Here is a 57,671-nt window from a genome sequence, read left to right on the forward strand (position 1 = left end):
AAAGCTGTTGAAAGTTTCGTTAAATAAGTTCATATAATTTCCGTTCCAGAACTTTTGGCCACAGTTGATGGAAACAAGATACAGGTCTTTGTCTTTTTGAAAAGCCCTGGTGATCCAGAACAGTTGTTCTTTTTCATCAAAATATTCGTAAAAATATTCTGTGTAGCCTTTTTTACCTTTGCTTTCCTTTATTTTATTCTCAGGTTCCTGAGACTGGTAAAGGGCAAGGATGAATTTTTTCATATCGGTCTTCGGAAGTTCCAGATCATGGTATTCTGAAATCGTAATGGCTCCGATCTCGTTGTCCGGGAAAATATTGACAATTTCGTTGTCATTGGTAGATCTCCAGCCTTCCGGAACACGGATAGAGTAGCCGGGACTGTCATAAACTTTTGCTTTCTGGGCAAAAAATAAACTTGCCGATAAAAAAGCGGATACAAGCAGTATTTTTTTCATCAATTAAAAATGGTGTTTATATTCTTCAAGGATAATTTTAAACCACTCGGTAAAGTTTCCTGGATTTTCAGTGATTTCCTGGTCAAGATCCTTCATGGAAATGTATCTTACATCTTCCACTTCTTCTTTATTCAAATTGAAACCAGTCTCATGGTTGCCTACAAATACATGGTCGAGTTCGTGTTCCCAAAGACCGCCGCCTACATCTGCTTTATAAATAAAACTGAATTTTTCTGAAAGATCAGCTTTAATTCCCAGTTCTTCATTAAGTCTGCGTTGGGCGCCTTCAAGATAGGTTTCACCTTCTTTTGGGTGAGAGCATACGGCATTAGTCCATTGATTGGGAGAATGGTATTTTCCTGATGCTCTTTTCTGAAGAAGCATTTCACCTTTGCTATTGAACAAAAATACAGAAAATGCACGGTGCAGAAGCCCGTTGATATGAGCCTGCTGCTTTTCCATAAGGCCTAAAACGTCATCTTCAGGATTTACTAAAACTACAAATTCTTCCATTTCTACAAATGTAAGCCTAATAAATGTATTTTGAAAATTTTTGGAGAAACATCATATGTATGCAACAACAGCCAAAGATGAAGTATAAACAGGAGATCAGTTTTAAGGAGACAATTTTTATTTTAGGTGTATTATAAACATTTAAAAATTTAAAATCATATTAGAAACGGAATAAAATTAACTACAGCTGGATTAATGATAAGATATTGTTAATTTTATTCACTAAATAGCATTTTTTACAGTGTATTTTCAATATATATCAAATTTGATATTGAGCTTCAAGGTAAAAACCGTAACTTTGCATTTCAAATTTTAATGATGGAGTTAGAATATAAAGAGCATATAAGTCCTATTCTTAAGGACGGGGTAAAAAATTACTTAATAGACATCGACGGTACCATTACAGAGGACGTTCCGAACGAAGAACCAGAAAGAATGGTTACCTGTGAGCCTTACCCGGATGCACTTGAAACAGTCAACAAATGGTATGACGAAGGGCATCAGATCTGTTTCTTCACATCAAGAACAGAAAACCTGAAGCAGATTACCATCGACTGGCTGGATAAGCACGGCTTCAAGTACCACAGCGTACTCTGCGGAAAACCGAGAGGAGGTAACTATCACTGGATAGACAATCACTTGGTAAGAGCTACAAGATACAAAGGCAGATTTACAGACCTTGTAGAAAAGCAGGTGACCATTGAAGTTTTCAGAGAAGATTAAGAAAACATATATAAAGATTTAAAAATTGAACAATGAAAGTGTACGCACTGAAAATTCTTTAATTTTTAAATCTTTTCACTTTTTAATATCAATTGTATTTATGAAAGTTTTAGCAAATGACGGTCTGGATCAATCTGGAATTGATGCACTGACTGAGAAAGGGTTTGAAGTGATCACTGCAAAAGTTCCGCAAGAGTTTTTGGTAGATTACATTAATGAACATAAAATCCGCACCTTGTTGGTAAGAAGTGCCACGCAGGTAAGAAAAGATATTATCGACGGATGCCCTTCGCTTGGGATTATTGGACGTGGTGGTGTAGGAATGGATAATATTGATGTGGACTATGCAAGAGAAAAAGGAATTCATGTGATCAATACACCTTCTGCTTCTTCAGAATCAGTTGCTGAACTTGTTTTTGCTCACTTATTTTCAGGAGCAAGATTCCTTCAGGATTCAAACAGAAAAATGCCGGTAGTAGGAGATACAGAATTTGCAGGCCTTAAAAAAGCATATACTGCGGGTATCGAGCTAAGAGGAAAAACGATTGGTATTGTTGGAATGGGAAGAATAGGACAGGAGGTTGCCAGAATTGCTCTTGGACTGGGAATGAGAGTGGTTGCAGCAGATAATAATGTAGGAAAAGCAAGCATCAAAGTGAAATTCTACAATAACCAGTTCATCAATGTAGATATTGAAACGGAACCGCTTCAGGAGGTATTGAAACATTCAGATTTTATTACCCTGCACGTTCCGGCTCAGAAAGAAGGATATATGATCGGGAAAAATGAGTTTGACATCATGAAAGACGGCGTTGCTGTCGTGAATTGCTCAAGAGGTGGTGTTATCGACGAATCAGCTTTAATAGAAGCGCTGGATTCTGGTAAGGTGAAGTTTGCAGGATTAGATGTTTTCATCAATGAACCTACCCCTTCTAAAGCCATATTGAACCACTCAAAGATTTCATTGACACCACACACAGGGGCATCTACTTTAGAAGCTCAGGATAGAATCGGGCTTTCTCTGGCAGAACAGATCTCAAGTATTCTACAGATTCAGTAACAGCTGAACGGATAAAAATAAAAAAGCACCTCAATTTGAGGTGCTTTCGTTTTTATATATTGTTTTTGCTTTTTAGAAGGTCTCTGATTTCGGTCAGTAATTGTTGATCTGCAGTAGGGGCAACCGCAGGAGCTTCTGCTTCCGTTTTTTTCATTTTGTTAATCATCCTTATCATAACGAAAACGACCATAGCAAGCAGTAAGAAATTAATACCCACTGTCAGAAAATTTCCGTAGGCAAAAATACTTGCTCCGTCTATTTTTTTTGCATTTTCCAGTGTCATACCTGGCTTTACACCGTTGTTAACATCTGCAAGCACAAGATATAAACTGCTGAAATCTGGCTTACCGATAACAGCTCCAACCAAAGGCATAATAAGGTCATCTACAACACTTGATACTATCTTTCCAAATGCACCTCCAATGATTACCCCAACAGCCAGATCGAAAGCATTACCCTTAACGGCAAAGTCTTTAAATTCTTTAACAAATCCCATAATTTATATTTTTTTTAATTAGTAAACACACAAAAATATAATTAAAAAATGTAAAAAACATTAATTTCTAGCGTTTTTTTTATTCCATAATTCTTGAATTATGGATTGTGTTTGAGCCATTTTTTAACGAAAATTAATATTTTTAATGAAATGTTTATCATAATAATATTCTGCGGATATTTCTTTAACAAGGATAGACTGTAAAAGAAATCTTTCGTAATTTGGTTAAAAGTTTCACTTCATCTTATGAAAATATTAACCACAGAACAAATACGCCGCTGGGATAGCTTTACCATTTCGAACGAACCCATTTCCTCTATACAGCTTATGGAAAGAGCTTCCGAGGCATTAGCCAGCTGGATTTCCGAAAACTGTAAAAACCATAAAAAAATTGCAGTATTCTGTGGTACAGGAAACAATGGAGGTGATGGATTGGCGATAGCGAGAATTCTCTATATGAAAGGGTTCGATGTAGACATTTTTGTAAAGAACTTTAGAGGTAAATATTCAGATGAAGCTTCGGTCAATTTAAAAAGACTTCGGGATCTCTCTGGAATTTCTGTTAGGGAGTTCAAAGAAGCAGATCAGTATAATTTTGATAATAAAACCATCATTGTTGATGCGTTGTTTGGTACCGGTCTGTCACGTCCTTTGGAAGGTATTTATAAAGAATTGGTTGAGGTATTGAATGAGGAAAACTGTATTAAGATTTCCGTTGATATTCCTTCAGGCTTACCAGCTGACACTATATTTGAAGAGAATTCGGTTATTTTTAAAGCCGATTATACATTAAGCTTTCAAAGCTGGAAAAAAAGCTTTCTCCATCCTGAAACCGGGCAGTATGCCGGAAAAGTAATCATTCTGGATATAGGGTTGCATACAGACTATATAGACTCGGAAGCTGCTGAAAACTTTACTGTTGATGAAAAATTGATCGACTGTATTTTTAAACCCAGACAGGAGTTTTCACATAAAGGGACCTATGGAAAAGTGACCATTGCTGGTGGAAGCTATGGTAAAATAGGAGCGGTAGTACTAGCTACAAAATCCTCCTTAAAGACAGGAGCGGGCCTTACTTTTACACTGGCTCCGGAATGCGGTTACGAAATTCTGCAGATCTCATGTCCTGAAGCTATGTTTATAGAAAGCGGTACCAGGTTTATAGACCATTTCAAATCGGAAGACAACACCGTTTATGGTATAGGACCTGGACTGGGAACTGAAGGAGAGACAGAAAAAGGGTTACTGGACTTTTTAAAAGACTATCACGATCCTCTGGTTTTAGATGCCGATGCCCTGAATATTATTTCAAAAGATCATAAAAATCTAAAGCTGATTCCTGAAAGATCTGTGATCACACCGCATCCTAAAGAATTTGAACGGTTATTCGGAAGTACAGAAAACTCTTTTGAAAGACTGAAGCTTGCTCGTGAAAAAGCTGCAGAATTTAATATTTTTATTGTACTAAAAGACCATCATACCCAGATTATTAGTCCGGAAGGAAATGTATTTTATAATATTACAGGAAATGCAGGGCTTGCCAAAGGAGGAAGCGGAGATATTCTTACGGGTATCCTGACTTCTCTTCTTGCGCAGGGATATTCTGAAGAAAATGCATGCATTTTAGGAGTCTGGCTCCATGGGAGGGCTGCAGATTTAGCTGCTGAAAAATACTCTAAAGAAGCGATGCTTCCTACAGATGTAATCCATACGTTTGGAAAGGTCTTTGAGGAATTGAACAGAAGAGCCGGCTTTAAATTATGATTATTGGAAAACCTTAAAAACAAAAAGGGCAAATTCGCTTCTGCCAATTTGCCCTTTCTTATTTTTGATTTCCGTTATTCCGGTTTTTCGTTTTCCGCCGGAGTAATCTTGAACTTTTTAGAAATAATCATGATCACCACTCCTGCGATCATAAACGGAATGGAAAGTACCTGTCCGGTATTCAGTCCTCCGATCTGGATGAACTCGTCGCCCTGAGGTTCCTTCAGGAATTCTACAAAGAATCTCACAGCCCAAAGGATGATAAAGAACAGTCCGAATAGCCATCCTTGCTGATATTTCTTGTTTGTTTTTCTGTATAATGTCCATAACAATATAAACAGCAGGAAATATCCGGCAGCTTCAAGAAGTTGACCAGGATAACGGGGAACTGTAGGGCCATATTCGCTGCTTTGCTGTGGGAAAAGAATGGCAAGGGGGGAATTAGGATCAACAGCTTTTCCTACGATCTCTGAATTGAAAAAATTACCAATTCTTACAAATGCACCTCCCAAAGCAACCACAATTCCAATTCTGTCATATACCCAGAAAGGATTTTTCTTAATAATCTTAAATGAATAATATAAAGTAGTGAAAATAAGGGCTATCGTTGCTCCATGACTTGCCAGTCCGGAAAATCCGGTGAATTTAAAGCCATTTTTAGTGCTTATCGGTAAAAATACGCTCCAGAAATCCTCCTTAAACAGCTCTGGCTGATAGAAAATAACATGACCTAATCTTGCTCCTAAAATAGTTCCGATCAGCGTCCATGTGAAAAGTGGCTCCAGATATTTCTGATTGACATTATCGATTTTGAAAATCCTTAACATTAAAACATAACCGAAACCGAAAGCAAAAACAAACATTAAACTGTAGAAGTGCAGTGTTACAGGTCCTAGCTGAATCCCTTTTGAAGGATCCCAGATTTTGAAAGGTGTTTCCAAAGCAACACTGTCAGACTCCGTGATAGGTTTTGCCGACTTTACTGCATATTTGAAAGCCGTGATATTGTCCTCCGTCACCGGACTGTCAATCAGTTTAAAGTTCTTATCGAAAAACTGGTATTTGAAAGTCTTGTATTTCGTTATAATTGAAGTGCTTGAATCAAAGTGAGAAGGTTCAAAATTAGAGTCGTTTAGGATGACCAAAACATTGTTGTCTGTAGCCTTGTCCGGAAAACTACTAAGACTAATTAGCTCTGTGGTAGAATAAATCTTTACCGGAAGATCGGCTCCGTTTACTTTCAGAGTTCCGTCAGATAAACCTCCTAGATATTCCTGGGAAAATGCGAACTGGGTGATCAATGCAAATACCACGAGGTAGATTCTGAAAAATAAGTTACTCATTTCTATTGATTTAATAGTTTGTTACTGATTTAATTTTTTCGGAGGAACAGGATCATAGCCGCTGCCTCCCCATGGATGACATTTTGAAATTCTTTTTATCCCCATCCATAGTCCTTTGAAAATACCATGTACCTGAAGCGCTTCCACCATATAGTGAGAGCAGGTAGGTTCGTAACGGCAGTTTTTGGGAAGTAGGGGCGAAATAAACCATTGGTAAAATTTTATCAAAATTACCAAAGGAAAACTAACGATTTTATTGAATGTAAGTTTCAAAACAATGCAAAAATAGGGTAAAAAAATTAAAATTAGTTTAATTTTGTTAGAAGTTTCGGGGATCCAAAACCTGAATCTGTTTATCAAAAAAAATTAAATTATCTTGAGCCAAAATATACCATTAGCCGAAAAATTGAGACCCAAAACCCTGGAAGAAGTTCTTGGGCAGGAACATCTTACCGGCGAAAAAGGCACGATCAGGAAGATGATCGAAAATAATGCACTCAACTCCCTGATTCTTTGGGGACCTCCGGGTACGGGGAAAACCACATTAGCCGAAATCATTTCTGAAAAATCAGGCAGGAAATTCTACAAACTTTCAGCTGTTTCTTCAGGAGTGAAAGATGTACGCGACGTTATCGAAGATGCTAAAAAACAGAATTTGTTTTCAGGCAAATCTCCTATTTTATTCATTGACGAGATCCACCGTTTCAATAAATCCCAGCAGGATTCATTGCTGCACGCTGTTGAAAAGGGTTGGATTGTTTTAATTGGTGCCACGACGGAAAATCCAAGCTTTGAGGTGGTATCCGCACTTTTGTCAAGAAGTCAGGTATATATTTTGAAAGCCCTGAGCTATGAAAAATTAGAGGAATTGATTGATACGGCTTCTCAGAAGTATAATAAAGAGGAAGGAACCGATTTTAAAATTATAGAAAAAGAAGCTTTTATCCAGTATTCAGGTGGGGATGCCAGGAAACTGATCAATTCAGTTGAGCTTGTGCTTAACCAATACATGAATTCAAGCAAAGAAGAGATCAGCAACGCGGACGTTCTGGATATTTTGCAGGAAACCATGGCGCTGTATGATAAAAACGGTGAGCAACATTATGATATTATCTCTGCATTTATAAAATCTATGCGGGGTGGTGATCCGAACGGGGCGGTTTACTGGTTGGCCAGAATGATTGCGGGAGGGGAGGATGTCAAGTTTATTGCCCGGAGAATGCTCATTTTGGCTGCTGAAGATATAGGATTGGCCAATCCTAATGCTTTGGTCATTGCAAATAACTGTTTCCAGGCGATCAATGTGATCGGTAATCCGGAATCAAGGATCATTTTAAGTGAAACGGCGGTCTATCTGGCTGTTTCTCCTAAAAGCAACTCAACGTATATGGCCATTAATGACGCCTTAGCTTTAGTAAAGCAAACCGGAAACCTGCCGGTACCACTACATTTGAGAAATGCACCCACCAAGCTGATGAAAGACCTGGATTATGGCAAAGAATATAAATATGCCCATTCTTACGAGGGTAATTTTGTAGATCAGGATTTTCTGCCCGAAGAAATAAAAAATGTGAAACTTTATCAGCCGGGTAACAATGCTACAGAAAAGAAAATTTATGAAGAACTTAAGAAGAAATGGAATAACAGATATTAAATAAAAAAGGATACTTTGAGAGTATCCTTTTTCTTAAGTAGTTGTATAAAGTTTATTTTATAAGATTGGCACTTAGGAATACTGTTTTTCTTCCGTTATGATCTTTAACGTCTACATTACCCATAATATCACCGTAGATCTTCATGTTGGTATCAGTAAATTCGTAGCCCTCGATAAAAACAGGTGTATTTTCTGCTACTCCATATTGTGAGTTCAGTTGAGCAAGGGATACTCTGTCCAAACCTTCCTGACCGCTTTTGATTTTAAATTCAGTAAGCCCTTTTTCTGCAATGAAGCCGTATTTTTTTAAGCCTTGTGGTAATCCTGCCGGACTTTTATAGGTATTTGAGCTCTGAACGATGTCTTTTCTGACATTGAACATGCCTACCGTTCCCACAATATCATTGGCAACAGCAAACTTTACAGAAGGATTCTTCTGGGCAGATAGCACTGCAGATGATAATATTAAAAAAGAATAGAGTATTTTTTTCATAACCGGAATATGTAACTGTTAAAAACTGGATAAATATAATTAATTTTTATAAAATGTGAATGAAATTTTGTGATATTTTAAATATTACTTAGAAATAATAGACTTTGTTGAGGGTTTTTGATTTTATAACCGGATGTTTCAGGGTTCTGTTTCCACGAAATCATAATGAATGTCGGAAGAGGAAGTTGTATAAGCAAACCTGACTATATAAACCTGGTTTTAAACCCTACTTCCAACTTCCATTCTTATTCTTTCCTTTCTTCCTCCTTTTTATCAACCATATTTTTTATAATATTCTTCAGTCTTTGGAAGGTAAATGAACTCAATAATAAAATAACCCCCAATATAATAAATGCAGTAATTCTTGAAATATTATCCATCTGCCACACATCATAGCTGTAAAGTTTCAGGACCGTAATTCCGATCAATATAAAGCCGATTCTACTGTATTCGGGGATATTCTTTTTTAAGCTTATATAGATAAAGATACTGGCCAGGACGGTCCATATAATGGGAAGGTAAAGGATGTTGAAATGTTCCCTTACTTTGTACAGATGCGACATGTCTTTTACAGAACTCACAATATAAGTATTATAAAACCCACAGCTTATTGCAATAACAAGTGTTACAGAAATGGCCAAGTAAGAGGCGTTGGTTTTATAGAAATCCTTAATAGAAGCAATGTTCCATAAAACATAAACAAAGGGAATCCAGTGAAGCAGGTGGATCATGTAAAAACCGAAAGTCAGTTTTTTCTGTAAAACGGCCATCACGACTTCTGAGGCCACAAATGAAGCATTGAAAGCGATCAGGATAAAGAATAAATAAATCATACCCGTTTGGATAATCCCTTCAATAGCCAGTTTTTTTCTGAAAAGGATCAGTACAAATAGGTAATAGATGCTGAATAGAAGCCCAATGCTTGTAATGGCTGGCCAATGCCTATCTGAAATGTGATAGATAATCTCCAAAAGAAGGGCAATATATATAATTCCATAACTTACTATAGCAAAGAGGTTTTCAAAAAAGTGATCTTCCCTTTTTTCGGACTCATTAATTTTCTTTAATAAAAATAGATTGAGAATGGTGGTGGCAACGGTAACAAGGCTGGTTAGAAATACGGGATTAAACACCAAACTCATGTCCTTGGCATTGAAGTATTCCGACCAAGTCATGATCTGTGCAATAATGACTAGAGGAAACAGAACATAAAAGCATGTTTTGAAAATGCTGTGGCCACTTTTTTTCCAGATATAAAGAAGAAGTGTTGCTTCTACTGCCCAAACGCTTGTAATAAGATGAGCTTTGAACTGAAGCGCCACTGCGATCGTAACAAGGCTGATCGTTAATGCTGCAAAAATAGAATAACTGAAACCAAAACTTTTCTTTCCATATTCTTTTACCAGGAGCAGACCATTAACAACTGCAAAAAGAAGCGGGAAAATAATAACCGGTTCGTAGTTTAATGTTTTAAAGGTATAGATCAGACCGATAATACTTGAAAAATTGATGAGCACAAGCATTAAAGTATCCCATGACGAAAGTGTCTTTTTTTTGAAATAATCCTGAAGTGCAAAAATGTAGAAAATAATATAACTGATGATGTAAAAAACAATACTAAGCAGTTCAGTCTTTTCCGAAGTCCAGTAAAAGAGATAAATACTTGTGAAAGCATAAGCCGTCCATCCCACGCTTTTCCAGTGTTTAAGATAGGAGGTGGCAAGCATGCCAATATTTAGGAGGGTCAGATACGTGAAAAGGAAAAGATAATTACTCTGTCCCGTACTGATCATCAGCGGAGCGGAAAATCCTCCGAGCATTGCAAAAATGATTAATATCTCACTTTTATAATAATACGCGAGGACAATAGAAACGATGGTGACCAAAGTCGTTATGACAAAAGCTGTATTCTGGGTAAATAAATGATATTCCTGAAAAGCAATTGTTGTCGTAAAATATAAGACTGCAATTCCGCCTCCTGTGATAATAGAGGCAAAAACAGCATAGTTCTTTCTGAAAAAATGCCCGGCTACCATGATTCCGGCGCCTGCAGCAAGGCCTATTCCTGCTCTTGCGGTTTCTCCGATCCAGTTTTTGTCGATGGCATATTTTACAAAATAGCCTATTCCCAGAACCAGTGTGAAAATACCGATGATTGTCAGGATATTTTGCTTTAAAAAGTCAAAAACAGGTTCCAGCCAGTCTTTTTGAGGGGATGGAGCGTTGATGTTGATTTCCTCATGGGTTTGAACATTCTGTACCTGTTGGGGTGTTCTGATGAGTTCTTCTGACTCCTGTTTTTCTTGCTGCGGGACTGCTCTGTCTTGCTGAGGTTGGGTAATTTTAAATTGTAAATCAGAAACTTCTTTCTCCAGTCTTCTGATCTTATTATTCAGATTGTTGAAGATAAAGATGATCCCTATAATTAATATCGTCAGGAGAATTTCACTCATTCTTTAGTTTTCATCAAATATAAAGCAAATGTTTGTAACGCTAAAAAATTAATCCATCACATATTCTGTGATGGATTAATTGTGCAGAGTGATTAATTGTATTTGTTAATTAGAAACTTTGTAGATATAGAAAGACCCAACACTTGCTCCCAGTAATCCAACATCAAGAGCAGAAGATCCTGTAAGTCCAAACGAGATTTTGTCTCCGGCTTGGAAGCTGTACAGAGAATTAATGGTGCTTTCTGAAATCGTTAAGCTTAATACAAGTGGAATGGTAAGTCCACTAAATACACGGCTGTCAATAAGAGTTCCCACTCCGGCTCTGTCTCTGAAGATACCGATTCCTGGAGTATTGGTAAGGATGGCAGCCTGAAGACCTGATCCATAACGGAACGAAAACCCTACCTGATAAACACCGTTAGATGGTATGATAAAAGTATTATCAGTATCGGAGAATAACGCAGCGGATCCCACTGATCTTTCAGCAGCTAAAAAGTTAACGGCCCTAAATCCTGTAGGGAATAGGCCTAAACTTAAAAGAGAGATTCCTGTAGTTTTTTTAGCAGCATAAACAGATGTATTGGTACCAGACGCAGCTGTAGCGGCATCAATAATGACCTGTGGGTCTACTTTGGCAACTTGAAATGTTCCTTCGTTCATTGCCATGATGGTATATCCAGGTAAAGCTGGTGTCATAGGGATGTCACGGATCTTCATAGTTCCGTTTACGTCCAGTGTAGCGGATGGATTAGCTGTATTTATCCCGACTTGGGAAAATGCGCTAACTGCCGATAAAGCTAAAAATAAGCTGTAGATTTTGGCTTTCATGAGTAAGTCTTTTTTAGTTAGTTTTCAGGATTTATAATGCAAAAATCATGCCTTATTTGTGGTTTGTTTAACTATATGTGAATAACTTTAAGAATAATTTAAACGTATGTTTGTTTTTTCATTATATGTTATTCGTAATATAGTTATGTGTTGTTATTTTGTAAATATAAATCGTCAGTAAAAGTAAATATTTTATTTTAATATTTCTCAATTTTATGATTAATTAATGTGCAAAAATCTTTCATAATGTCAGTGTTTCTGAGATATTATGGAGCCGTTTTGTCCGTTATCTCTATAAATGTGATATTTAGACGTGGGATTATTAACAAAAAAACACTGCCTATTAGAGCAGTGTCACTGGAGTAAGATGAATATTTGTTAACTTTCAAGAAGGAATTCTTTGTAATTTCCAAGGAAATCTACTTCTGCATTGATCGATTGAAGCTCCAAAAGTGCATTGCCATGCAGTATATTTTTCCATTTTCCAGCTACATTGATAAAGAAGAAATAATTCCCAAGACCTGTTTTTAACGTTCTGGATTCAATTTTGCTGAGGTTCATTTTTCGCCAGGCAAAAACCGAGAGAACCTGATGAAGGCCTCCGGGATGATCCTCAGGAAGATTGATAAGCATACCCGATTTTTCTCCCAAAACCTCAAGGTGGTCATTCTCATATTTTGTCTGATTTTTAGAAATCACAATAAACCGCGTGTGGTTCTGCTCGAAATCCTGAATGTTTCTGTTGACTATTTTCAGTCCATATAAATTGGCGGCAAACTGATTGGCAACCGCAGCAATTTTAAGATCTTTATTTTCGGAAACATATTTTGCAGCTGCAGCGGTGGATGAAAAATCCTGCCTCGCTGTTTCTTTGTATGTGGTATCCAGAAAATGGAAGCTTTGCGCCAAAGCCTGTGGATGGGAATATATTTTGTCAATATCCTCGATGTTGTTCTCCGGATGGATCATCAGGTGGTGGGCAATAGGCATTACGCCTTCTGCTTCTATTTTAATGGACGGTGTTTTATATAAATAATCCAGTGTCATAGAAACAGTCCCTTCGATAGAATTTTCCAGGGGAACTACTGCTTTTTCAGCTTCTCCGGTATCAACGGCATTAAAGCAGTCCAGAATATTAGCCTGCGGCAGAAGTTCCCCATCCGGAAAAAGCTGTGTGGCCGCAAGCTGAGTGAAACTTGCATGAGGGCCCAAAAATGCGATCTTCATATGTAGTATATATAATTGTAGATAATATTTAGAATGGTTTGAAGTGCAAAGATGCAAATTAGTTTAAAAACAAACATCTTTAATTAACGGGATGTAGTCTCTCACCTCTAATCTGCAACCTAAAACCTGCTACCTGTTCCAGTTCTCTTCAATAAGTTTCATCAGGAAGTCCGGACATTTGATGATTTTATTAGTTTTTGCATCTAAAAAGAATAGAGTAGTGGATGCTTCCGTGATTTTAGCACCCTCTTCATTGAAGATTTCATAGTCAAATTCAATTCTTACCCCCGGGATTTTTTTAACATACGTATGAATTTCTAATTTTTGATCATACAGGGCCGGAAGGATATATTTAATTTTATATTCCGAAACAGGAAGCCAAATTCCTTGGTTTTCAATTTCATCGTATGACATTCCGATGTTTCTGAAGAGTTCTACTCTGCCAATTTCCAAGTACTCTGCATAGTTCCCGTAGTATACGTATTTCATAGGGTCTGTTTCTCCGTAACGTACTCTTATTGAGTGAGTTGTATGTATCATTTTTAGTCTGTATTTATGCATACAAATATATTTTTAAATAATCAATACCTGCAATATTTTTTTTTGAAAAGAAAAAATTGGACCTTTGTCTTCCTTCTACAAAAAGTACTAACTAAGATTTAATCGGGGCATAAATATGGATGAAAATTTAATGATGATATGGCAGAAGTGCCTCCAGTTCATGCGGGATAATTTGAACGCAGCTGAAGACAATTCTGATCTTAAGAAGCTTGAAAAATCCTTCGATATGCTATTCGATAAGGTACAGCCACTTTCTTTGGTTGACAATAACCTTACACTAATAGTGCCGAGCGATTTTTACAAGGAATATATTGAGGATAATTACCTGTCCCTGCTTTCTGCTGCCCTGAAGAAAAATCTTGGAAAAGGAGTGAAATTATGGTACTCAGTAATGGAAAACAGGCCTACCGGAGAGGAAAAGCCAGTGACAATGAATATGAAGGGGAAGAGCGTTCCTACACCAAAAATGCAGGAAACAATGCCGCAGGGATTCTCTGCAAATATCGTAAACCCTTTTGTAGTTCCGGGAATAAGAAAAGTCAATATAGATTCGAACCTTAAATCGGACTATTCTTTTGATAATTATATAGAAGGAGAAAGTAATAAATTTGCTGCTACGGTAGCGAGATCAATCGCTAAAAGACCAGGAGCAACCGCTTTTAACCCATTATTTCTTCACGGAGGATACGGCGTTGGAAAGACCCACTTGGGACAGGCTGTAGGTCTTGAAGTAAAAAGTCAGTTTCCGGATAAAGTAGTTCTTTATCTTTCTTCCGAAAAATTCATCCAGCAGTTCATTTCTGCTGCGAAAGCTCACAAACAGACGGAGTTTGCGAACTTTTACCAGATGGTAGATGTTTTGATCATTGATGATATTCAGTTCCTGTCAGGTAAATCTGCTACACAGGACAGTTTCTTCCATATCTTTGATCATCTTCATCAGAACGGAAAACAGATCATTCTTACCTCAGATAAGGCACCTGCAGATATCATGGATATTCAGGAAAGAATTGTTTCCCGTTTCAAATGGGGACTTTCTGCTGAGATCAAATCTCCGGATCTTTCTACAAGAAGACAGATCATCGTAGATAAACTAAGCAGAGACGGAATCGTTCTTCCGGGTGATATGCTTGACTTCCTTGCAGCTGAAGCTAAAACCAATGTAAGAGAGCTTATCGGGGTGATCAACTCTGTAATTGCTTATTCTACGGTTTATAAAACAGACTTAAGTCTTGAATTACTGAAAGATACCATCAGTAAGATTGCAGCTAACCAGAAGAAAGTTATCAATATTCCTTACATTCAGGAAGTGGTATGCGATTATTTTGGAATCAAAAAAGAACAGCTTCTTTCTAAAACCAGAAAAAGAGAAATTGCCCTCCCAAGACAATTGGCGATGTATTTCTCAAAAGAGCTAACGAATGCTACCTTTACAAAGATCGGTGAGGAAATGGGCGGAAAAGACCATTCAACGGTAATGTACGCTTGTGATACCATTAAAGATGTATCAAAAATTGATAAAGAAGTAAAGAAGTATGTAAAAGATCTTGCGGAAAGAATCAAAAAATAGAAATCATTTAATCTGAATAAATTGAAATGGAGAATAGTTTTATTCTTCATTTTTTATTTAGTTTTGTTGCTGAGTGTTATGATTTCACACCTTTAATTGTCTTATGTATAAATCATTTAATCTTTCAATTAAAAATAAGATATGAAAATATTGATGGTCTGTCTCGGGAATATTTGCAGAAGTCCTGTAGCGGAAGGAATTATGAAGACGAAGCTCCCAGAAAATTTTTTTGTAGATTCGGCAGGAACAATTTCTATGCATAAAGGGAAGCACCCGGATAAAAGAGCTATAAAGACTGCTGCGAACCATCATATTGATATTTCAAATCAGAAATCAAGACCGATTACCAAAGCTGATTTTGAGAACTTTGACAAAATCTATTGCATGGATATAGATGTGTACGAAGATGTGATCTCAAAAGCGAGAAATGAAGAACAGCGCCAGAAAGTGTCATTATTTTTGGACGCTTCGGGTGATCATAAAAATGCCGAAGTTCCGGATCCTTACTGGGGAAATATGGATGATTTTGAAGAGGTTTTCCAGTTGCTGGACAGAGGTTGTGATGTCATTAAGAACCAAATCCTATCATAATATGAAAACATTAATTCTCCTGCTTTTTTTAAGCTTTAACTTTTCTTTTGCCCAAACTCAGGACGAAACTGCGATCCGTAAACTCATGGATGATTTTATGCAGTGCATCAAAACCAGAGATGAAGCGAAATTTGCGTCCTTATTTCAAGAGCCTGTACTTTGGACAGGGATTTATAAGGACAGAACTCAGGCCAAGCGTTTGGAAAAAAATCCGAAAGCTGAGTACTACTTTACAGATGATTATAAAGCCTTTATCAGAAGCTTTAAAGATGATAAATCTGAAGAAAAATTTGATAATATAAAAATCATTGAAGACGGAGCTATTGCCTCTGCTAATTTTGATTACAGCTTCTGGTATGATGGGAAAATGGAGAATTGGGGAAAAGAAATCTGGACCTTGATGAAAATCCACGGAACATGGAAAATTACCTCAGTTACTTTTTCTATGGATCTTACGGAATATTTCCCTCAACCTTCACCCAAAGAAAGAACTAAAAAACAATAAAATGCTTTTTTTACTCCCAGCCTATTTATCTGAAAATACTTCTATTGCTCATTTCTCGCCCGTTCTGAAAGACTATATCATGCAGACGGATTACTTTTTTGTAGAAAATGAAAAAACAGCCAGAAAGGTTGTTAAATTCTTTGCTCCGGAAAAGAAACAGTCCGACTTAAAGTTGTTTTTATTGGACAAATACACCGAAAATGCTGATATCAAAGAAGCTCAGAGTCTGATGCTGCAAGGACAGGATTTTGGATTGCTTTCCGAAGCAGGTCTCCCATGTATCGCGGATCCCGGAAACCTGATCGTGAAATGGTGTCACGAAAAAAATATCAGAGTGATCCCTGTTTCAGGCCCTTCGTCAATTATTCTTGCCTTGATTTCCAGTGGATTTAATGGGCAGGAATTTACATTCCATGGTTACCTTCCGATCGATAAAAGTGAAAAGAAAAAGCAGATCCAGCGCCTTGAAAGCTTGGTGCAGCAGACCGGATATTCCCAAATCTTTATGGAAACTCCGTACCGGAATAATCCGCTTTTTGAAGACCTGACCAAATTTTTATCCCCCAATACAAAGCTTTGTATCGCAGCGAATATCAACGATCCTGAGCATGAATTTATTCAGACAAAAACCATCAACGACTGGAAAAAAGCAAAGCCGGAACTTCACAAAATTCCTGCAGTATTTGTGCTGGGGAAATAAATAGAGGACTGGAAATGCAAAACTATCCTTTTTGATTCTTTCGGGTTTACATTTCTTAATTTCATCTCTTAACACTGATTGATGCTCTAAAAAGAGTCGGCGATCGGTGGTTTTGCTATGTCTGAATTTGAAGATTATTCTTAATTAAATCATTATTTAGTTTGATTTATTGGCGTAAATACATTATGTTGATGAATATTAATTATAATTATGTTTATTTTATTTAATTTTTAATTATATGTGTAGATTTTAATATGTTTTATTAAATTTGAGTATTGCTTTAACGAATTCCGTTTACCACGCTTCAATAGCTAATGTCAGGAGTCCTTCGGGTTTTATAACTTGTGAAATTCTCGGGCAAATTCTTTAGGATGTTCACTGACATTATTCAATCGCACACAAGTTTGTATTGAGATAGAAATAATGGTTTTCTCCAGTATTTCTTTATGAGTCTGATATGAGATAGGGTTGGATCTGTCCTTCAGATTAGCTGACAAACATCAAACACCTTAAATAATTAAATATGATTAAACTTAGAATTTTTTTTTCTGCAGTACTCGTTTTGTGTACTCTGGCATTTTCCACAACACCTCTGTCAGCCCACGGATATGTTGTGAGTCCGGCTTCGAGGGGCTATCAGGGAAGTCTGGATAAGGTTACGCTCGGTTATAACACGGCATTGGGGTTATATGGTACCGTTATCAATGAACCGGGATCTCTGGAAGCCAAAAAAGGATTTCCGGCACTCGGCCCGGCAGATGGAAGGATCGCTTCAGCCAATGGAAGTATAGGTGGGAACACTATTCTGGATCTTCAAACTGCGGACCGATGGAAGAAGACCAACATAACAGCTGGTGTGAATACATTCATCTGGAAATATCTGGCTTACCACGCCACATCAAAATGGCATTATTACATGACAAAACCAGGTTGGAACCCTAATCAACCGCTCGCTCGCCAGGATCTTGAGCTTATCGGGGAGGTTGTGCATAATGGTTCCCCACCACAGGACAACACCCCTCACCATATTACAATTCCAGGTAATCGCCAGGGGTATCATATCATTTTAGCTGTTTGGGATGTGGCAGATACTGCCAATGCATTTTATAACGTGATTGATGTGAATGTACAGTCAACAGTAACTCCCACAACACCAGCTACACCTACAGGATTAACCAAGGTAGGTGTGACAAGTTCTTCTGCTAAAATCAGCTGGACTCCACAGGGAAATGTTGCATCTTACACCGTTTTCCGTAATGGACAGGCGGTACAGAATGTAAGTGTTCCTGAATTTGAAGATCAGGGATTATCCGCCAATACGATTTACACCTACGAAGTACAGGCGATAGGTTCTACGGGACTAACCTCACCGAAAAGTACACCTCTTATTGTAAAAACAAATAATGCAGGTGTCCCCGAACAACCTCTAGCACCGTCGAATCTCCATTCGATGGGAGCCACCGAAAACTCTGTTTCACTGATGTGGACTGCTTCAAGCCATACACAAGGGATTAAAAATTATCAGGTATTTGAAAATGGTATTAAAGTCGGTGAAACAGTACAGACAAACTTCGCACGTCCAGGTTTAGCTCAGGACACAGAATACCGCTACACAGTAAAAGCTGTTGCACAGAACGATCAAATATCCGATGCCAGTAATGAATTAAAAATCAGGACTAAGAAAGTAGAAGGAGGAAATGGTCAGACATATTGCGGATCACAACAGTATAATGCTGCCAATGCCTATCCGACAGCTCAGACAACAGTGTTCTATGCCTGCAAAATATGGAAGAACAAATGGTATGCTAATCCCAATGAACTTCCCGGAATCAGTATGGTTTGGGAGGAGATAAGCGCATGTACTGAAGGCCCGGATTGCCAGTCAGGCGGTCCCGTTACGTATTGCGGAGCACAGCAATATAACCTGGCAAAAGCTTATACAATTGCCGGTACAAAAGTATTCTATGCCTGTAAAATTTGGGAAAACAAATGGTATGCTAACCCGGGAGATACACCGGGAAGCAATGCGGTGTGGAAATTGGTAAGCAACTGTAATGAAAGTCCGGATTGTACGGGGGCAGTACGCAATGCTCAGGAAGATGATCTTTCCGTAATTGTATCTGATAACCAACTCTATTTTGTGCCGGAAAGCAACTATGCTAAAATCCTTGAAGTGAATGTGTTCAATGCCCACGGACTTCAGGTGCTTTCCTACAGGGATCCTGCAAAGAATAGTATTGCTGTGAATTCTCTTCAACCTGGAATCTATTTTGTGAAAATTCTATATAAAGACGGGGGAAGTGCAGTTAAAACGATCAAAAAGTAGTCCTGAACACAAACAAGAATAAAATATAATCAACAGAAGCCGTCTTCATGTAAGGCGGCTTTCTTGTATTAATATCTTTCAAAGGAACCCATCTGTAAATGATTTTTTCAGCTCCTTTTAATATTTAACAGCCCTTAACATCCCCTTTGCATCATTCTTGATCTACATAGCGTATAACACCAAAAAAATAAATTATGTCAGACAAGAAATTAGCAGGACTTTGGATCGATACAGAAAAAGCAGTGGTTGTAAAAAATCATGATGCGCAGAATGCTTTCAAATTTTTCCTGTGCAGCCCTGTAAAAGCAGAAATACAGCATGGAAACTCAAGTGAAAATGCCGCCAATAATGCAGAGCGAACCAACAGGGTAAAATTCTTTAAAGAAATCGAACACCTTCTGACGAATTCCCAGGAAGTGTATATTACAGGCCCGGGAACGATTCAGGAAGAGCTGAAAAAATATCTACATGATACCGCTCAGTTTAAAAACCTGACGATAACACTGGATACAGCACAAAAGATGTCGGACGAGCAGGTTCTAGAAACCGTTAAAGAGTATTTCAATGCTTAATTAAATTATAGATAATGCAGTAGAAATCCGGCTATCATTGATAGCCGGATTTTTATTATTGATACATGTAGATCTGCTGTTATTTTCTTCTTCCAGCTCTCCATTTTCTCCATAGATAAACAAGTATTGGAATGAGTAATAAGAATGGCCAGAATGAAATGATTCCCAGCAGGAAACTCATAAAACTGTTCCATCCTTCCGTCACAGAATCTGCCAGACGGCTTCCAAAACCAATCTTTGAGGTGGTGGAACTTCTCACTTTCTCTTTATATAAACTTAGATTCAGCGTACTGTAATTCACCCGGTCATCAATGAAGCGGAGTCTGGCTTCTGCTACGTCCATTTCATCTTCCAGTTCGCGGATGATTTCCTGAATTTCAATCATATCTTTTGTGGTAGAAGCGCTTCTGAGCATATCTCGGTACTTTTCCAGATAGATCTTTTTGTTCGCTAATTTAATGGAAACATCAGTATATTCCTCAGTAACGTCATCAGAGGAAATATTTTTAGATAAAACAGAACCGACTCCTTCCGAAAAGGAATTGATCAGTGCATCGAAATTTTTATGCGGTACACGGATGACGAGATCCAGATTGTCATCTATATCTGTGTTTTGGAATTGTTCCGTTTGAATATAAGCATTATTTTTTTTCAGAATATCTCCCACCTGATTCTGAGCTTTTTTAATATCTCCCACCTGGATTCTCATGTTGCCGTTTTTAACGATCTTTTTAGCGATAGTGTCGATCTTTTTAGGAGCTAAAGGAGGTTGAGCAGGTTTATTTTCGTCTGGTAGCAGTTTTTCAGAAATAGTACTCGGAGGAGCAACCATTTCATATTCAGCAACAGCCACTGCTTTATCAGCTGATACTGCCGGAGAGGAATTGACAGCTTCCAGTTCGGATTTTTTACACCCGCTTATCAGAAGAAGTATACATAAAGGTAAAAATAATTTTCTCATGAATATTGTTTGCTAAATCTTATCAAAAATTATGCTTAAATCTCTATTTTATTTAAAATTAATAATTTTTTGTTAAAATTATTGAGATTCATTTATTTTTAAAAGCAATTTGAAATCTAAATTATTTTCTATTTTTAATGAATGAAAAAAAGTCTTTTAGCATTCGTGTTTTCTCCATTTTTGATGTATGCTCAGGAAGTTCCGAAACTGAGCGATGAAATGGCTCTAAAATTATTAGAAAAACCACTTCACTGCATCAATCAGGAATATCCAAACAAAACGGCACATATCATTAATAATGCGGGCGAGGTTACTTTAACTCCAAAAGATCTTCATCCGAGCTTCTATGGCTGTTTCGACTGGCACAGTTCCGTTCATGGACATTGGATGCTGGTAAGATTGCTGAAGACAAAGCCTAATCTGCCTAATGTAAAAGACATCGAAAATATTCTTGACAGTTCATTAAAGAAAGAAAATCTGGTGGCCGAAGCCGATTATTTCACAAAATATCAGCTGACCACTACTTTTGAAAGAACTTATGGCTGGGCATGGCTGTTAAAGCTTGACGAAGAACTGACCACATGGAATCACCCCAAAGCCAAGATCTGGCATGAAAATCTGAAACCTTTAACAGATAAGATCTTACAATCATGGAAAACCTATCTTCCTAAACAAACCTATCCGAACAGAACCGGAGTTCACCCGAATACTGCTTTTGGTCTTGCTTTCGCAATCGATTGGGCTAAAGCAAATAATGATCAGGAATTCGAGAATCAGCTTAAAGAAAAAGCAAAATATTTTTACGGAAAAGACCAGAAAACACCAGCTTATCTTGAACCGGACGGATCAGACTTCTTCTCTCCAAGCCTTGAAATTGCAGACCTGATGAGAAGAGTGCTGCCACAGAAAGAATTTGTCCTGTGGCTGAACAGTTTTTACGAGAAGAGAAGCTTGGAAAATATTGAAAAAATCCCTGTGGTAAGTGACCTGAGTGATTATCAGACCGTTCATCTTGTCGGGCTTTCTTTTTCGAAAGCGTGGTGTATGAAAGGGATCTCAAAAGCACTTCCGGAGGGACACCCATTGAAAAAAAGCTTTAAGAAAACGGCGGATGTATTTTTAGCGAACGGACTTCCTCTGTTGTTTCAGGGAAATTACGGCGGAGACCACTGGCTAGCGAGTTTTGCGGTTTATTCACTGGAAGATTAAAAGGTTGTAAGCACAGAATATATTGGCTACATTTGTCTTATGTCAGCCTTAGAAAAATTTGGTGTTGAAATTTTTACCCAACATAATATTTTCGAAAGAATTTCTGCGGATAAACCTTTCCGTCCGGACAATCCTGCTTTTATTTTTATTAAATCAGGTACGATAAAGCTCCGCCAGCATTTCAGCGATCTGGAGCTTTCTGCCAATATGTTTATGGTAACCGACCCTCAGACGATTTATGAAATGGTTTCCGTAAGCGGGGATTTTCAATCCAGAATGGTTTCTTATAAAAGAGACTTTATTTCTGCTTTGTCCTTGAAATTCAACAGACTGATTACCTACCGGTATTTTCGGCAGCAGATGAATAGAGGAGTTCCTTTTCCTGAAAATGAAATGGAAGTAGTGTGGAAAAGCGTCAATTTCCTGAAATATATTCTGGATTCTGAGACCGAAATGCTGTATAAAAAGGAAATGGTGGAACATCTTTTCTCTGTTTTCTGTTACCAGATGGCAGGGATTATTTCTAAAGAAGATAATTATTCGATGAACCAGATGTCCAGACAGGAAGAGATTGTCTTTGTTTTTCTGACAGACCTAGCAGAGCATCATCTGACCGAGAGAACCGTTGAATTTTATGCCGAGCGGCAGTCGATTACAACCAGACATCTTTCATCAGTCGTAAAATCTATCACTGGAAAGTCCGCCAGTCAGATCATCGCCCTGATCGTGATGAATGAAGCAAAAGTGCTTTTAAACTCCTCCAGTAAACCGGTTTCAGAGATTTCTTCAATCCTTGGTTTCAGTGATCAATATGCATTTTCCCACTTTTTCAAAAAGCATCTAGAAGTAAGCCCCAGACAGTATAGGCATCAGTTTGAAAGTTAGAATCTTACATTTGAACATCTTTTTCCAGAATTCAAACATTTGATTGACTTTGTTGTTGCCGTAACTTTGCCTTTGTAAAACAAGGTAAAATGACAAATAACATAAAAACAGCACTATCACTCGTGGTAGCTCTATTCCCTGCGCTGTTTTTTTCTCAACAGATCAAACAGATGACCGCGGGTGAAGTCGCCGATATGGCCGTGAAAAACCACCAGCAGTTAAAAGTGGCTGCTCAGAACATTGACATTGCAAAACAAAATACAAATGTTGCAAAACTTCAGAAGCTTCCCAACATTACGGCTACTACAAGTCAGTTCTATTTAGGCGATGCTCTAGCCATCGATAAAGATTTTTCGAACTCAACAAATATTTCCATGCCTCATTATGGGAGCTCATATGCTGTACAGGCAACCCAGCTGATTTTTAAAGGAGGTTTGGTGAATAAATCCATTGAAATGGCCGGTCTCCGTGAGCAGCTTTCTGAACTGGATTTAGAAAAAAATAAGCTTGATGTCAAATTTCTCGTGGTCTCCAATTATCTGGATGTCTATAAAATAGTCAATCAGGAAACCGTTTTTCAGAATAATAAAAAACTGGCTCAGGAACGTCTGAAAAATATCCAGAAATTCTATCAGCAGGGAATGGTGACCCGTAACGAAGTTATCCGTGGTGAGCTGGCCATCAAAAATCTGGATCAGGGAATTTTGACTCTAACGAATAATAAAAAAATCCTTAATTATAATTTAAATATAGCCTTAGGACTGCCTTCTGAAACAGAAATCGTTCCCGTTGAAAGTTTAACGGATAAAGAATCGGGTATCGGGATGGATTACTATATGGATCTTGCCCATGACAGCAATCCTCAGCTAAAATCGGCAAAAAAGAATATAGATGTAGCTGATAAAAACATCGAAATCATTAAAACAGATCAGATGCCAACATTGTCAGGATTTGGAGGCTATACACTCCAACGGCCTATTACAACAAAAAGCCCTGTTGTCGATATGTATTCCGGAGGTTGGCAGACCGGTGTTTCACTAAGCTATAATATTGATAATCTATACAAGACAAAAGAAAAAGTAAAGCTTGGTGAGCTTCAGAAAAATCAGGCTGGCGATGCGGTAACACTCGTTCAGCAGAATGTAGACATGGCAGTGAATGCAGCCTATGTAAAATACCAGGAATCTATCCAGCAGGCAGATATTTTGAATGATTCAAAAAGATTGGCAGAAGAAAACTACAAGATCACAGAAGCTAAATATCTGAACCAACTGGCTGTACAGGCTGAAATGATCGATGCGCAAAATCAGAAACTTCAGTCAGAACTGGATTATGCCAATGCCGAGATCAATGTACTGTATCAATATTATAACCTCCTGAAGTCTACAGGAACACTTTAATTTTAAAACTGAAAATCAAGATAATGGAAAACAAGGAACAAACTACTCAAAATACTCAGGCCGCTCCGGTACAGTCGGGAGCAGCGGCTAAAAAGAAACAGAATAAAAAAAATAAAATCAGAGCCATCATTTCTAATACGGTTGTATTTCTGGTCATAGGATTTGGCCTTTTCTGGCTGGTCCGAGAATATTTTCACATTGGAGACAAAACCTACACGGAAGCGGCTCAGGTAGAGGAATTCATTAATCCTATCAATACAAGGGTTTCAGCATATATCAAAGACATAAAATTCATCGAGCACCAGAAGGTTAAAAAAGGAGATACCTTGGTTATTCTGGATAAAAATGAATTGTTAACGCAGTTGGGTCAGGCGGAAGCCGCTTATCAGAATGCAATGGCACAGAGATCGGCAACAAGTTCATCCGTCAATACGGTTTCCAATAACGTAAGTGTCATGGAGTCCAATATTGCAGGTGCCAAAGCAAGACTATGGAATGCTGAGCAGAATTTAAACCGATATAAAAACCTTCTGGCCGCAGAAGCAGTGACCAGACAGCAATATGATCAGATAAAAACGGAGTATGATGCCCAGAAAGCAGCATATGAAACATTAGTGAATCAGAAGCAATCTGCCAACCTTTCTACCACTGAGGTGAAAAGCAAACTGGGAATCAATGATGCAGAAATTAAGAGAACAAAATCAGCCTTGGATATGGCAAAAATCAACCTTTCTTATACTGTGATCACCGCGCCATATGATGGAATCATGGGACGAAGAACGATCTCTGAAGGGCAATTGATCCAGCCAGGGCAGCAGGTGGCAACAATCGTTCTGAACAGTCAGAAATGGGTGACGGCTAATTTTCTGGAAAGACAGATGCCGAATATTAAGATCGGTGAAAAGATGACGATGACTGCTGATGCCTTAGGAGGAAAGAAGTTTGAAGGTGTGGTAACTGCTATTTCTGCTGCGACAGGTTCAAGGTATTCCAGTGTTCCTACCGATAATTCTACAGGTAACTTTATCAAAGTACAGCAGAGAATTCCTGTAAGAATCGAATTCACATCTTCCAATAAAAAAGAAGATCTGGAGAAACTGAGTGCAGGGATGAATATGAATGTGAATATTAACTAAGAAAAAAAGACCTCAGATATCAGATTTCAGACATGATGTGCTGAAAGAAGAATGGAAGACGCAATCATAAAGTCTGTTATCTGGCATCTGAAATCTAGTATCTAACAACAATATGTACAATAAAGGACTATATAACGACTGGGTACCCAAACCCGTACAGCTGTTGCTCATTGTACTGCTATTGGCAGTGGTGATGCCGCTTGGCGGGGTCTATACCGGAAACATCAGCTATTTGGTGAGCGGTACCGGGGCGATGACAGAATATTTTATGTGGGCCAACTATGCCACCACAATAGGAATGGGTGCCTGTATGCCGATCGTTCTCAGACTGAAGATGCGATTCAAGGTGAGAGACAAAATGATGGTACTTCTTGTGCTGTTAGGCTTGTTGAGCTATATCAACGGAACTACGATGCAACCCATGGTTTTCGTATTTACGGCACTCTTTATCGGGTTTTTAAAAATGATGGTGACCATCGAGCTGTTTCTTCCGTTAATGATGATGATCGGAAACAGGGGAATGTTTTATGGACTGTTTTACACCTTTGTATTGGTGATGAACCAGGTGGCATCTTATTATGCGGTAGTAGTTTCTATTAATTACAACTGGCAGCATTTTTATCTGATTGCAGCGGTTTTATGTTTCATTCTCGCTCTCATCCACTGGATCTTTATGCATGATAAATACTTTGCTTTAAAAGTTCCGTTGCATTATATCGACTGGATGAGCATCATGTTTTTCGTTTCGACGTTTATGTTTTCTGCGTATGTTTTTTCTTTCGGGAAACAGCAGGACTGGTGGAATTCAAAACATATTATGAATGCGAGTATAGTTGCTTTTGTAAGCTTTGCGTTGTTGGTGGTTCGTCAGTTCACCTTAAAAAGACCGTATTTATCATTCAAGATATTTACAAAGAATAATGTACAGCATGGTCTGTTTATGCTGTTGTGGCTGGGAATGTTCTTGGGGACAACTTCACTTCAGAATACCTTTGCGGTAGGGGTTCTTGGATATGATCAGCTTACGAACGCAGGATTAAGCATGCTCATGATCCCTGGAATCATCCTGGCAGGAGTGATTGCTGTATTCTGGTTTAAAAAAGAAATACCATTGAAAATGTACATCTTCTCGGGGTTTTCGGCGATGATGGGATATGTATTGATTATGTACTTTTCGATGGTTTTAGAATTCAATTACGAGAACTGGTACCTTCCTATGCTTCTAAAAGGATACGGAATGTGCTCACTGTTTATTTCAGTATGGTTCTATACCCTGGACAAACTTGAAATGGATGATATGCTGGCTGCAATCGGGCTAGTTTTGGTATGGAGAACGTTTCTGGCTGTAGGATTCTTTTCAGCATTGTATTCATGGTTTCAGTATCGTTTTCAGATTACAGCAGTAGGAGATCTTGCAGTGTATATCGACGGTATGACCGTGAGTCCTCAGACATTAGCTGCGAATATGAAAACAATTCAACTGAATGCCATCCTTGTTTCCGGCAAAAAGATCTTCGGATATATTATTTTGACAGGTTTTGGAGTATTGCTGTATGTAATGACGCATCATTTCGGAAGAGAAGGATTCCAGTATTTGAGGTTCATCAGGGTTCTTGGCGGTAAATCTGTGATTGCCAGAAGAAGACTTCGTGAAAGAAAAAAATTAGTAGAAGAAATAAAAGACGCAGCCGGACCTGCGGTTTAAAGATACCTTGTTTTTCACGAGTAAAGCTCTGCTATATATTTTTAGTGGGGCTTTACTTTTTTTTAACTAATTATTTTTATTTAGACAAAATAAAATTAAATTTGTGTGGATAAAAATTAAAATATATGACAAGAATTCAAACCGGACGAATTGTTGCAGAGCTAGTGAGAAAAGAGTATATCACTGATCACTACATCAGAGTCTATTTATATTCTCTTGAGACTCATTTGTTTAAAAATACTAGTATAGGTGATAATAATAAGATTGCAGTACCTCCTTCTGGCTTGGATGAGGTCCATTTTCCAACGTTGGACGAAAACCGACAATGGGTATATCCTCCCAAAGAAGTGGCTCCTGCTATCCGAACCTATACCCACAGAGGAATTGATCTTGAGAAGAATGAACTGATTATTGATTTTGTTGACCATGGTGATGGCGGTCCGGCATCAAAATGGGCAAGAGAGTCTGAAGCAGGTTCGAAATTAGGGATCATGATGCGTACTGAAGTTAAAGAAATGTATCCCGAAGTTGAATGGTACCTTTTTGTTGGTGATGCTACAGCAATTCCTGTTCTGAGTGCCATGCTGGAAACCCTGCCGGAAACAGCAAAAGGAGTCTGCATCATTGAAGTTCACGGAAAACAGGATGAACAGATTCTTCATACTAAGGCTGATATTGAATTTAAATGGCTTCATAACGCAACTCCGCATATCAGCAGTGAAATGGCGGATACAGTAAAAAATATCAATATTCCGGCAACCACTAAATTCGGATATGTTGCGGCCGAGTTTTCAAGCGTTAAAGAAATCCGTACCTATCTCAGAAAAGAAAAAAACTGGACTTCACGGGAACTCAATGCATATTCTTACTGGAAAGCAGGTGTAGCGGAAAATGAATCGGAAAAAGATAGGCATAAGGAGAAGGATTCGATGGGGTAGATGAAAGATGGTAGATTTTAGGGATTAGGGATTAGGGATTAGGGATTTTCGCAGTTTAAAACTATGGTCTTTGATTTGGATTTTAAACAGGATAGATGTCAATGGTGAATTTTGCTTCGCAAGTCAATGGTGAATATTTGGGACTCTTTTTTTATCACTGATCATTTATCATTCATCATTCATCACTCAACATTAAGAAAACTCCTATCTTTGCAACTTTTAAAGACAGCAATGAAAGATTTAATGGGTAAAGCGATCTGGGATTATTTTCACAACGAAAATCCTGAAGATCTGCAGACAGAAACTTCAATCTCAGAACTGGATGAGCTTCCGGTAGAATATCTTTTCAGGGATTTTGAAGATATGAATGATATTGAGCAAAAAGCACTTGAGCTTGCTCAGGGGAAAGTACTGGACATCGGTGCCGGTGCCGGTTCCCATGCTTTGTATCTTCAGAATGAACGAAATCTTGATGTCCTGGCTCTTGATATTTCACCAAAATCTACTGAAGTCTGCAAGCTGAGAGGAATCAAGAAAGCAGTATGTAACAATATGCTGGATTTTTCCGGAGAAACTTTTGATACCATTCTGCTTCTGATGAACGGGACAGGGATTTTTCAAAGCCTTGAAAAAATTGATAGCTACCTTCAGAAACTGCATGCTTTAGTAAGTGACAAAGGCAGTATTCTTATTGATAGTACAGATATTTTATATATGTTCGACCGTGATGAAGATGGAGGAGTTTATATTCCGGCAGGAGGCTATTATGGCGAACTGGATTACATTGTTCATTATAAAGGAGAATCTGAAGACCCGATTAAATGGCTCTATCTTGATTTTACAACGTTAAAAAATGCGGCAGAAAATAATGGCTTTACCATAGAAAAAGTGATGCAGGACGAGGATTCTTATCTGGCAAAACTGACTAAGAAATAAGCATTCCCTTGTCATTGCGAGCATAGTAAAGCAATCTCTTACTACTATTAATAACTAAATTCTTTCTTAATGGTTTTTTTTAACGGTTAAGGTTAGCATTAAGTTTTAAGGTCATTCAGGTCAACCTTTTTTAAGAAGTTTATTCGATATCATAAAAATAAAAAAGACACATGAAAAATCATGTGTCTTTTGTTTTATCTGGAATATGGTGATTATCCTATTTCAATACCGTTTTCTACATTGCTGTCATCCGGTGTTACGAAAGATAGTTTTCCGTCTGGTTTTGTCGTTAATAAGAACATTCCCTGAGATTCAATTCCTCTGATTTTTCTTGGGGCAAGATTTAGTAAGATCATCACCTGCTTTCCAATAAGTTCTTCCGGTGTGAAGCTTTCTGCAACACCTGAAACCACAGTTCTGATATCAACGCCTGTATCTACTTTAAACTTTAATAATTTATCAGCTTTTTCCACTTTTTCAGCTTCTAAAATGGTCGCAGTTCTAAGGTCTATTTTAGTAAAATCATCAAAAGAAATTTCTTCTTTCATAGGGTTGGCGTTAGGGTTTGTTTTTTTATTGTTTTGTTTCGTCTGTTCCAGCTTTTCAATCTGAGCCTCGATGACGCTGTCTTCAATTTTATTGAATAATAATGGTGCATTTTCTATTTCATGACCAACTTCAATATGGATTTCAGTATTTTGTATTTCGCTCCAATTCTTCTTCTCAATATTAAAATATCCGAATAATTTTTCAGCAGAGAATGGCATAAAAGGTTCACATAACTGAGCGACAACGGCTGCAATTTGTGCTCCCACAAATAATGCCTGACCAGCTTTATTACGATCCTCTTTTATTGTTTTCCAAGGTTCTGCATTTTGTAGATATAGATTTCCATAATCTACTAATGCCATAAACGCATTCAATGCATTTCTGAACTCATACTTTTCCAAATAGTTGTTAACGTCTTCAACCGCAGTTTTTATAGCGTTTTTACTTTCGTCGTCTAAAGTACCATTGGGAACTTTTCCTTCGAAGTTGTTGGTCGTGAAAGAAATAACTCTATTAATGAAATTTCCAAATTTGTTTACTAATTCAGAATTATTTTTAGTCTGGAAATCTTTCCATGTAAAATTATTATCCTTTGTTTCAGGAGCTGATGAAAGAAGTGCATATCTTAAAACATCCTGCTGTCCAGGGAATTCTTCTACATATTCATGTGCCCATACCGCCCAGTTTCTCGACGTTGAGATCTTGTCGTTCTCAAGGTTTAAGAATTCAAAGGCAGGAACATTTGTCGGCATGATATAATCACCGTGAGCCTTCATCATCGCAGGGAAAATAATACAGTGGAATACAATATTATCCTTTCCGATAAAATGAACAAGGTCACTGCTTTCGCTCTGCCAGTAATCTTTCCAGTCTTTTCCGTTTTTTTCTGCCCATTCCTGGGTAAAAGAGATATAACCGATTGGAGCATCAAACCAAACATAAAGAACTTTCCCTTCTGCATTCGGAAGCGGAACAGGAACTCCCCAGTTCAGGTCTCTGGTCATGGCACGCGGTTTTAGACCGTCGTTTAACCAGGATTTTACCTGTCCGTATACATTTGGTTTCCAGTCGTCTTTATGACCCTCAATGATCCATTCATTTAAGAAATTTTCATATTCATTTAAAGGAAGGTACCAGTTTTTGGTATCTTTAAGGATAGGAACATTTCCGCTCAACATAGATTTAGGATTGATCAGCTCTGAAGGCGACAGGGTAGAACCGCATTTTTCGCACTGGTCTCCGTAAGCATTTTCATTGCCACAGTTCGGGCAGGTTCCTACAATATATCGGTCTGCCAGGAATTCTCCCGCCTGTTCATCAAAATATTGCTCTGAAACTTCTTCCGTAAATTTCCCTTTTTCGTAAAGAACTTTGAAAAAATCCTGGCTTGTTTCGTAATGCTTTTTAGAAGTTGTTCTGGAATATTCATCAAATGAAATTCCCAGATCTGAAAAAGATTTTTTGATGATTTCGTGATATTTATCTACGATATCCTGAGGCGTTACCCCTTCTTTTTTTGCTCTGATGGTAATAGGAATTCCGTGTTCATCTGACCCGCAGATAAACGCTACCTCTTTTCCTGATCTTCTTTGAAATCTTGCGTAGACATCCGCAGGAATATATACACCTGCCAAATGTCCTATATGAACCGGTCCGTTTGCATAAGGCAAAGCTGCCGTAATCATCTTTCTGTTTGACATTTTATAGTAAAGTTTTAACTGCAAAGATAAGGATTATCTCACGAAACCGCCTAATATTCGATTGTAATAAGTTTTTAGCCTTTGTAAACTCTGAAATATTATATTTAGTTAAACAAATGTTTAACTTTTTGTTAATAGCATCAATATGTTATGCGATACATATGTTAATGTAATGTTATGGAAAACAGATGTTTGGTTTTTAAGTAGACAAGCAATTTACATAAATTTATCTAAATTTTCAATAATATTATGCTAATTCTATTTTTTTTATAAATTGCAAGGCTGATCTTACAGCTTTACTTATTAAAAACGAAACTAAAAAAACGATATTGTGAAAAATTTTACAACGGTATTAAAAATTGCGCCTGCTTTTTTATTGGCTAGTTCAATAATACATGCACAGACACAAGACACTCTTACCAAGGAGAAAAAGATTGAGGAGGTTGTATTAATCGGATATGGAAAACAGAAAAAATCTGACCTTACGGGTTCCATTACTTCCGTTAGTGCAAAAGATTTCAACGGAGGTGCTACTTCCGCCGGACAGCTGATTCAGGGTAAAACACCTGGGGTACAGATCACCAATAATAGTGGTGCTCCGGGATCAGGAACAAAGATCAGGATCAGGGGAACATCTTCTTTAAGTGGAGAAAACTCTCCATTGATCGTAATTGATGGTGTGCCACAGGATTTTGTAGGAATGAACGGTGTTTCTGATCCTTTATCCTTAATCAATCCCAATGATATTGAAACATTTGACATTCTGAAAGATGCATCGGCTACTGCTATTTATGGTAATAGAGCTTCCAACGGTGTTATTTTGATCACAACCAAAAAGGGAACTTCAGGGAAATTTAAACTTAATTTTTCTACGGTAGCTTCCGTATCTACTAAAATGGGAAATGTAGATGTACTGACTGCACAGGAATTTAGAGACTTTGTCAATACCTATGCACCTGCAGGTTACAAAACCAAACTTGGAAATGCAGATACCAACTGGCAGGACAAGATTTACCAGGCAGCTTGGGGTACAGATAATAATGTGGCGCTATCAGGAGGTATAAAGGGATTGCCTTACCGTTTATCATTAGGTTATAATGAGCAGAATGGTATTGTGAGATCAAATTCTTTCCGAAGAACTTCAGTAGGCTTAAACTTAAATCCTAAGTTCTTAGATAATCATTTATCAGTAAATGTCAATGCAAAAGGAACTTTTACGGATAACCGATTTGTAGACGGCGGAGTGATCAAGGCAGCTACTTATTTTGATCCTACGCAGCCTGTATATTCGGGAAATACTAAATATGGAGGTTATTATGAGTGGCTGGATTCAGGAGCTACAACCGGATTTAACGCAAATGCCAATTCAAACCCGCTGGGAATGATTGATGGTATAAGGGATGTATCATCGATAACCAGAGGATTGGGAAATATTCAGTTAGATTATAAGTTACATTTTCTTCCGGACTTACATTTCAATGTAAATGCTGGGTATGATTATACAAAAAGTGAAGGGCACAAATTTAAAGATGCCAATTACAGGCCTGGTTATGGTGATAAGGGAAGTTCGAATTTCTACTCAATGGAAAAGAAAAACAAGCTCTTGGAAACCTATTTTAACTATGTTAAAAATATAGCTCCTATCAATACAGGGGTAGATATTACAGCCGGATACGCATATCAGGATTTCCATACCATCATTCCGGGAGCTGTTACGTATAAAGGAACAGGAATCAATGCACAGGATCTGAATTTTGAAACCCAGAATACTCTAGTATCTTTTTATGGAAGAGCTATTTTTACAGTAGCTAATAAGTATATTATTTCTGGATCCGTTCGTAAAGACGGTTCTTCAAGATTCTTTAACGGAACAAAAGATAATGTATGGGGTGTATTTCCGGGAGTTTCTTTAGCCTGGAAGCTTAATGAGGAAAATTTCATCAAAAATATTTCAGCAATCAGTACTTTGAAACTTAGAGCAGGGTGGGGAAAAACCGGACAGCAGGAACTACCGGCTTTGAACGGGAACAAGCCTAATAATTATCCTGCATTTGCAGCATACAACCCAAGTTACCCAGGAGCTAATTACCAGTTTGGAAACGAATATTATTTTATGTTCAGACCGGCTAATTACAATCCAAATCTTACATGGGAGACTACCATTACAAAAAACATAGGATTGGATTTTGGTTTTGCATCCAATAGAATCACGGGATCTATCGACCTTTTCAGAAAGGATACCAAAGATCTTTTAGTCTATGCTGATGAACCGGCCGGAGGTTTAAGTAATGCTAGCTGGCAAAATGTGGGAGATATGAAGAATGAAGGTATCGAAGGAAGCATTACCGTAATTCCTGTTAAAAATGAAAAGACTACTTGGGAATTAAGTTTTAATGCCACACATTACAGCCCAATAGTAACTAAATTAAAAGACAGAGCGGATGAGTCATTCAATATGGAAGTTGGTGGTATTGAGGGAGGTGCTGGAAACAGAATTCAGGCACATGCTGTGGGATATGCTCCAAATTCATTCTGGGTGTACCAACAGGTATATGACACTAATGGGAATCCTGTAGATGGAGCATTTGTTGACAGAAATGGAGATGGTGCAATCAGTACAAAAGATATGTACTATTACAAGTCCACTACTCCGGATGCTATTTTAGGTTTTTCAACTAAAGTATCTCATAAAAATTGGGATTTTGCGCTTAGTGCCAGAGCAGTATTAGGAAACTATGTGTATAACAACATGGCATCCAATAGCTCTTTACAGTCTGCATCAACGAACGAATACCTTCAGAATGTATTTTCTACTGCACCGGAATATAAATTCTCATTACCTCAGTATAAATCAGATATTTATGTAGAGAATGCGTCATTCTTAAGATTGGATAATATCAACGTTGGCTATAATTTTGGAGAAATTTTCTCTAAAGGAAGCAACCTGAAAGTGTATGGTATGGCTCAGAACGTTTTCGTGATCAGCAAATATACAGGGGTAGATCCTGAAGTTTTTGGCGGAATAGATAATGGATACTATCAAATGCCTAGAATATATTCTTTAGGCTTTAATTTTCAATTTTAAATAATAATTACGATGAAACTAAATACAATCAAACTTAAAAATATAGTACTGCCTCTTTCGGCTGCTTTTCTGCTGACCGCTGCGTCATGTGTTAATGATCTGGAAAGAGAACCAATTACGGATGTTACTGCAAAGACTATCTATAAGGATTTTTCTAACTACAAAAATATTCTGGCAAAACTCTATGGAGGCCTTGCCATGGGAGGGCAGATAAGCGGTGATGGTGACCAGCCTGACAGTGATATCAATGGGATCAATGGAGGTTTTTCTCAGTATACAAGACTGATGTATAACCTGAATGTTTTAACTACAGACGAAGCTGTAATCGGCTGGAATGATGGAAATCTTCACACCCTTCATAAAATGACCTGGGATGCTTCCAACGAATTTATTGCAGCCATGTACTACAGAGTGTATACGGAAATTGCTTTCTGTAATGAGTTCCTGCGGAATGTAACAGATGAAAAATTGGCGGAAAATAATATTACCGGTGAAAATCTTGCTCAGGCTAAACTGATGAGAACGGAAGCCCGTTTCCTAAGAGCACAGTCCTATTATCATGCCATAGATATGTTCGGGAATGTTCCTTTTGTGGACGAAACCTATGTGCCGGGATCTTTAACCCCACCGCAGAGAATAGAAAGAAAAGCATTGTTTAATTTTATTGAATCTGAATTGCTTGCAGTAGCTAGTGAACTAAAAGATCCTAAAACCAGTGAGTACGGAAGAGCTGATAAAGCTGCAGCCTGGTCATTGTTGGCGAAGTTATATTTGAATGCAGAAGTGTACACGGGAACACAGAGAAATACAGACTGTATCACCTATTGTAACAAAGTGATTGCAGCGGGCTATTCTTTAAAGCCTAAGTATGATGAGTTATTCCTTGCGGATAACAATATCAATAACCCTGAGCAGATCCTAAGTGTAAATTTTGACGGAATCAATACCCAGACCAACGGCGGAACGACTTATTTGGTTCATGCAGCAATAGGTGGAGATATGAAGGCTTCCGAGTTCGGCGTTAATGGAGGATGGGGTGGTTTGAGAACCACAAAAGCATTCGTAGGCTTATTTCCTGCCGATGGAGCTGATAAAAGAGGAAGATTTTTTACCTCAGGACAGAATCTGGAAATTAATAACCTGGGTGTTTTTACCGATGGATATGCATTTATCAAGTATAAAAATATTAAAAGCAACGGAGCTGCTGGTGCTCATGATAACTGGGTAGAAGCGGATATTCCTTTATATCGTTTGGCAGATATCTACCTGATGTATGCGGAAGCTGTTCTCAGAGGTGGTAGCGGTGGCAGCCAGGCGACTGCAGTCACTTATATTAACAAGTTGAGAGAACGTGCTTACGGAAATACAAGTGGAAATGTAACATCAATAAACCTGAACTTTATTCTGGATGAAAGAGCAAGAGAACTGTCTTGGGAAACAACCAGAAGATCAGATCTTATCCGTTTCAACAGATATACTACAGGGGATTACCTATGGCCTTGGAAAGGAAATGTAAAAGAAGGAAAAGCAGTAGAAAGCTACAGAAATCTTTTCCCTATTCCGAACAGAGATATTATTGCGAATCCTAATCTAATCCAGAATCCTGGGTATTAATTTAAAAAAACAAAAAATGAAAAATTTTTTTAAAATATGTATGGTCCTGGCGATAGGGTTTCTCATCATCTCTTGTGAGAAAGATGAAGATCAGGCCGTTCTTAATGAAACAGCTGCATCTAAAATGACTGTTGATAAAAATACAGTGGTCCTTAACAAAGATACAGAATCTGAAACCGCACTTAATTTCACATGGACGAAATCTGCATTCAACATTCCTGTTGTTTCATCGCAGCTGATAGAATTTGGAATTAAAGGAACCGAGTTTAAAAACAGCGTTACTTTTTCATTAGATAATAAAACGGTAACCGGAACTTTAACCCATGCAGGCTTAAACGCTCTCATGTTGAATTTAGGGGCAAAAACGGGTCAGGTTAATCAGATTGAGTCCAGATTACAAACATCTGTAGGAGCAGCAGTTTTCTATTCAAATGTTCTTGATCTTAATATTACACCTTATCAAAAAGGGCCAGTGTATGCTTTTACAGATCTGTATCTGATTGGTAATGCTACTGCAGGCGGATGGACAAATGATGCGACCAATGCCAAACTTTATCCTCTACAGAAAACAGTAACAGCAGGCTCTTATACCTACACAGGCTTCTTTACTACAGGTGCTTTTAAGCTGATTAAAACTCCGGGAACCTGGGATACCCAGTATGGAATGGGAGGCTCTGCAGGAATATTGGTTGCAGGTGGCGGATCGGGCGATATTCCCGTAGCGGCTGCAGGATATTATAAATTGACAGTCAATACGGTAGCACTAACCTATACATTGGTTCCAGTTACGCCGCCGGCCGTTACCTATACCTCAATTTCTATGATAGGAACAGCTTCTGGAACATGGAATACCGATCTTGATATGGAACAGTCTACCTTTGATACCCACGTATGGGTGAAGAAAAATGTAATGCTGAATGCCGGAGAATTTAAGTTCAGAGCTAATCATGCTTGGGCAACAAGCTGGGGGGTGGCTCAGGAATTTTTCGGAACAGCCGTTATAGGTGGTGCTAATATTCCTTTGGGTACGACATATTATTATGATGTTTATTTTAATGATGGAACAGGTGAATTTTCAGTAGTTCCAGTTAACTAAAATATCTGAAAAGTATACATTTAATAGTAAATTACAACGAATTTATACAGTAAAGTGTTGCTTTACCGCAACACTTTCTTTATTTTTAAGTTTATAAATAGTCAATATGAAGAAAATTACAGTTGGAGCGATGTTGCTCTCAATGATGTTCGTGGGTGTGAAAGCACAGTCTTTGAAATCGCCGGATGGGAAGTTTGAAATGAACTTTCAGTTGAAACAGGGAGTACCTTATTACAATCTGAAATATAATGGTGCTGTGGTGGTAGAAGATTCTAAGTTAGGATTAAGATTATTTAAAGACTCAGCCATCAAATTTGCCTCTGAAATCGCCAAAGCAGAAGATGCTAAATTTGATCTGAACAACGGATTCACGAAAACAGATGAAAAACGTGATTCCAAAAACGAAACCTGGCAACCGGTTCTGGGTGAAAAGAAAAACTATACCAATCATTACAACGAACTGGCGGTTACGCTTGATCAGTCTTCTACAAGCAGAAGCATTGTGGTAAAGTTCAGATTGTTTAATGACGGTCTCGGATTCAGATATGAATTTCCACAACAGAAAAATCTGAACTATTTTGTGATCAGAGAAGAAGATTCCGAAATCGATTTCCCAACCGATATGAAAGCATGGTGGATGGTTGCAGACTATGATTCCCAGGAATATCAGTACCAGGAAACAAAAATCTCTGAAATACCAGCAAAATGGGATAAGGCATTCGATGCTAATGCTTCACAAGCGTTGGTGAAAAATGCAGTTCAATCTCCATTAATGCTTAAAAAAGAAGGCAAAGATCCTTTATACGTCAATGTAGCAGAAGCTGCCGTTTTAGATTATCCTGCTTCTCATCTAGAAGTGGATGCTCAGAATTTTAAATTCAAAACACACCTTACTGCAGACAGACAAGGGGCAAAAGGATATATCCAAACGCCTTCAGTAACGCCGTGGAGAACCATTATTGTTTCTCCGAAAGCAGAAGAAGTGATGGAGTCCAAAATGATTTTTAATCTTAATGAGCCTACAAAATATACAGACACGTCCTATATTCACCCTACAAAATATATGGGCGTATGGTGGGAAATGATCATCGGAAAATCCCAGTGGGCTTACTCTACCGCAGAAAATGTTCATCTGGATAAAACAGATTTCTCAAAATTGACACCAAACGGAAAACACGCTGCAAACAATACAAAAGTTAAAGAATACATCGATTTTGCTGCTGAAAACGGTTTCCAGGGATTACTCATCGAAGGCTGGAATGCAGGTTGGGAAGACTGGTTCGGTCACTCAAAAGAATTTGTTTTCGATTTCATTACTCCGTATCCGGATTTTGACATCAAAATGCTGAATGATTATGCCCATTCAAAAGGGATTAAATTAATCATGCACCACGAAACTTCAGGTTCTGCAACGAATTACGAAAGATGGTCAGACAAAGCCTTTCAATTGATGAATAAATACGGTTATGACGCTGTGAAAACAGGGTATGTAGGTGATATTATTCCAAGAGGAGAACACCATTATTCTCAATGGACGATTAATCATTATTACAGAATTGCCGAAAAAGCAAATCAGTATAAAATCATGGTCAATTCCCATGAATCAGTTCGCCCTACAGGAGAAAGCCGTACCTATCCAAACTATATTTCTGCAGAAGCAGCCAGAGGAACCGAATATGAAGCTTTCGGAGGGAATAAGCCGGATCACCAGACCGTTCTTCCTTTCACAAGATGGATGGGAGGATCTATGGATTACACGCCAGGGATTTTCCAGACCAAGCTAGACTATTATTTCCCTGGAGATAAACGTTTTGTAAAAACTACGTTAGCAAAACAGTTAGCATTATATGTGACCATGTATATGCCTCTTCAAATGGCCGCAGACCTTCCTGAAAACTACAAAAAGCATATGGATGCATTCCAGTTCATCAAAGACGTTGCAGCAGACTGGGATGATACTAAAATTTTGTCCGCTGAGCCAGGAGATTATGTGATCACGGCCAGAAAAGCAAAAGGGACTGAAAACTGGTTTGTAGGCGGTATTACCGATGAAAATAAACGTGAATACACCGTAGATTTCTCTTTCCTCGACAAAGGAAAAAAATATGATATAACCGTATATGAAGATGGAAAAGATGCTGATTACATCGACAATCCTCAAAGTTATAACATCTACAAAAAACAGATCACCAGCAAATCTAAATTGAATTTCAAAATGGCAAGAAGTGGCGGTTTCGCGATTTCTGTTAAGCCTGTGAACTAAATTTAAATTGATAAGTTTATTATGCCCCGGTTCATTATATATTCGGAAAATGGGCCGGGGCATTAACTTTTTGCACTAAAAACGATGGATGAAACATATAAGATTTACTAAACAGAATTGACCCTGCTGATCAAAATATAATTATAAATGAAAAAAATATACACAATTTTTGCCCTTTCGGCAGCTTCAGTGGCTTTCTCCCAAATCCAGAAAGTAGAACCTGCTTTTTGGTGGAAAGGAATGAAAAATCCTGAACTTCAGATTTTAGTTTACGGAAAAGATATTGCACAAAGTAAAATTGAACTTTCCGACGGTATTCAGATAAAAGACATAAAAAAAGTTGAAAACCCCAATTATGTTTTTGTTACAGTCAATACAGGTGAGATCAATGTTCCGAAGTTTAAAATCAATCTTAAGAAAGGAAAGAAAAACATTAGCTCCTACACTTATGAACTGAAACAAAGAGCGTCCGGATCCGCAGACCGTGAATCTTTTACTTCAAAAGATGTCATGTATCTCATCATGCCGGACCGTTTTGCCAACGGTGATGAAAAAAATGATTCCAGACCCGATCTCATTGAAAAAGCAAACCGAAGCTTACCCAACGGAAGACATGGCGGTGATCTTCGTGGAATCATCGATAATCTTGACTATATTCAAAACCTTGGAGTAACGTCTGTTTGGCTTACACCTGTGAACGAAGACAATGAAAAAGTGTATTCCTATCACGGGTATGCACAAACTGATCTGTATAAAATAGATGGGCGTTACGGAACTAATGAAGAATACCGAGAGCTTTCCCAGAAACTGAACAAACGAAATATGAAGCTGATCATGGATTATGTGACCAACCATTGGGGAGTGTCCCATTGGATCATCAAAGATCTGCCTTCAAAAGACTGGATTCATTGGTTTGATGAAGGGAAAAATGGTTTCTACCGCTCCAATTATAAAACAACAACTCAGTTTGACACCAATGCCTCAGAAATTGATAAAAAATATGCACTGGATGGCTGGTTTGATACTACTATGCCTGATATCAATCAAAAAGATCCGTTGGTTTTAAAATATTTAACCCAAAATGCTATTTGGTGGATTGAATATGCTGAATTGGGTGGTCTACGCGTAGATACTTATCCATACAACGATAAAGAAGCTATGGCCAAATGGGCCAAAGCGATTACCGATGAATACCCGAAATTTAATATTGTAGGTGAAACCTGGCTTAATACAGCAGGACAGATCTCCGCATGGCAGAAAAATTCTAAGACAGGAGAAGCAGCAGGCTACAATTCAAATCTGCCTTCCGTTATGGATTTCATGCTGTTTGGAGATATGCCCAAAGCTCTTAAAGAAAAAGAAAGCTGGGACAACGGTATGATTAAGCTTTACAACGTTTTTACCAGCGACTTCCTGTATCCGGATATCAATAATCTACTGGTTTTCTTTGAAAATCACGATACCGAAAGATGGAATGAGATCTTCAATGCCGATCCGAAAGCCTACAAAATGGCATTGACCATGATTTCTACGGTCAGAGGTATTCCACAGATTTATTATGGCTCAGAAGTAGGAATGAGAGGAGATAAAACTAAAGGAGGCGATGCAGATATCCGCAGAGATTTTCCGGGAGGATGGAAATCTGATGCGCAGAATGCTTTCAATCCTTCATCACAGACTCCAGAACAGAAAGAATTTTATCAGTTTAGTCAAAAATTATTAAACTGGAGAAAAGGTAAAGAAGTAATTCATACCGGAAAAACTAAAAACTACGTTCCTCAGGAAGGTGTATTCGTATATTTTAGATATGATGCGAAGGACAATGTAATGGTGATCATCAACAATAATGAAAAAGATCAGACGTTAGATTTAAAACGTTTTTCAGAATCATTAAACGGAGTGGTAAAAGGAAAAGATATCATTTCAGGAAAAGAATTTCCTATACAAAGTAACCTGGCTATTCCTGCAAAAACGTCAATGATCATTGAACTCCAAAATTAAAATTAATAGACAATGAAAAAAATAACAATAATCTGCACAATGGTGCTATTTATCCTTGGTTTTACAGGAATGAATGCCCAATCCGGCAGTACTCAATTTGAAAAAGATAAAACAGAAATAGGGACCATGCTGGATGGTTTCAACACCGCTGCGGCAAAGGCTGATTTCAATACCTATTTCAATTATTTCGCAGATGAATCTACTTTTGTTGGGACAGATGCCACTGAAGTCTGGAATAAAAAAGCTTTTATGGTTTGGGCGAAACCTCATTTCGACAAAAAGAAAACCTGGAATTTCACCGCTCTTAAAAGGAACATCTATTTCAGTAAAGACGGAAAACTGGCCTGGTTCGATGAGCTATTAGATACACAAATGAAAATCTGCAGAGGTTCAGGGGTGGTAGAAAAAATAAAAGGGAGCTGGAAAGTGAAACAATATGTACTCTCCGTAACCGTTCCTAATGATGTCGTTGATAAAGTAGTCGCAGAAAAAGCACCGATTGAAGATACCTTAATACAAGAATTAAAAAAACAAAAATGAATCGTTCCAACAATATTTCTTCACAAAGAATAAAACCCAATCTTTCTATGCCTCAGATCATCAATATGAGCATGGGGTTTTTGGGAATCCAGATGGCTTTTGGTTTGCAAAATGGCAATGCCAGCAGAATCCTGGCTAATTTAGGTGCCGATGTTCATGAACTTTCATGGTTTTGGCTCGTAGCGCCCGTTACCGGACTTATTGTACAGCCAATTATCGGACATATGGGAGACAACACCTGGAGCCCGTTGGGAAGACGAAAACCGTATTTTTTAATAGGAGCTGTTTTGTGTGCACTGGGCTTGGTACTTCTCCCTAATGCAGCTACCGTGACCCATCTGTTTGCAGCTAATGCATTGCTGCTAGCTGTACTGTTTCTGGCTATGATGGATGCTTCCGTTAATATTGCGATGGAGCCATTTAGAGCTTTGGTAGGAGATATGCTTCCCAAACATCAGGGAACCCTTGGATTTTCCGTTCAGACTATTCTGATTGGAATAGGTGCAGTCGTAGGATCATATATTCCAAGCATACTGACTTCGTTAGGCGTTTCCAATGAAGCACCTGAGGGGTTTGTAGCCAATAACGTAATTTATTCTTTTTATGTGGGAGCTGGGATATTGTTACTCACAATATTATATACTATCTTTACAACTAAGGAATATTCTCCGGAGGAGTTTGCAGCATTCGAAGACGGAAAAGATATCCCGCAGGAACCTTCAAAATTTAGCGATATTTTTAAAGATTTTGCAGGGATTCCGACGCAGATGAAAAAACTGGGTGCTGTGCAGTTCTTCTCGTGGTTTGCATTATTCACGATGTGGGTATTTACTACAAGTGCTTTGGCGACTCATCATTTCGGACTTTCTCCTGAAGATACCCATTCCAAAGAATTCAATAATGCAGGAGACCTTACCGGAACACTGTTCGGAATGTATAATCTATGGGCCATTCCGTTTGCATTCTTATTAACCCCGATCGCAAAGAAAATTGGAAAGAAGCAAACTCATGCACTAGCGCTGTTATGCGGAGGATTGGGTTTGATCTCTATGTATTTTATTAAAGATACTGGCCTTTTATGGATTTCCATGATAGGTTTGGGTTTTGCCTGGGCGAGTATTCTTGCTATGCCGTATGCTATGCTTATTGAAGTGATTCCGCAAAGGAAAATGGGAGTGTATATGGGAATCTTCAATTTTTTTATTGTTATCCCTCAGATCATCAACGGATTATTTGGAGGTCCTATTGTAAGCAATATCTTCGGAAATCGGGCAATTGATTATATTGTAGTTGGTGGCGTATGTATGCTCATTGGAGCGGTCGTTACCATGATCTTCGTCCAATCAGAAGATGAAACCTCTAAGGAAATAGAGGGAGAAATTAAGCAGGTGCATTTTTAAATTCAGCAGAAAATAAGTAACTTATAAAGAATGATTTTAGTAAATTCGACTCAGTAATAAAAATGCCTCCTATTACAGGAGGCATTTGCTTTTTTACAGTTTTTTGTAAACGTTGGTATATTCGTCTTTTATACCATCGCCATTGGTGTCAAAATAATCGGTTATGACTTCAAGTTCAGTGTTGGTTATTTTTTTTAATGTGTACACCTCTGTTGTTCCGTCTGAATTTTTTAAATGGATTTTTTTAGAAGCAGAATCATATGTGTAATCTCCAGTAACTTCTGCATCAACTTGACACTGTGCTTCTGTATTTCCAAAATATATTATCTCATGCCATTTTCCAGCGGAACTCATATCCAGAGAGCCTTTCTTATCACATACGTTGGCATCAGATGATTCATTTGCAATAATACTTCCGTCTTTACCAGAATATGCCATATACTTAGAGGGCTGCCATTTACCAGTAATAGTTGGTTCACTTACTTCCATTGTGTCATCATCATTATTATTACATGAGAGCAAGCCTAAAACGGCAATACTTAAAAATAAATTTCTTTTAATCATTTTTTTGTTATTTATATTTAAAAAGTTCAAATGTAGCAATTTCATGACCCGAAAATTAGAATATTTCATAGAATTAATTCGATAATTTAATGTATTGATATGTAATGAATTGTTTTGTGTTTAACACTTGAGCAATCTAGAAAATTAGAGTTTTCTAGATTATTGTTTTCTTTTGTTTATTGGAAGTTTAATTTTTGTTTATTTTTACCAATATGACTCCAATGATTATTCAATCTGGCAATTAATACTCCTTCTTAACCTACATCAACATTTTCAAACACCCATATCCACTACATTTGTACCATAAATAATTACAGTATGAAAACAGTATATCATAAAGCAGATTCAAGAGGCCATGCAGATCACGGCTGGCTAAACAGCTACCACACATTCAGCTTTGCCAATTATCAAAACAAAGACAGAATGAATTTTGGTGTTTTAAGAGTGTTGAACGACGATACCGTTTCACAGGGAATGGGATTTGGAACACACCCGCACAGGGATATGGAAATTATATCAATTCCTTTGGAAGGAGATTTGGAACACAAAGATTCAATGGGAACCACTGCCGTTATCAAAAAAGGAGAGATTCAGGTAATGAGCGCAGGAACAGGGGTAATGCATAGCGAGTACAATAAAAATAAAGACGAAGCAGTAAAGTTTCTGCAGATCTGGGTTTTTCCTAAAGAAGTGAATGTGGAACCTAGATATGATCAGAAAAGCATCAAAGAGGGCGAAAAAATCAACGGGTTCCAGCAGATCTTATCTCCAAACAAAAATGATGACGGAGTATGGATCCATCAGGATGCATGGTTTAATTTGGCTAATTTCAAAGCAGGAAACGGCAAAAATTATATGTTGAACAAAAAAGGAAACGGAGTCTATGCTTTCGTTCTGAAAGGAAGTGCCAAAGTAGGAGACAGAGTGTTGAATGAAAGAGACGGATTAGGAATCTGGGATACTCAGAGCTTTAATATCGAAGCAGTAGATGACGCTGAGATCTTATTAATGGAAGTACCGATGGAAGTACCGGCTTATTTAAAGTAACATTAACGAATCTTCGTAATAAAATAGAACACAGTATATAAAAATAAACAATAAATGAAAGTTTTAGCAATAGCAGGAAGCAATTCAGATGCATCAATGAACAGACAGTTGGTAGCCTATGCATCATCTCTTTTTGAAAATGCAGAAGTAGAAGTAATAGATTTGAACCCTTTCGAAATGCCCATTTATAAGCATGAAAGAGAATTAACAGGAGGTGTTCCTCAAGAAGCAAAGGATTTTGCCTCAAAAATTGACGGAGCAGATCTTCTTTTGGTATCATTACCTGAGCACAACGGAACTTATTCTACAGCCTTCAAAAATGTATTCGACTGGGTATCCAGAATCAAAGACAGAACGGTATTTAATCAAGTGCCCATGTTATTGATGTCCACCTCTCCGGGAGGCAGAGGCGGAGCAGGAGTTTTAGAGGCGGCATCGAAGCGTTTTCCTTCTCATGGTGGAAATATTGTAGAAACTTTCTCACTTCCTTTCTTTAATGACAACTTTGATAAAGCTGCACAGAAGATTTCTAATGAAGAGAAAGACAGCGAATTAAAAGATAAAATCAAGAAGATTGCAGCCATTGAAACCATCCTTGAAAAATAGAGTTTGAATATTAATTTAAAATTACTATTTTTGCAAAAAGAAAAAAGATGAAAATTCAGACCACTTTTAAAGAATGTTTCTCAGAGAAAGGGAAAACTGTGGACTCTGAAATTCTGAGATAAAATAACGGCCGATAATCTACCAAGATTGTCGGCTTTTTTATTTTCTAAATCTGGATAAAAAGTAATTATAGAAATAAAATGTACCAATGTATCAATATTCCAGTTTTTTGGTTTTCCAGACAAGATGATTGTTACATTGTTAAACTGATACATTGCTACATTAATAAAATTATTAAACATGAGCAACACTTACAAATCGGCAGGCGTAGACAAAGAAGAAGGGTACAAAACGGTTGATAAGATCAAAAAAGCAGTAGGCGAAACCCACAACTCAAATGTATTGAACCATTTGGGAAGTTTTGGAGCTTTCTATGAGATCGGAGGATATAAAAATCCAGTGCTGGTTTCAGGAACAGACGGAGTAGGAACCAAGCTGAAAGTAGCTTTGGATACCAAACAGTATGATTCTATCGGCATCGACTGTTTCGCAATGTGTGCCAACGATATCCTTTGCCACGGTGCTAAACCCTTATTTTTCTTAGATTATCTGGCTTGTGGAAAGCTTGATTCAGAAGTTGCTGCTGAAATCGTTCTTGGAATGGTGAAAGCATGTAAGGACAACAATTGCGCATTGATAGGTGGTGAAACTGCTGAAATGCCGGGAATGTACCAGCCGGGAGATTATGATGTTGCAGGATTCTGTGTAGGAATCGTTGAAAAAGACCAGATCATTGACGGTTCTACCATCAAGACCGGAAATAAGATCATCGCTTTGCCAAGCTCAGGATTCCACTCCAACGGATTTTCATTAGTAAGAAAAGTATTCCCTAACTTCGAAGAAGAGTTTGAAAGAAAACCTTTATACGAAACCCTTTTAGTACCTACAAGATTATATTATAAAGACATCCATAAAGTATTGGAAGAAGTAAAAGTTTCCGGTATTGCCCACATTACAGGAGGCGGTCTTTATGAAAATGTTCCGAGAATTATTCCTGAAGGACTGTGTGCTTCTATCGATGCTGCCAAGATCAAAATTCCTAGCATTATGCTTGAATTGGAAAAAAGAGGTGGAGTATCTCGTGAGGAAATGTTCGGAACCTTCAATATGGGAGTGGGGATGATCATTGTTGCAGATGCAGAGCACGCTGAAAAAGTATTGCACCTTTTAGATGATGCTTACGAAATCGGTGAGATCACGGAAGGAAGCGAGAAAATCAATATAACAATATAACAATATAACAATGTACCAGTGTACCAATTGAATTCATTGTTACATTGCTAGACTGATACATTGTTACATTCACAACATGAAAAACATCGTTATACTCGTTTCAGGTTCCGGTACCAATCTGCAGAGAATCATAGATACCATTGACAGCGGAGAGATCCAAAATGCAAAAGTATCTTTGGTCGTGGCAGACAGAGAATGCTTCGGACTTGAAAGAGCCAAAAATCATCATATAGAAAACGTTCTGATTCCCAGAGGAAAAAATTTCAGCAGTGAATTAGGGAATAGGATTCCAAAAGATACAGATCTGATCGTATTGGCTGGATTCTTATCCATCCTGAAACCTGAATTCTGTGAAAACTGGAGTGGTAAAATTATCAATATTCATCCGGCACTGCTTCCTAAATTCGGAGGGAAAGGAATGTGGGGAATGAATGTTCATCATGCCGTTATTGAAGCCGGGGAAAAAGAAAGCGGTGCAACCGTACATTTTGTAACTCCTGGAATTGATGAAGGAGAAGCGATTCTTCAAAAATCATTTGAAGTGACAGCAGAGGACACTCCGGAAACAATAGCAGAGAAAGTTCACCATATTGAATATGAAATATTTCCAAAAGCCATCAACAAAGTTTTAGGAAATTAAATAATAATGTACCAATATAACAATGTACCAGTGTACCAATTGAATTCACTGTTACATTTTTAAGAAAAAATCTAAGTAAATAAAAGTAAGGCCGGGGGTGAAAGACCGGGCTACAGTTTGAAATAGCTGTAAAAAGTAAAAATTGAAAGCAAAAGTCCCGAAGGGACGATTTAATCAAGCATAGGAGTAAATCCTATGTGAAAAAAAATCAAAAAGTAAAAATGAGTAAAAAGAGAGTTTTAATCAGTGTTTCTGACAAAAGCGGATTGATCGAGTTCGCCCAGTTCTTGGAAGCCCAGAATTATGAGTTGATTTCTACAGGAGGAACGTTCAAACATTTGAAAGACGCTGGTTTAAATCCGATTCAGATCGATGAGGTAACCAATTTCCCTGAAATGCTGGACGGAAGAGTGAAAACCCTTCACCCCAAAGTTCACGGAGGTCTTTTAGCAGTTCGTTCCAATGAAGAGCACATGAAAACCGTTCAGGAGCACGGAATAGATCTGATCGATATGGTAATCGTGAATCTTTATCCTTTCTTTGAAAATGTAAACAAAGACATTTCTTTACATGAGAAAGTAGAGTTTATCGATATCGGAGGTCCTTCAATGCTTCGTTCTGCGGCTAAGAATTTCGATTCTGTTACCGTAATTACCGATGTGGAAGATTATGCAACGGTAAAGCTTGAAATGGAACAGAACGGTGATACGTACATCGAAACACGCAAAAAGCTTGCAGGAAAAGTATTCAACCTTACTTCAGCTTATGACGGGGCTATTTCAAGAATGCTTTTAGATGAAGAATATCCTACGTATCTTAATGCTTCATATAAAAAAGCATCTGATCTACGATATGGTGAAAACCCTCACCAAACTGCTGCTTACTACGTTTCTACATTTGAGAACGGGGCGATGAAAGATTTCGAACAGCTTGGCGGTAAAGAACTTTCTTTCAACAACCTTCGTGATATGGACCTTTGCTGGAAAGTAGTAACGGAATTCAAAGAAGAAATGGCATGCTGCGCAGTGAAGCATTCTACACCTTGTGGCGTAGCGATCGGAACTTCAGCATTGGAAACCTATCAGAAAACTTTCGAATGTGATCCGGTTTCTATTTTTGGCGGAATTGTTGCAATGAACTACAAGATCGATGCAGCAACTGCAGAAGAACTGAACAAAACATTCCTAGAGATTGTAATGGCTCCGGACTTTGATGAAGCAGCTCTTGAAGTTCTAAGAAAAAAGAAAAACCTAAGAATTATAAAAATCGTAAACCCTGTTTCTGACAAACAGACTTGGGTAAAAATTGATGGAGGTATCCTGGTTCAGGATAATGACAATCATTTCTCGGACGATATCAAAGTGGTGACTGAGGTACAGCCTTCAGAAGAGCAGAAAAAAGCCCTTCTTTTCTCTCAGAGAGTCGTGAAGTACGTAAAATCAAATGCAATTGTTGTTTCCAATGGTATCCAGGCATTCGGAATCGGTGGCGGACAGGTCAACAGAATCTGGGCTACTGAACAGGCCATCGAAAGAGCAAAAGAAAAATTCACAGGAGATCTTGTTTTGGCGTCTGACGCATTTTTCCCTTTCCGTGACGTAGTAGATTTCTGCGCTAAAGAAGGAATTAAAGCAATCATCCAGCCGGGTGGAAGTGTAAAAGATCAGGACAGCATTGAAGCTGCCAATGAGCACGGTATTCCAATGATATTTACCGGGGTTAGACATTTTTTACATTAATTAAAATAGAATTAAAAAATAATTTGGGATTGTATTTATAGCATTCAAAATTATATATTTGTAAAATAGACTAGATAATAAATAAAGTATGAGAATATTAATCATAGGTGAAGGCGGTAGAGAATCTGCTTTAGCAGCAAAGCTTCAGAATGATCCAAGAATTTCTAAAATGTTTTTTGCTAACGGTAATGCTACCACCGATGTAATAGGGAAAAATGTTCATTTATCAGAGATCAAAGAACTGAGAGATTTCGCGATCAAAGAAAAGATAGATCTTACAATTGTAGGTCCTGAAGCTCCGCTTGTAGCAGGTCTGAAGGATGAATTCAAAAAGCACGATCTTAAAGTTTTCGGTCCGAACCAAAAAGTAGCGAGCCTGGAAGGAAGTAAGGCTTTCTCTAAGAAATTTATGCAGACCTATGATATCAAAACGGCTAAAGCTGTGGTATTTGATTCATACAATGATGCTAAAGAATATGTTCAGACACAGCAGTATCCTCTAGTGGTTAAGGCGAGTGGTCTTGCAGGCGGAAAAGGGGTGGTTATTTGCGACAACATTGAAGAAGCTGAGGCTACGATCCACGACTTTATGATCAGAAGAATTTATGGAGATGCAGGAATCCGTTTGGTTATTGAAGAATATTTAGAAGGTTTTGAAGCTTCCATCATTGCATTCTCAAACGGTGAAAAGATTTTCCCTTGTATCGCTGCAAAAGATTACAAAAAAGCTGGAAACGGTGACACAGGACCCAATACGGGTGGTATGGGATCTGTAGCGCCAAGCCCTGATTTTACTCAGGAGCACTATGCTGATTTTGAAAAAAATATTTTACAAACGACTATTAACGGTCTGAAAGGAGAAGGATTCAGCTTTAAAGGAATCATTTTCTTCGGATTAATGGTTACTAAGAACGGAACTTACCTTCTTGAATATAACATGAGATTCGGAGATCCTGAAACTCAGGTATTAATGGCATTAATGGAAAACAATCTTCTTGATGTGATCCAGGACTGTATGGATGGAAAAGATATCGAGCTTAAGTTTAAAGACGAAAAAGCGGTATGTCTTGTGATGTGTTCCGGAGGTTACCCTAGAAATATCGAAACAGGGTACGAAATTGTAGGAGAGGACAAACTCAAGCATTCTAAACTTCTATATGCAGGGGCAGTAAGAAGAGCAGACAAAGTAGTTTCTAACGGTGGAAGAGTTCTGAACATCGTTGCTACGGGAGCTACCTATGACGACGCCCGCAAAAAGGTGTACGAAGATGCAGCCCACATTCATTTCGATTACGGTTTCTACAGAGAAGACATCGGAAAGTTTTAAAATAAATCACGAAAAAAGATTTGGAACGTTTCCAAGTCTTTTTTTGTAAAACAGTCAATATTCAGATACCAGATGTAAGATATCAGATTCCAGACGTTCAAGTCTGAAATCTGATATCTTACATCTGACATCATTTATTAATCATCATTTATCATTTATAAAATGAACAACGGTATTATCATATTAGATTTCGGATCACAGTACAATCAGCTTATCGGAAGAAGAATCCGTGAGATGGGGGTATATTCTGAAATCCTTCCTTTCAACACACCTTTACAGGATATTCTTGCTAAACAGCCGAAAGGGATTATCCTTTCCGGGGGACCAAGTTCTGTGAACGCAGAAAATGCCCACTTGGTAGAAAAAGAACTATATGAACAAGGGATTCCTGTATTGGGGATTTGCTACGGAATGCAGCTTACAGCTCATCTTTTAGGTGGAAAAGTAAATAAAGGTGAAAAAGGAGAGTACGGAAAAGCTCATTTAGATATTATTAAAGAAAGTGCTTTGTTAAAAGGAGTTACTCAGAATTCTATTGTATGGATGAGTCACTTTGACGAAGTAGGAGAGCTGCCTGCAGGGTTTGAATTAAATGCAAAATCAGGAGTAATGGCCTCTATTTCCAATGAAGACAGAAAAATCTACTGTGTTCAGTTTCACCCGGAAGTTTCCCATACGGAAGAAGGCGGAAAAATGCTTGAAAACTTTGTTTTCGCGATCTGTGATGCTGAGAAAAACTGGAAACTGACGAACTATATCGAAAAAACAGTTGCAGAAATCAAAGAAAGAGTAGGAGACAACAAAGTAATCCTTGGTCTTTCAGGAGGAGTAGATTCTTCTGTAGCAGCCGTTTTAATTCACAAAGCAATCGGTGATCAATTACAGTGTATCTTTGTTGATACAGGTTTATTGAGAAAGAATGAAGACGTAAAAGTAATGGAAAATTACGGCGAGCATTTTAATATGAATATTAAATTGGTTGACGCTTCTGAAAGATTCTTATCTAAATTAGCCGGAGTTGACGATCCTGAACAAAAAAGAAAGATCATCGGAAACGAGTTTATCCATGTTTTTGATGAAGAATCTCATAAAATCGAAGGGGCTAAATTCTTGGCACAAGGAACAATTTACCCAGACGTTATCGAAAGTCAGTCAGTAAACGGACCATCAGCAGTAATCAAATCTCACCACAACGTTGGTGGACTTCCAGAAGAAATGGAATTTGAACTGTTGGAGCCTTTAAGAGAACTTTTCAAGGATGAAGTAAGAAAGGTTGGGGAAGAATTAGGTATTCCTCATCATTTGGTACACAGACACCCTTTCCCTGGTCCAGGTTTAGGAATCAGAATTTTAGGAGCTGTAGACGCTGAAAAAGTGAAAATCCTTCAGGAAGCTGATGATATTTTCATTGAAGAATTATACAAAAATGATCTTTATGAAAAAGTATCCCAGGCTTTTGTAGTCCTTCTTCCTGTGAAATCAGTAGGAGTAATGGGGGACGAAAGAACGTATGAATACACCGCTGTAGTTCGTTCTGCCAACACCATCGATTTTATGACGGCAACGTGGAGCAGACTTCCTTACGAGTTCCTGGATACAGTATCCAGCAGAATCATCAACGAAGTAAGAGGAATCAACAGAGTAGCTTACGATATTTCAAGCAAACCACCTGCAACGATTGAGTGGGAGTAATTTCACTTTAATTTTTATAATATAAATTCTGCCCTAAGGCAGAATTTTTTTTATGATATTAAGTTTAAAATTGTTTTATAGAAAATACTATAAATACAATACCTATTAAGATTAGTAAAAAATATATTCCTTTAAATATCTTGTTCTCACCAACAATAAAATAACTTATCAATATTGATAATCCTGAAAAAAAATAAAGGAAATTTTTCCCGTCAAGACTATTGAGATTTGAACTGAATAATAAATTTAAATTGTGAGAAACATTATTTGCTGAGGCCGAATTAAAAAAAAATAGGGTAAAAATTATTAGAACTGCTATAGAATGAATCAGACGATATATTTTCATTTTTATGGATGTGTTTTGGTAATAAGTTTCTCTGCTGATTATTTTTCCTTAAATTTAAATAAAATTACGTCAAATGCAAATAGAAACAAGAGCCCTGAGTCTTCAGGATTATGATGAACTGGTAATAACAATGAAACGCGCTTATCCGCAGATGTCTGAATCTATTTGGTCTAAAAAAAGCATCGAAAAGCTCACCAGAATATTCCCTAAAGGTCAGATCTGTATCACGGTAGACGGAAAACTGGCTGCTGTAGCACTCTCCATTATTGTGAATTATGACGAATTCGGAGACGATCATACTTATGTAGATATTACAGGAAATTATACCTTCAATACCCATCTTTCAACCGGAAACGTGCTCTATGGAATTGAGGTTTTTGTAGATCCTGAGTTTCGTGAGCTGCGTCTGGGAAGAAGACTATATGATGCCAGAAAAGAATTATGTGAACTGCTTAATCTGAAATCTATAATTCTGGGTGGAAGAATTCCAAACTATCATAAATACAGCGACGAACTTTCCCCAAGGGAGTACATCCGAAGAGTAAGAGACAAAGAAATTTACGATTCTGTATTGTCTTTCCAGCTTTCCAATAACTTTCTGCCCATAAAGATTCTTAAAAAATACCTTCCCGAAGATGAATCCTCACTGGAAAATGCCGTTTTGCTACAATGGAACAACATCTATTACAGCAAAAAACCCAATACCATGCAGGACAGCATCATCCGTCTTGGACTGGTACAGTGGCAGATGAGACATTTTAAAAATATCGATGCTTTTTATGAGCAGGTAGAGTTTTTTGTGAATGTGATGGGCGACTACAAGTCGGACTTTGTCCTTTTTCCGGAACTTTTCAATACGCCGCTACTGGCGCCTTTCAATAAGCTTTCCGAAAGAGACAGTATGATAGAATTGGCTAAATTAAGTGAAGAAATCAAGAATAAAATTTCCGAACTGGCCATCAGTTACAATGTCAATATTATCTCAGGAAGTATGCCTGTTTTCGATACGGAGAGTAATGATCTGTATAATGTGAGTTATCTGTTACACCGTGACGGCCGTATCGATGAATACCGTAAAGTCCACATTACGCCAAACGAAAGAAAATACTACGGAATGAAAGGCGGAAATGAGATTAGAGTTTTCGATACCGACTGCGGAAAAATAGGTCTTGTCATCTGTTACGACGTAGAATTTCCGGAACTGCCGAGAATTTTGGCAGATCAGGGCATGAAAATTCTTTTTGTACCTTATCTTACCGATACCCAAAATGCTTATATCAGAGTACGTCACTGTGCGGCTGCGAGGGCTATCGAAAATGAATGTTATGTTGCGATTGCCGGATGTGTCGGAAATCTTCCGGGAGTCAACAATATGGATATCCAGTTTGGGCAGGCTGCCGTATTTACGCCTTCAGATTTTGCCTTTCCATCCAATGCTGTGAAAGGGGAAGCTACTCCTAATACAGAAATGACCCTTATTGTGGATGTAGACCTTAATTTACTGAAAGATCTCCATCATAACGGCTCTGTTCAGGTAATGAACGACCGTAGAAAAGACCTTTACGAAACTTACCTTAAGTAAGAAGCGTCCATAATTTTCAACACATAAAATCCTGGCCAAACGGTCAGGATTTATTTTCATTGTAAGGTATTTCGCCTATAAAAATAAAAAAAGAGCAGATGAATTTCTGCCCTATATTTAAAATGTTAAATTTTTTATAATTACTGCGGACAGATCACTGCAGGGCAGATCAGTCTCGGACATCTAGGTCTTCCGTCAGTAGGGCAGCACTCATACGAACAGTTACCACCGATAATGATACCGTTTCCGTTAATTCCCTTTAATTGTTCTCTTGAAAGTTTGCTGTTGCGTAAATTTTTCATTTTGTAATATTTATAGGTTAGTTGATAATTTGATGAATATAAAGATAAAAAAATCCTTTAAATAATAGTATAGCTAGAATTTTTTTTATTTGTATTTATTGTATTGTCTGAGCATTAGAAAAATAATTGAATTAAAAATGTTATTTTTTTTCATGATATTCTTGAAATTTACTATCTTCACTGATCAATTTAAATAAAATATAATGACAGGAACAGTAAAATGGTTTAACGAAACAAAAGGTTTTGGTTTTATTACACCAGACGGAGGCGGAAACGATATTTTTTGCCATCATTCAGCCATTCAGTCTTCAGGCCTTAGATCTTTAAAAGAAGGACAGGCAGTAGAATTTGATATTAAAGAAGGTAAAAAAGGACCTGAAGCAGACAATGTTAGAATAGTAGGATAATAACTTATTAAGATATTGTTGAAATAAAGCTGCCATAGTATGGCGGCTTTTTTTATGGCTCGACTCTGGCAAGAAGTAGTTCTGCTGACAGCATTAGCGTGGATTCAAATTCAAATAAAATAACAATAGGAACAATTTTTGGAGTAATTTGCAACAACTATCTACAAATATATGTTTGACAAGCAGCAACGAAAACTGAAAAGATCAGCCAGACTTATTTCCGTACTCAGTAAATACGGATTTAAAGATATGCTGGCGAGAATGAATACTGGAAATAAACAGGAACCGGTTTCTGATGATCCGGACGAGGTCATTTCCAAAGGGACCGTATATGAAAGAATCAGACTGGTGCTGGAAGAGCTTGGACCTACTTTTGTAAAATTGGGGCAGACATTCAGTAACCGTGAAGATCTTCTTCCACCCGAACTGATCCAGGAGCTACAGAAACTTCAGGATAAAGTAGATATGGTAGATATGGATGTAGAAGAAATTCTGGAAAACGAATTCAATATATCCGTTAAAGATCATTTTCTCGAGATTGAGAAAGAACCTTTGGCAACAGCATCTATCGCTCAGGTGTATAAGGCTGTTTTGCTGGATGGGAGTCCGGCGATCCTCAAACTCAAAAAAGCTGATGTACAGACCCTTATTGAAGATGATCTGCTTCTCATTAAAGACCTTGAAAAGTTAGTGTCGGCTTATTCAGAAATAGGAGAAAAACTTAATCTTAAACAGGCGATTTCTACTTTTGAAAAATCTTTGCTTGAAGAAGTTTCTCTGATCAACGAAAAAGAAAATATCCTGCATTTTGCCCGGAATTTCAAAAACAATAAAGAAACGTATGTTCCGAAAATTTATGAAGAGTTTTCGAATAACAATATTCTTTGCATGGAGTTTATCGATGGGATCAAGGTGACCGATAAAGCTGCGCTTTTAGCCCATGATATTGATCCTGTAAAAGTTTCTGAAGTGGGGTTGAGACTATTTGTTTCACAGATTCTGGATTACGGATTCTTCCATGCCGATCCGCATGCCGGAAATATTTTGGTGAAAAAGAACGGGAAAATTGTGTTCATAGACTTTGGGGCTGTAGGAAAGATCCAGCCAAACGATAAAGAGATCCTTGAAAACCTGATCGTAAGTTTTGTGGCTAAAAATCCTCATAAAATAGTCCGTTATCTCAAAAAAATGGCGGTCAGTTATGAAATTCCCGATGAAAGAAGATTTGAAAACGATGTAGAAGATATTCTGAACTTTGTTCACAGCTCTTCATTGCAGGATATCAACGTTCAGGTGATCATCAATAAAATGAAGGATATTCTAAAAGATAACAGGCTCTACATGCCGGATTATTTTTATCTCCTTTTTAAAGGGATCAGTCTGATAGAAGGAGTGGGACGAACCATTAATCCGGATCTGGATATTGTGAAAAGCCTTCACCCTTACACCAGAAAAATATTAACCAAAAAGATCAGTCCGAAGAATCTTTTAAAGACAGGGATGGACAGGATGCTAAATTTCACGGATAATGTAGATGAAATTCCCAAAGAACTCCGATCTGTTTTGCAGAAATTGGACGATAACAAATTCACAGTATCCAGCGAGATTAAAAATATTGAAAAGACTAATCAACTGATCAAGTCCAGTATCATTAACTTAATTTTGGCCATGATCCTGGGAGCTAACATTATTGCTACGGCTATTGTTTTTACTTCGGAATCCGGACCCAGAATAGGAGAGATGTCTTTAGTCGCGGTTTTAGGATTTGTATTTTCTGTTATATTGGTCTTGGTACTTTTACTGAGAGTAACCAGAAAATAAGAAAGTAGAATGGAAAGAAAAATTTCCTATCAAAAAAGATCCCAAAAAGAAAGGATATGTGATCATTACATCCAGCCAATGGGAAGATGATGATATCAAAATTAAAAGTACAAGTGTGAAAGTGAATTGAGTTTCGGTGTGCGGGTTTCGGATCACGAGATAAGGGAGTTTGAGAGTTAGAGGGTTGCTGGTTTATTATGTTAGTTGCTGGATTGAATGTCTGAAATCTGAAATCTGATGTCCATCATATTGGTTCTAGGCTCTTGATTCTTGATTCTCACAACTTAAAATTCACCACTGACATTAAGTTTAACCTCTAAATTTAAATACCTATCTTTGCACCATGGAAAAACTCACTTTTGCGGATTTTGACCTGCCGGTTAAAATTCTTGATGTTTTAGCGGATCTGGAATTATTCGAACCTACACCTATTCAGGAAAAGAGCTTAGGCCCTATACTTTCCGGGAGAGATGTCATGGGGATCGCACAAACCGGAACCGGGAAAACATTAGCCTATCTTCTGCCCGTTCTTAAAACATGGAAATACAACAAAGCAGGGAATCCTACTGTTTTGATTCTTGTTCCTACAAGAGAATTGGTGGTACAGGTAGCCGAAATTGTTGAGAAACTGACAGAAAATATTACCGCAAGAGTAATCGGAATATACGGAGGGAAAAATATCAATACACAGAAACTCTTATTTAATAACGGATGTGATATTTTGGTAGGAACTCCGGGAAGGGTAATGGATCTTGCTATTGATAATGCCATTTCACTGAAAGAAGTTAAGAATCTGATCATTGATGAATTTGATGAGATGCTTAATTTAGGTTTCAGACCGCAACTTACCCATATTTTTGAAATGATGAAGCCGAAGAGACAGAACATTCTTTTCTCGGCTACGATGACAGAAGCGGTAGATGAAATGCTGGATCAGTATTTTGCCAGTCCAATAGAGCTTTCATTAGCAAAATCCGGAACACCTCTTGAAAAAATTGAGCAGACCGGTTATAAAGTTGAAAACTTTAATACAAAAATCAACCTTCTTGAGT

General features: G+C 37.8%; 49 protein-coding genes (2 of these 49 only partly in view). 35 read left to right on the forward strand and 14 right to left on the reverse strand.

What is annotated here, in order from left to right; translation table 11 throughout:
• Window positions 1–456: the 5' portion of a hypothetical protein gene (locus HHL23_RS14090; RefSeq protein WP_228464768.1), read on the reverse strand. Its footprint begins 15 nt before the window's first position; 456 of the gene's 471 nt are visible here — the first part of the coding sequence; it begins with the start codon at window positions 454–456; its stop codon lies beyond the left edge, outside the window.
• A 3-nt stretch (window positions 457–459) separates the two neighbouring features.
• On the reverse strand, window positions 460–969 hold the full coding sequence (gene idi, locus HHL23_RS14095) for an isopentenyl-diphosphate Delta-isomerase (RefSeq protein ID WP_169235430.1): 510 nt from the start codon (window positions 967–969) through the stop codon (window positions 460–462).
• A 318-nt stretch (window positions 970–1,287) separates the two neighbouring features.
• On the opposite strand from idi, the gene HHL23_RS14100 reads away from it, so the two are divergent.
• A complete protein-coding gene (locus HHL23_RS14100; protein WP_169235480.1) occupies window positions 1,288–1,692 on the forward strand; it encodes an LNS2 domain-containing protein in 405 nt (134 codons plus the stop codon).
• Between the two features lie 100 nt (window positions 1,693–1,792).
• Window positions 1,793–2,752, forward strand: a complete 960-nt coding sequence (locus HHL23_RS14105) for a D-2-hydroxyacid dehydrogenase (protein WP_169235431.1) — start codon at window positions 1,793–1,795, stop codon at window positions 2,750–2,752.
• A gap of 52 nt (window positions 2,753–2,804) precedes the next feature.
• Here HHL23_RS14105 and mscL read toward each other — a convergent pair whose 3' ends face one another.
• Window positions 2,805–3,248: a large conductance mechanosensitive channel protein MscL gene (gene mscL, locus HHL23_RS14110; RefSeq protein ID WP_169235432.1), complete on the reverse strand. Its 444-nt coding sequence runs from the start codon at window positions 3,246–3,248 to the stop codon at window positions 2,805–2,807.
• 246 nt (window positions 3,249–3,494) lie between these two features.
• Here mscL and HHL23_RS14115 point away from each other — a divergent pair, with 246 nt between their 5' ends.
• Window positions 3,495–5,012: an NAD(P)H-hydrate dehydratase gene (locus HHL23_RS14115; protein ID WP_169235433.1), complete on the forward strand. Its 1,518-nt coding sequence runs from the start codon at window positions 3,495–3,497 to the stop codon at window positions 5,010–5,012.
• Window positions 5,013–5,086: 74 nt separating this feature from the next.
• Here the strand turns inward: HHL23_RS14115 and lgt are convergent, their stop codons facing one another.
• Both lgt and yidD read right to left on the reverse strand, forming a co-directional pair.
• On the reverse strand, window positions 5,087–5,953 hold the full coding sequence (gene lgt, locus HHL23_RS14120; protein WP_169235481.1) for a prolipoprotein diacylglyceryl transferase: 867 nt from the start codon (window positions 5,951–5,953) through the stop codon (window positions 5,087–5,089).
• A 423-nt stretch (window positions 5,954–6,376) separates the two neighbouring features.
• A complete protein-coding gene (gene yidD / locus HHL23_RS14125) occupies window positions 6,377–6,628 on the reverse strand; it encodes a membrane protein insertion efficiency factor YidD (RefSeq protein ID WP_169235434.1) in 252 nt (83 codons plus the stop codon).
• Between the two features lie 103 nt (window positions 6,629–6,731).
• Between yidD and HHL23_RS14130 the strand changes: the two genes are divergently transcribed.
• Entirely contained in the window at window positions 6,732–8,009 is a 1,278-nt protein-coding gene (locus HHL23_RS14130; RefSeq protein WP_169235435.1) for a replication-associated recombination protein A, read from the forward strand.
• Window positions 8,010–8,061: 52 nt separating this feature from the next.
• Here the strand turns inward: HHL23_RS14130 and HHL23_RS14135 are convergent, their stop codons facing one another.
• The 5 genes from HHL23_RS14135 to HHL23_RS14155 all read right to left on the reverse strand — a co-directional run bounded on the left by HHL23_RS14135 (window position 8,062) and on the right by HHL23_RS14155 (window position 13,550).
• Complete coding sequence (locus tag HHL23_RS14135) at window positions 8,062–8,502, reverse strand: hypothetical protein (protein WP_169235436.1); 441 nt, start codon at window positions 8,500–8,502, stop codon at window positions 8,062–8,064.
• A gap of 245 nt (window positions 8,503–8,747) precedes the next feature.
• Complete coding sequence (locus HHL23_RS14140; protein ID WP_169235437.1) at window positions 8,748–10,955, reverse strand: DUF2339 domain-containing protein; 2,208 nt, start codon at window positions 10,953–10,955, stop codon at window positions 8,748–8,750.
• 105 nt (window positions 10,956–11,060) lie between these two features.
• Window positions 11,061–11,783 carry a hypothetical protein gene (locus HHL23_RS14145; RefSeq protein ID WP_169235438.1) on the reverse strand — a complete coding sequence of 241 codons (723 nt, stop codon included), beginning with the start codon at window positions 11,781–11,783 and terminating at the stop codon, window positions 11,061–11,063.
• Between the two features lie 378 nt (window positions 11,784–12,161).
• Window positions 12,162–13,010 carry a prephenate dehydratase gene (gene pheA, locus HHL23_RS14150; protein ID WP_169235439.1) on the reverse strand — a complete coding sequence of 283 codons (849 nt, stop codon included), beginning with the start codon at window positions 13,008–13,010 and terminating at the stop codon, window positions 12,162–12,164.
• A gap of 129 nt (window positions 13,011–13,139) precedes the next feature.
• Entirely contained in the window at window positions 13,140–13,550 is a 411-nt protein-coding gene (locus HHL23_RS14155; protein WP_169235440.1) for an acyl-CoA thioesterase, read from the reverse strand.
• A 136-nt stretch (window positions 13,551–13,686) separates the two neighbouring features.
• Between HHL23_RS14155 and dnaA the strand changes: the two genes are divergently transcribed.
• The 6 genes from dnaA (at window position 13,687) to HHL23_RS14185 (ending at window position 19,835) form a co-directional block, all read left to right on the forward strand.
• A complete protein-coding gene (gene dnaA, locus HHL23_RS14160) occupies window positions 13,687–15,141 on the forward strand; it encodes a chromosomal replication initiator protein DnaA (protein WP_169235441.1) in 1,455 nt (484 codons plus the stop codon).
• A 141-nt stretch (window positions 15,142–15,282) separates the two neighbouring features.
• Window positions 15,283–15,732, forward strand: a complete 450-nt coding sequence (locus HHL23_RS14165) for a low molecular weight protein-tyrosine-phosphatase (protein WP_169235442.1) — start codon at window positions 15,283–15,285, stop codon at window positions 15,730–15,732.
• 1 nt (window position 15,733) lies between these two features.
• Complete coding sequence (locus tag HHL23_RS14170) at window positions 15,734–16,237, forward strand: Cif family virulence factor (protein ID WP_169235443.1); 504 nt, start codon at window positions 15,734–15,736, stop codon at window positions 16,235–16,237.
• Between the two features lies 1 nt (window position 16,238).
• Window positions 16,239–16,937 (forward strand): SAM-dependent methyltransferase, encoded by a 699-nt coding sequence (locus HHL23_RS14175; RefSeq protein WP_169235444.1) that lies wholly within the window; start codon window positions 16,239–16,241, stop codon window positions 16,935–16,937.
• Between the two features lie 523 nt (window positions 16,938–17,460).
• A complete protein-coding gene (locus HHL23_RS14180) occupies window positions 17,461–19,263 on the forward strand; it encodes a lytic polysaccharide monooxygenase (protein WP_169235445.1) in 1,803 nt (600 codons plus the stop codon).
• A 194-nt stretch (window positions 19,264–19,457) separates the two neighbouring features.
• Entirely contained in the window at window positions 19,458–19,835 is a 378-nt protein-coding gene (locus HHL23_RS14185) for a hypothetical protein (RefSeq protein ID WP_169235446.1), read from the forward strand.
• A gap of 79 nt (window positions 19,836–19,914) precedes the next feature.
• Here HHL23_RS14185 and HHL23_RS14190 read toward each other — a convergent pair whose 3' ends face one another.
• Entirely contained in the window at window positions 19,915–20,796 is an 882-nt protein-coding gene (locus tag HHL23_RS14190; RefSeq protein WP_169235447.1) for a DUF4349 domain-containing protein, read from the reverse strand.
• A 141-nt stretch (window positions 20,797–20,937) separates the two neighbouring features.
• Here HHL23_RS14190 and HHL23_RS14195 point away from each other — a divergent pair, with 141 nt between their 5' ends.
• From HHL23_RS14195 to HHL23_RS14225, 7 genes are all read left to right on the forward strand, one after another.
• Window positions 20,938–22,005: a DUF2891 domain-containing protein gene (locus tag HHL23_RS14195; RefSeq protein WP_169235448.1), complete on the forward strand. Its 1,068-nt coding sequence runs from the start codon at window positions 20,938–20,940 to the stop codon at window positions 22,003–22,005.
• A 39-nt stretch (window positions 22,006–22,044) separates the two neighbouring features.
• The gene (locus tag HHL23_RS14200; protein ID WP_169235449.1) at window positions 22,045–22,890 is read left to right on the forward strand and encodes a helix-turn-helix domain-containing protein; all 846 of its coding nucleotides are present in this window, start codon (window positions 22,045–22,047) and stop codon (window positions 22,888–22,890) included.
• A gap of 89 nt (window positions 22,891–22,979) precedes the next feature.
• Complete coding sequence (locus HHL23_RS14205; RefSeq protein ID WP_169235450.1) at window positions 22,980–24,290, forward strand: TolC family protein; 1,311 nt, start codon at window positions 22,980–22,982, stop codon at window positions 24,288–24,290.
• A 23-nt stretch (window positions 24,291–24,313) separates the two neighbouring features.
• Window positions 24,314–25,426, forward strand: coding sequence for an HlyD family secretion protein (locus HHL23_RS14210; RefSeq protein ID WP_169235451.1), 1,113 nt, complete (start codon window positions 24,314–24,316; stop codon window positions 25,424–25,426).
• 112 nt (window positions 25,427–25,538) lie between these two features.
• Window positions 25,539–27,131 (forward strand): MFS transporter, encoded by a 1,593-nt coding sequence (locus tag HHL23_RS14215; protein WP_169235452.1) that lies wholly within the window; start codon window positions 25,539–25,541, stop codon window positions 27,129–27,131.
• A gap of 125 nt (window positions 27,132–27,256) precedes the next feature.
• A complete protein-coding gene (locus HHL23_RS14220; RefSeq protein WP_169235453.1) occupies window positions 27,257–28,069 on the forward strand; it encodes a siderophore-interacting protein in 813 nt (270 codons plus the stop codon).
• A 231-nt stretch (window positions 28,070–28,300) separates the two neighbouring features.
• Entirely contained in the window at window positions 28,301–29,005 is a 705-nt protein-coding gene (locus tag HHL23_RS14225; protein WP_169235454.1) for a class I SAM-dependent methyltransferase, read from the forward strand.
• Window positions 29,006–29,217: 212 nt separating this feature from the next.
• On the opposite strand, the gene metG is transcribed toward HHL23_RS14225, so the two are convergent.
• Window positions 29,218–31,254 (reverse strand): methionine--tRNA ligase, encoded by a 2,037-nt coding sequence (metG, locus tag HHL23_RS14230; protein ID WP_169235455.1) that lies wholly within the window; start codon window positions 31,252–31,254, stop codon window positions 29,218–29,220.
• 331 nt (window positions 31,255–31,585) lie between these two features.
• Between metG and HHL23_RS14235 the strand changes: the two genes are divergently transcribed.
• The 7 genes from HHL23_RS14235 (at window position 31,586) to HHL23_RS14265 (ending at window position 43,253) form a co-directional block, all read left to right on the forward strand.
• On the forward strand, window positions 31,586–34,339 hold the full coding sequence (locus HHL23_RS14235; RefSeq protein WP_169235456.1) for a SusC/RagA family TonB-linked outer membrane protein: 2,754 nt from the start codon (window positions 31,586–31,588) through the stop codon (window positions 34,337–34,339).
• Between the two features lie 12 nt (window positions 34,340–34,351).
• On the forward strand, window positions 34,352–35,953 hold the full coding sequence (locus tag HHL23_RS14240; RefSeq protein WP_185194876.1) for a RagB/SusD family nutrient uptake outer membrane protein: 1,602 nt from the start codon (window positions 34,352–34,354) through the stop codon (window positions 35,951–35,953).
• Between the two features lie 16 nt (window positions 35,954–35,969).
• Window positions 35,970–37,049 (forward strand): SusE domain-containing protein, encoded by a 1,080-nt coding sequence (locus HHL23_RS14245; RefSeq protein WP_169235457.1) that lies wholly within the window; start codon window positions 35,970–35,972, stop codon window positions 37,047–37,049.
• Window positions 37,050–37,155: 106 nt separating this feature from the next.
• Window positions 37,156–39,312 (forward strand): glycoside hydrolase family 97 protein, encoded by a 2,157-nt coding sequence (locus HHL23_RS14250; RefSeq protein ID WP_169235458.1) that lies wholly within the window; start codon window positions 37,156–37,158, stop codon window positions 39,310–39,312.
• Window positions 39,313–39,459: 147 nt separating this feature from the next.
• The gene (locus tag HHL23_RS14255; protein ID WP_169235459.1) at window positions 39,460–41,313 is read left to right on the forward strand and encodes a glycoside hydrolase family 13 protein; all 1,854 of its coding nucleotides are present in this window, start codon (window positions 39,460–39,462) and stop codon (window positions 41,311–41,313) included.
• Window positions 41,314–41,325: 12 nt separating this feature from the next.
• The gene (locus HHL23_RS14260; protein WP_169235460.1) at window positions 41,326–41,853 is read left to right on the forward strand and encodes a nuclear transport factor 2 family protein; all 528 of its coding nucleotides are present in this window, start codon (window positions 41,326–41,328) and stop codon (window positions 41,851–41,853) included.
• Entirely contained in the window at window positions 41,850–43,253 is a 1,404-nt protein-coding gene (locus tag HHL23_RS14265) for an MFS transporter (RefSeq protein WP_185194877.1), read from the forward strand. The genes HHL23_RS14260 and HHL23_RS14265 overlap by 4 nt, the downstream gene beginning before the upstream one ends.
• Before the next feature lie 93 nt (window positions 43,254–43,346).
• Here HHL23_RS14265 and HHL23_RS14270 read toward each other — a convergent pair whose 3' ends face one another.
• Complete coding sequence (locus HHL23_RS14270) at window positions 43,347–43,817, reverse strand: lipocalin family protein (RefSeq protein WP_169235461.1); 471 nt, start codon at window positions 43,815–43,817, stop codon at window positions 43,347–43,349.
• Window positions 43,818–44,135: 318 nt separating this feature from the next.
• Between HHL23_RS14270 and HHL23_RS14275 the strand changes: the two genes are divergently transcribed.
• The 8 genes from HHL23_RS14275 (at window position 44,136) to HHL23_RS14310 (ending at window position 54,089) form a co-directional block, all read left to right on the forward strand.
• Complete coding sequence (locus HHL23_RS14275) at window positions 44,136–44,864, forward strand: pirin family protein (protein ID WP_169235462.1); 729 nt, start codon at window positions 44,136–44,138, stop codon at window positions 44,862–44,864.
• Window positions 44,865–44,918: 54 nt separating this feature from the next.
• On the forward strand, window positions 44,919–45,470 hold the full coding sequence (locus HHL23_RS14280; RefSeq protein ID WP_169235463.1) for an NADPH-dependent FMN reductase: 552 nt from the start codon (window positions 44,919–44,921) through the stop codon (window positions 45,468–45,470).
• Window positions 45,471–45,770: 300 nt separating this feature from the next.
• Complete coding sequence (purM, locus tag HHL23_RS14285; protein ID WP_169235464.1) at window positions 45,771–46,763, forward strand: phosphoribosylformylglycinamidine cyclo-ligase; 993 nt, start codon at window positions 45,771–45,773, stop codon at window positions 46,761–46,763.
• Between the two features lie 76 nt (window positions 46,764–46,839).
• On the forward strand, window positions 46,840–47,403 hold the full coding sequence (purN, locus tag HHL23_RS14290) for a phosphoribosylglycinamide formyltransferase (RefSeq protein ID WP_169235465.1): 564 nt from the start codon (window positions 46,840–46,842) through the stop codon (window positions 47,401–47,403).
• Window positions 47,404–47,624: 221 nt separating this feature from the next.
• A complete protein-coding gene (gene purH, locus HHL23_RS14295; RefSeq protein ID WP_169235466.1) occupies window positions 47,625–49,142 on the forward strand; it encodes a bifunctional phosphoribosylaminoimidazolecarboxamide formyltransferase/IMP cyclohydrolase in 1,518 nt (505 codons plus the stop codon).
• Window positions 49,143–49,230: 88 nt separating this feature from the next.
• Window positions 49,231–50,469 carry a phosphoribosylamine--glycine ligase gene (purD, locus tag HHL23_RS14300; RefSeq protein WP_169235467.1) on the forward strand — a complete coding sequence of 413 codons (1,239 nt, stop codon included), beginning with the start codon at window positions 49,231–49,233 and terminating at the stop codon, window positions 50,467–50,469.
• Window positions 50,470–50,631: 162 nt separating this feature from the next.
• The gene (guaA, locus tag HHL23_RS14305; protein WP_169235468.1) at window positions 50,632–52,161 is read left to right on the forward strand and encodes a glutamine-hydrolyzing GMP synthase; all 1,530 of its coding nucleotides are present in this window, start codon (window positions 50,632–50,634) and stop codon (window positions 52,159–52,161) included.
• A 419-nt stretch (window positions 52,162–52,580) separates the two neighbouring features.
• Window positions 52,581–54,089, forward strand: coding sequence for a carbon-nitrogen hydrolase family protein (locus tag HHL23_RS14310; RefSeq protein WP_169235469.1), 1,509 nt, complete (start codon window positions 52,581–52,583; stop codon window positions 54,087–54,089).
• Window positions 54,090–54,229: 140 nt separating this feature from the next.
• On the opposite strand, the gene HHL23_RS14315 is transcribed toward HHL23_RS14310, so the two are convergent.
• Window positions 54,230–54,391: a hypothetical protein gene (locus HHL23_RS14315; protein WP_169235470.1), complete on the reverse strand. Its 162-nt coding sequence runs from the start codon at window positions 54,389–54,391 to the stop codon at window positions 54,230–54,232.
• Window positions 54,392–54,591: 200 nt separating this feature from the next.
• On the opposite strand from HHL23_RS14315, the gene HHL23_RS14320 reads away from it, so the two are divergent.
• From HHL23_RS14320 to HHL23_RS14330, 3 genes are all read left to right on the forward strand, one after another.
• A complete protein-coding gene (locus HHL23_RS14320) occupies window positions 54,592–54,798 on the forward strand; it encodes a cold-shock protein (RefSeq protein ID WP_073336871.1) in 207 nt (68 codons plus the stop codon).
• 171 nt (window positions 54,799–54,969) lie between these two features.
• Window positions 54,970–56,619 (forward strand): ABC1 kinase family protein, encoded by a 1,650-nt coding sequence (locus HHL23_RS14325; RefSeq protein ID WP_169235471.1) that lies wholly within the window; start codon window positions 54,970–54,972, stop codon window positions 56,617–56,619.
• Between the two features lie 343 nt (window positions 56,620–56,962).
• Window positions 56,963–57,671 carry the 5' portion of a DEAD/DEAH box helicase gene (locus tag HHL23_RS14330; protein ID WP_169235472.1) on the forward strand. The gene runs 653 nt beyond the window's last position, so 709 of the gene's 1,362 nt are visible here — the first part of the coding sequence; its start codon is at window positions 56,963–56,965; its stop codon lies off the right edge, out of view.

The sequence above is a fragment of the Chryseobacterium antibioticum genome (genome assembly GCF_012927325.1).
In the GTDB taxonomy this organism is placed as follows: Bacteria; Bacteroidota; Bacteroidia; order Flavobacteriales; family Weeksellaceae; genus Chryseobacterium; species Chryseobacterium antibioticum.

Excerpts from the sequence above, each read along its gene's own strand:
- idi (WP_169235430.1), bottom strand. The coding sequence starts at position 969 with ATGGAAGAATTTGTAGTTTTAGTAAATCCTGAAGATGACGTTTTAGGC.
- HHL23_RS14100 (WP_169235480.1), top strand. The coding sequence starts at position 1,288 with ATGGAGTTAGAATATAAAGAGCATATAAGTCCTATTCTTAAGGACGGG.
- HHL23_RS14105 (WP_169235431.1), top strand. The coding sequence starts at position 1,793 with ATGAAAGTTTTAGCAAATGACGGTCTGGATCAATCTGGAATTGATGCA.
- mscL (WP_169235432.1), bottom strand. The coding sequence starts at position 3,248 with ATGGGATTTGTTAAAGAATTTAAAGACTTTGCCGTTAAGGGTAATGCT.
- HHL23_RS14115 (WP_169235433.1), top strand. The coding sequence starts at position 3,495 with ATGAAAATATTAACCACAGAACAAATACGCCGCTGGGATAGCTTTACC.
- HHL23_RS14135 (WP_169235436.1), bottom strand. The coding sequence starts at position 8,502 with ATGAAAAAAATACTCTATTCTTTTTTAATATTATCATCTGCAGTGCTA.
- HHL23_RS14140 (WP_169235437.1), bottom strand. The coding sequence starts at position 10,955 with ATGAGTGAAATTCTCCTGACGATATTAATTATAGGGATCATCTTTATC.
- HHL23_RS14145 (WP_169235438.1), bottom strand. The coding sequence starts at position 11,783 with ATGAAAGCCAAAATCTACAGCTTATTTTTAGCTTTATCGGCAGTTAGC.
- pheA (WP_169235439.1), bottom strand. The coding sequence starts at position 13,010 with ATGAAGATCGCATTTTTGGGCCCTCATGCAAGTTTCACTCAGCTTGCG.
- HHL23_RS14155 (WP_169235440.1), bottom strand. The coding sequence starts at position 13,550 with ATGATACATACAACTCACTCAATAAGAGTACGTTACGGAGAAACAGAC.
- dnaA (WP_169235441.1), top strand. The coding sequence starts at position 13,687 with ATGGATGAAAATTTAATGATGATATGGCAGAAGTGCCTCCAGTTCATG.
- HHL23_RS14165 (WP_169235442.1), top strand. The coding sequence starts at position 15,283 with ATGAAAATATTGATGGTCTGTCTCGGGAATATTTGCAGAAGTCCTGTA.
- HHL23_RS14170 (WP_169235443.1), top strand. The coding sequence starts at position 15,734 with ATGAAAACATTAATTCTCCTGCTTTTTTTAAGCTTTAACTTTTCTTTT.
- HHL23_RS14175 (WP_169235444.1), top strand. The coding sequence starts at position 16,239 with ATGCTTTTTTTACTCCCAGCCTATTTATCTGAAAATACTTCTATTGCT.
- HHL23_RS14180 (WP_169235445.1), top strand. The coding sequence starts at position 17,461 with ATGATTAAACTTAGAATTTTTTTTTCTGCAGTACTCGTTTTGTGTACT.
- HHL23_RS14185 (WP_169235446.1), top strand. The coding sequence starts at position 19,458 with ATGTCAGACAAGAAATTAGCAGGACTTTGGATCGATACAGAAAAAGCA.
- HHL23_RS14190 (WP_169235447.1), bottom strand. The coding sequence starts at position 20,796 with ATGAGAAAATTATTTTTACCTTTATGTATACTTCTTCTGATAAGCGGG.
- HHL23_RS14195 (WP_169235448.1), top strand. The coding sequence starts at position 20,938 with ATGAAAAAAAGTCTTTTAGCATTCGTGTTTTCTCCATTTTTGATGTAT.
- HHL23_RS14200 (WP_169235449.1), top strand. The coding sequence starts at position 22,045 with ATGTCAGCCTTAGAAAAATTTGGTGTTGAAATTTTTACCCAACATAAT.
- HHL23_RS14205 (WP_169235450.1), top strand. The coding sequence starts at position 22,980 with ATGACAAATAACATAAAAACAGCACTATCACTCGTGGTAGCTCTATTC.
- HHL23_RS14210 (WP_169235451.1), top strand. The coding sequence starts at position 24,314 with ATGGAAAACAAGGAACAAACTACTCAAAATACTCAGGCCGCTCCGGTA.
- HHL23_RS14215 (WP_169235452.1), top strand. The coding sequence starts at position 25,539 with ATGTACAATAAAGGACTATATAACGACTGGGTACCCAAACCCGTACAG.
- HHL23_RS14220 (WP_169235453.1), top strand. The coding sequence starts at position 27,257 with ATGACAAGAATTCAAACCGGACGAATTGTTGCAGAGCTAGTGAGAAAA.
- HHL23_RS14225 (WP_169235454.1), top strand. The coding sequence starts at position 28,301 with ATGAAAGATTTAATGGGTAAAGCGATCTGGGATTATTTTCACAACGAA.
- metG (WP_169235455.1), bottom strand. The coding sequence starts at position 31,254 with ATGTCAAACAGAAAGATGATTACGGCAGCTTTGCCTTATGCAAACGGA.
- HHL23_RS14240 (WP_185194876.1), top strand. The coding sequence starts at position 34,352 with ATGAAACTAAATACAATCAAACTTAAAAATATAGTACTGCCTCTTTCG.
- HHL23_RS14245 (WP_169235457.1), top strand. The coding sequence starts at position 35,970 with ATGAAAAATTTTTTTAAAATATGTATGGTCCTGGCGATAGGGTTTCTC.
- HHL23_RS14250 (WP_169235458.1), top strand. The coding sequence starts at position 37,156 with ATGAAGAAAATTACAGTTGGAGCGATGTTGCTCTCAATGATGTTCGTG.
- HHL23_RS14255 (WP_169235459.1), top strand. The coding sequence starts at position 39,460 with ATGAAAAAAATATACACAATTTTTGCCCTTTCGGCAGCTTCAGTGGCT.
- HHL23_RS14260 (WP_169235460.1), top strand. The coding sequence starts at position 41,326 with ATGAAAAAAATAACAATAATCTGCACAATGGTGCTATTTATCCTTGGT.
- HHL23_RS14265 (WP_185194877.1), top strand. The coding sequence starts at position 41,850 with ATGAATCGTTCCAACAATATTTCTTCACAAAGAATAAAACCCAATCTT.
- HHL23_RS14270 (WP_169235461.1), bottom strand. The coding sequence starts at position 43,817 with ATGATTAAAAGAAATTTATTTTTAAGTATTGCCGTTTTAGGCTTGCTC.
- HHL23_RS14275 (WP_169235462.1), top strand. The coding sequence starts at position 44,136 with ATGAAAACAGTATATCATAAAGCAGATTCAAGAGGCCATGCAGATCAC.
- HHL23_RS14280 (WP_169235463.1), top strand. The coding sequence starts at position 44,919 with ATGAAAGTTTTAGCAATAGCAGGAAGCAATTCAGATGCATCAATGAAC.
- purM (WP_169235464.1), top strand. The coding sequence starts at position 45,771 with ATGAGCAACACTTACAAATCGGCAGGCGTAGACAAAGAAGAAGGGTAC.
- purN (WP_169235465.1), top strand. The coding sequence starts at position 46,840 with ATGAAAAACATCGTTATACTCGTTTCAGGTTCCGGTACCAATCTGCAG.
- purH (WP_169235466.1), top strand. The coding sequence starts at position 47,625 with ATGAGTAAAAAGAGAGTTTTAATCAGTGTTTCTGACAAAAGCGGATTG.
- purD (WP_169235467.1), top strand. The coding sequence starts at position 49,231 with ATGAGAATATTAATCATAGGTGAAGGCGGTAGAGAATCTGCTTTAGCA.
- guaA (WP_169235468.1), top strand. The coding sequence starts at position 50,632 with ATGAACAACGGTATTATCATATTAGATTTCGGATCACAGTACAATCAG.
- HHL23_RS14310 (WP_169235469.1), top strand. The coding sequence starts at position 52,581 with ATGCAAATAGAAACAAGAGCCCTGAGTCTTCAGGATTATGATGAACTG.
- HHL23_RS14315 (WP_169235470.1), bottom strand. The coding sequence starts at position 54,391 with ATGAAAAATTTACGCAACAGCAAACTTTCAAGAGAACAATTAAAGGGA.
- HHL23_RS14325 (WP_169235471.1), top strand. The coding sequence starts at position 54,970 with ATGTTTGACAAGCAGCAACGAAAACTGAAAAGATCAGCCAGACTTATT.